Genomic DNA, 57,671 nt, shown 5'->3' with positions numbered 1-57,671 from the left:
GGGGCCGGGGCCGGCACCGTGGCGGCGGCGGGCGCCTCCTGGACGGCGGAGCCGCCCCGGGTGCGACGGCGCTGACGCGGCGTACGCGGCGCGCGCTCCTCGCGGACGGCGGGCGCCGAGGCCGCGGCGGGCTTGCGGCCGCGGCCGCCCGTCTCGCCGAGGTCCTCGATCTCCTCGGCCCGCAGGCCCGCGCGGGTCCGCTCGGCGCGCGGCAGGACACCCTTGGTGCCGACCGGGATGTCGAGCTCCTCGAACAGGTGCGGGGAGGTGGAGTACGTCTCGACCGGGTCCGGGAACTTCAGGTCGAGGGCCTTGTTGATCAGCTGCCAGCGCGGGATGTCGTCCCAGTCGACCAGCGTGATCGCGATGCCCTTGGCGCCCGCGCGGCCGGTCCGGCCGATGCGGTGGAGGTACGTCTTCTCGTCCTCCGGCGACTGGTAGTTGATGACGTGGGTCACACCCTCGACATCGATACCGCGGGCCGCGACGTCGGTGCAGACGAGCACGTCCACCTTGCCGTTGCGGAAGGCGCGCAGCGCCTGTTCGCGGGCGCCCTGGCCGAGGTCGCCGTGGACCGCGCCGGAGGCGAAGCCGCGCTTCTCCAGCTGCTCGGCGATGTCGGCCGCCGTGCGCTTGGTGCGGCAGAAGATCATCGCCAGTCCGCGGCCGTTGGCCTGCAGGATGCGGGAGACCATCTCCGGCTTGTCCATCGAGTGGGCCCGGAAGACATGCTGCGAGATGTTCGCGACGGTCGCGCCCTCGTCGTCGGGCGAGGTGGCGCGGATGTGCGTCGGCTGCGACATGTAGCGGCGCGCGAGGCCGATGACGGCGCCCGGCATGGTCGCCGAGAACAGCATCGTCTGGCGCTTCGGCGGAAGCATCGTGATGATCTTCTCGACGTCGGGCAGGAAGCCCAGGTCGAGCATCTCGTCGGCCTCGTCGAGCACCAGCGCACGGACGTGCGAGAGGTCGAGCTTGCGCTGTCCGGCCAGGTCGAGCAGACGGCCCGGGGTGCCGACGATCACATCGACGCCCTTCTTCAGGGCCTCGACCTGCGGCTCGTACGCACGGCCGCCGTAGATCGCGAGCACGCGGACGTTGCGCACCTTGCCGGCGGTCAGCAGGTCGTTGGTGACCTGCTGGCAGAGCTCACGGGTGGGGACGACGACGAGCGCCTGCGGCGCCTCGGTCAGCTTCTCGGGCCCGGCCCGGCCGGCCTCGACGTCCGCGGGGACGGTGACGCGCTCCAGCAGCGGCAGACCGAAACCGAGGGTCTTGCCGGTGCCGGTCTTGGCCTGGCCGATGACATCGGAGCCGGAGAGCGCGACGGGGAGCGTCATCTCCTGGATGGGGAACGGGGACACGATGCCGACGGCCTCAAGGGCCTCGGCCGTCTCGGGAAGAATCCCGAGTTCACGAAACGTAGTCAGGGTGCTGCCTCTTCTGTGAGACGCGGCCCGAGGCGAACGCTGGGGGTCGTACCGTGCCGGGGTTGGTCATCCGGCCGTGGATGGGCCGGGTGGCGCGGGACCACTGCCGTCGCTCGAGCGCTCGTGCCGCTGAGGGGGCCCCTCATCTGCGGTCGTACGTGTCGTACGCCCCGCGTGGAGGGCTGTCGGGTCGGAGCCGATCGGGCCACCGACCGGGCATCCTCATTCGTTTTCACCTTTTTCACGCCACTGGTACATCCAAAATACTCAGTAGGCGCAATACCACTGTACCCCGGATTCGCGCATGTGTGTTGGGCGAATTCATCGGAACGGTGTGATGTCACTGGCTGACCGGGCCCCTCCGTCCCTCGCCGGGCGGGCTATTCTGCGCTTCATGGAGACGCCTGACAACGCCAATGAAGCCCCGGGACCCACCGGAATCGCCGCCCAGGACTGGGCCACCGCGTCCGTGGACCCGCAGTACCGGGCAGCGGTCGTGGACCTGCTGGGAGCACTCGCGTACGGGGAGCTGGCGGCCTTCGAGCGGCTCGCCGAGGACGCAAAACTCGCGCCGACGCTGGCCGACAAGGCGGAGCTGGCGAAGATGGCCTCCGCCGAATTCCATCACTTCGAGCGGCTCACCGACCGGCTGTCCGCGATCGAGGTGGAGCCCACCGGCGCGATGGAGCCGTTCGCCAGGGCGCTCGACGACTTCCACCGCCAGACCGCGCCGTCGGACTGGCTGGAGGGCCTGGTCAAGGCGTACGTCGGCGACTCGATCGCCAGTGACTTCTACCGGGAGGTCGCGGCCCGGCTCGACTCGGACACCCGCTCGCTCGTCCTCGCCGTGCTCGACGACACCGGGCACGGGAACTTCGCCGTCGAGAAGGTGCGCGCCGCGATCGAGGCGGACCCGCGCGTCGGCGGCCGGCTCGCGCTGTGGGCGCGCCGGCTGATGGGCGAGGCCCTCTCCCAGGCACAGCGCGTGGTCGCCGACCGCGACGCGCTGTCCACGATGCTCGTCGGCGGTGTGGCGGACGGCTTCGACCTGGCGGAGGTCGGCCGGATGTTCTCGCGGATCACCGAGGCGCACACCAAGCGGATGGCCGCGCTCGGACTGGCCGCTTAGCGGGCGCATCGGGGCCGGCCGCCGGGCCGGCCTCAGGCCGCCGCTGATCGGCTCAGCCGGTGGCTGCGGGGGCGGATCAGCAAGGAGAGCGTCACCGCGCCGATCAGCGCCGAGCCGACCAGCGTGGCCACGACATGGCCCGGACCCAGCACCGAGTGCATGAGATACGCGCCGAACAGGCCTCCCAGGGCGCCGGTGGTCAGGACGGCACGGCGGGACGGGAGCCGGTCCGGCAGGGAACGGAGCGCCATCCAGGCGAGGGCGAGTCCGAGCACGACGGAGCCGAGTGGTTCCAGGATCACAGGTGATCACCTCGCGAGTTGCGGGGCGGGTGGAGCGGTCGATAGCGGTACTACCCGAGGGATACGGAACGCAACCCTCCTTCGGGCAGGGTTTGCACCGGAATCGCATGGGTCGGGCGCCCGTGGCGGATGCGGCGGATCCACGGACCGGTGAAACGGGCAGCGGCCCGGTGGGAATCCCACCGGGCCGCTGCCGCGGTCACTGCTCGGAGCGTGCTGCCTACAGTGCGCCGAACCCCACGCGGCGCGTGCTGGGCTCGCCGATCTCCACGTAAGCGATCCGGTCGGCCGGCACCAGGACCTTGCGGCCCTTCTCGTCCGTGAGGCTGAGCAGCTGTGCCTTACCGCCGAGAGCCTCGGCGACCGTGCTCTCGACCTCTTCGGCGGAAAGCCCGCTCTCCAGAACGATCTCCCGGGGCGTGTGCTGCACCCCGATCTTGACCTCCACGGCTATGTCCCTCCGACGGTCAGTCCCTGCGCGGTGAGCCGCGCCGTACGCAGCACACACTAGCCCGCTGAGGGGGACCGTCCGTGGCCGGTGGGCAACGCCCGCAGCGAACACGGGCGGCGGCCGCACCGGGCAGCCCTCGTCAGTGCTGATCGATGCCGTGCAGCGGGAAGCCCGCGATGCCCCGCCAGGCCAGCGAGGTGAGCAGCTGGACCGCCGTGTCGCGCGGAATGGCGGACCGGCTGGAGAGCCAGTAGCGGGCGACCACCTGGGAGACACCGCCCAGACCGACCGCGAGCAGCATGGACTCGTCCTTGGACAGCCCCGTGTCACCGGCGATGACGTCGGAGATCGCCTCCGCGCACTGCAGGGACACCCGGTCGACGCGCTCGCGCACCGCGGGTTCGTTGGTCAGGTCGGACTCGAAGACCAGCCGGAAGGCGCCGCCCTCGTCCTCGACGTACGCGAAGTACGCGTCCATCGTCGCGGCGACCCGCAGTTTGTTGTCGGTGGTCGACGCCAGGGCCGTGCGGACCGCATGGAGCAGCGACTCGCAGTGCTGGTCGAGAAGGGCCAGATAGAGCTCCAGCTTGCCGGGGAAGTGCTGGTAGAGCACCGGCTTGCTGACCCCGGCCCGCTCGGCGATGTCGTCCATCGCGGCGGAGTGGTAGCCCTGGGCCACGAAGACTTCCTGCGCGGCGCCCAGGAGCTGATTGCGTCGGGCGCGGCGAGGCAGGCGAGTGCCCCGCGGGCGCGCCGCCTCGGTCTGCTCGATGGCTGTCACGCCGCCTCCCAAATTTGTGATCGAACACAGCCTTTCCGTGCACGCTGCGCCGTACAGCCATCGTACTTTTGGGTAACCCGGGAGTGCGCGGCGCGGACGCAGAATTTCATGGACCGGACGGCTGCGGTAGCCACAGATTCCGCGGCCACCAGGACAAAGCAGTTTGTATCAGCGGTAATCATCCTCATCCTGTGTCACGACGCGGGCCTGTTCCGCCGCATCGGCCTCGTCGGCGCTGTCCCGGTCGCGGTCCGTGAGCGGTTCGTCGTGCCGCTGCTGGAGATCGGTCCGCTGCTCGGCGGCGTCCGCCCGGGGCGTCTCCTGGTCCGGCTCGTCCGGCTGGATGTCCTCGAAGGTCTCCGGGTCACTGGGGTCGACCGTCATGGTGACTCCCTTCCTTGCTTCGAGCGTAGGAGCTGCGCCAGCGGGCCGCTACGCGGTCTGTGACGGCGAACACATGAACCGGGGTGTGATCGTCTCGTAACATTGCCGCATGTCTTCGACCGAACTGCCGGGAGTCCGTGCCGTCGCCGCCGCGGTGTCCCCGGCGGTGAGCGCCGTCGGGGCCGCGGAAGGGGAGGAGCTGCGCTCCGTCGCGCTGCCCGGACTGACGCTGACCGTCCGGTCCCGGCCGCCGGAGCGGACCGGGCTGCCGCCCGCGCTCTACGTGCACGGGCTCGGCGGCTCCTCGCAGAACTGGTCGGCGCTGATGCCGCTGCTCCAGGACGTGGTGGAGGGCGAGGCGGTCGATCTCCCCGGCTTCGGTGACTCGCCTCCGCCGGACGACGGAAACTATTCGGTCACCGGGCACGCCCGCGCGGTGATCCGGTTCCTCGATGCGGGGGAGCGGGGACCGGTACACCTGTTCGGCAATTCGCTCGGCGGTGCCGTGGCCACCCGGGTCGCCGCGGTCCGTCCCGACCTGGTGCGCACCCTCACCCTCGTCTCGCCCGCGCTCCCCGAGATCCGGGTGCAGCGCTCCGCCATGCCGACCGGGCTGCTCGCCGTGCCCGGTGTCGCGGGCCTGTTCGCCCGGATGACCAGGGACTGGTCCGCGGAGGACCGCACCCGTGGAGTGATGGCACTCTGCTACGGCGATCCGGCGCGCGTCTCCGCATCGGGCTTCCGCGCGGCGGTGGCCGAAATGGAACGCCGGATGGAGCTGCCGTACTTCTGGGATGCGATGGCGCGCTCGGCACGTGGCATTGTCGATGCGTACACGCTCGGCGGTCAGCACGGACTGTGGCGCCAGGCCGAGCGGGTGCTCGCTCCGACCCAGCTCGTGTACGGGGGACGGGACCAGCTCGTCTCGTACCGCATGGCGCGCAAGGCGTCCGCTGCCTTCCGCGACGCGCGGCTGCTGACCCTGCCCGACGCGGGGCACGTGGCGATGATGGAGTATCCGGAGGCGGTCGCCCAGGCCTTCCGGGAACTGCTCGACGAACGCGGCGGGAGCTGATCCGGGGCGTGGGACGACACAGCCGAAAGGGGCCCAAACCCTCGGGGCCCGACATCGAGACCCCCGCCGCCGCGGGCGGCGACCGCGAGGGCGCCCGTTCACCGGGCCCCGGCACCGGGCGGCGGCGCAGAGCGGCGGACGCGCCGGACGGACCCGAAGGGCACGCCCCGTTCCAGCAGAGCGGACACGTCCGCGGCGGCCACCCCGAGCAGCGCGAACCCGGCGGCGGCTGGGGGACCGGCCCCCAGCAGCGCCTCCGGGCCGACGACCGCAGGCCCGGGGCGCGGCAGACACCGCCCGGACCGCAGGAGCCGACCGGTACCCGGCCGCTGATACCGGGGCCGCGGCGCGAGTTCGTCGAAGCCTTCGATGCTCCGTCCGCTCCGTCCGCTCCGTCCGCTCCGTCCGCTCCGTCCGCTCCGGGTGGGCCCTCCGTCCCGCCGGCCCGCCCCGCCGAGCCGCACACCCCCGTTGCCGACCGGGACGAGCGGACGCCCGGTGATGCCGATGGCCCGACGGCCAAGGACGGCAAGGACGGCAAGGACGGCAAGGACGGCAAGGGTCTCAAGGGACGTACCTTCACCGGGATCGCGGCCGCCGCGGTGACCACCGTGCTCGCGGTGGTCGTGGCCGGGCAGGTCGCCCAGGACAACGGCGGCGCGAGCACCGCCGCGCAGCCCTCGGGCGTCGACGGGCGGGGCCCGGACGGTGCCTCCCGCTCGGACGACCGGCCGACCCCGGAGCCGGTGCGGGTCAAGCCGCTCTCGTACGCCCAGAAGATGGCCAAGGCCTATCCGCTCGCCCCGAAGCTGAAGGCGTCCGGAAAGTTCGAGCCGGTTCCGGGGACGGCGAAGGCCCCGGGCCGTGGGCACAAGTACCGCTACCGGATCGATGTCGAGAAGGGGCTCGGCCTCGATGCCGCGCTCTTCGCCAGGGCCGTCCAGGAAACGCTCAACGACGACCGCAGCTGGGCGCACGACGGGGCGATGACCTTCGAGCGGGTCTCCACCGACGACCCCGATTTCGTGATCACCCTGGCCAGTCCGGGGACCACCGGCGAATGGTGCGCGAAGTCGGGTCTGGACACCACGGTGGACAACGTCAGCTGTGACTCCGCGGCGACCGAGCGCGTGATGATCAACGCCTACCGCTGGGCCCAGGGGTCGTCGACCTTCGGACCGGACAAACTCTTCGCCTACCGCCAGATGCTGATCAACCATGAGGTCGGTCACCGGCTGGGTCACAACCATGTGAGTTGCCGCACCCCCGGGGTGCTCGCTCCGGTGATGCAGCAGCAGACCAAGTCCCTGAACATCGACGGGATCAAGTGCCGGCCCAACGCCTGGGTGTATCCGCCCAGTTGAGCCGGGACGGGGCGGGCCCGCGGAGGGGGCGGGCCGCCTCCCGGGCGCGCCGCGCCTCCTGGATGTACGCGTGACGGGCGTACGCATGCCCACGCACTGTCCGCATTGTGAGATCGCTGTCTCAATTCGCGTTGACATCACCTGGACGGTGATCCATATTTCTCGACATGTCACACGGCCCCGTCCTCCCCGATCGCGCAGTCATAGAGCTGGCGCTCATCGGTGTGACCGGGCACAGTGTTGCCGACATCCACTGTTGCTGACGCCTGCCCGAGCGCGCGTCCGCCCGCGGTCCGGCCCCTGAGGGGCCGGGTCCGCCACGCATGACCGCCGCGCCGGGCGCATTCCGCCCGCAGACGCGGCAGTTCGGTGTTTCCGTCGGCCTTCCCACCCGCCGACCGGCTGTGTGCACCGGCTCTCGTCGTCGCCTGCGCGGAATTCTTCCTTCCGTTTTCTCCAGGCAGTACATCCGAGAGGTCACCTTCCGATGCGTCAACCGTCCGTCATATCGCGCCGCGTGGCAGCGGCCACCGCAGTTCTCGTCGTGGCCGCGGGTGCCGCGGCCTGCGGGCCCAAGGACAACAAGGGCGGCGACAGCGGCTCCGGCGCGGCGGGCAAGCCCGCGAAGGGCGGCACCCTCACCGTCCTCAACAGCAAGCCGCAGGAGGACTTCGACCCCGCGCGGCTCTACACCTCCGGCGGCGGCAACGTGCCGTCCCTGGTCTTCCGCACGCTCACCACCCGCAACCGGGACGGCGCGGCCGGTGCGAAGGTCGTCCCCGACCTCGCGACCGACCTGGGCACGCCCAGCAAGAACGCCACCGTGTGGACGTACACCCTCAAGGACGGCCTGAAGTACGAGGACGGCACCGCGATCACCAGTGCCGACATCAAGTACGGCATCGAGCGTTCCTTCGCCGCCGAGCTCTCCGGCGGTGCGCCCTACCTGCGCGACTGGCTGATCGGCGGCGCCGACTACCAGGGCCCGTACAAGGACAAGAAGGGCCTCGACTCGATCGAGACGCCCGACGCGAAGACGATCGTCTTCCACCTCGACAAGCCGGAGGGCGAATTCCCCTTCCTGGCCACCCAGACCCAGACCACTCCGGTGCCCAAGGCCAAGGACACCGGCACCAAGTACGAGGAGCACCCGATCTCCTCGGGCCCGTACAAGGTCGTCAAGAACGAGGGCGACGGCGAGCGCCTGATCCTGGAGCGCAACCCGCACTGGTCGGAGGCGACCGACGAGGAGCGCAAGGCCTACCCCGACCGGATCGACGTGCGCTCCGGCCTCGACTCCGCCGTCATCAACCAGCGCCTGTCCGCGTCCCAGGGCGCCGACGCCGCCGCCGTCACCACCGACACCAACCTGGGCCCGGCCGAGCTCGCCAAGGTCAGCGGCGACAAGAAGCTCGCCGCCCGCGTCGGCACCGGCCACTTCGGCTACACCAACTACATCGCCTTCAACCCGAAGGTGAAGCCGTTCGACAACCCGAAGGTGCGCCAGGCGATCTCGTACGCCGTCGACCGCTCCTCCGTGGTCAACGCGGCCGGCGGCTCCTCGCTCGCCGAGCCCGCCACCACCTTCCTGCCCGACCAGGCGGCCTTCGGCCACACGCCGTACGACCACTTCCCGGCCGGGAAGAACGGCGACCCGGCCAAGGCCAAGGAGCTGCTGAAGGAGGCCGGCTACCCCAAGGGGCTGACCGTCACCCTCACGCACTCCAACGACAAGGACTTCGCCACCAGCCCGGAGATCGCCACCGCCCTCCAGGAAGCGCTGAAGAAGGCCGGAATCACCGTCAAGCTCCAGGGCCTGGAGTCCAACGACTACTCCGACACGGTCTACAACGTGAAGAGCGAACCCGGCTTCTTCCTCGGCGGCTGGGGCGCCGACTGGCCGTCCGGCGGCCCGTTCTTCGCGCCCATCTTCGACGGGCGCCAGATCGTCAGGTCCGGCTACAACTTCAACTCCGGCCAGCTGAACGACCCCGCGGTCAACAAGGAGATCGACGAGATCAACAAGCTGACCGACCTGGAGGCCGCCGCCAAGCGCTGGGGCGCGCTCGACAAGAAGGTCGGTGAGCAGGCGCTGACCGTGCCGCTGTTCCACCCGGTCTACAAGCGCCTGTACGGCGAGGCCGTCAAGAACGTCGTGATCAGCGACTGGACCGGTGTGCTCGACATCTCGCAGGTCGCGGTCAAGTAGCCATGGCACTCGCAACTCCGGCCGAGGAGGCGGGGGCCGTCGCGGCCCCCGCCCCCGGGGCCCATCCCTTCTGGCGGCGGCTGCGCGCCCGGCGCGCGGCCCTCGTGGCGGCGGCGATCGTCGCCCTGCTGGTCCTGGCCGCGCTCGCCGCACCGCTGCTCGCGGGCATCGAGGGCCAGGACCCCACCACGTACCACCCGGATCTCGTCGACTCCGCCACCGGCGGGGTGCCGGTCGGCTCCTTCGGCGGGATCAGCGCCGAGCACTGGCTCGGCGTCGAACCGCTCACCGGACGCGACCTGTTCGCCCGCATCGTGTACGGCGCCCGGGTCTCGCTCGGCGTCGCGCTCGCCGCCACCCTGCTCCAGGTGGTCATCGGCGTCTCCATCGGGCTCGCGGCCGGGCTCGGAAACCGCTTCGTCGACCAGGCGCTCAGCCGGGTCACCGACGTCGTGGTCGCGCTGCCCGTCATGGTGACCGCGCTCGGCGCGCTCGCCGTCGTTCCCACCGGCTTCCCCCGCCCGGTCCTGATCGCCGTGATCATCGGCCTGGTCGGCTGGTCCGGAACGTCCAAGATCGTGCGGGCCCAGACGCTCTCGCTGAAATCGCGCGACCACGTCGCCGCCGCCCGGCTCAGCGGCTGGGGCCCCTGGCAGATCGCCAGGCGCGAACTGCTGCCCGCCCTGGCCGCCCCCGTCATCACCTACGCGGTGCTGCTCTTCCCGGCGAACATCGTCGTCGAAGCGGCCCTGTCCTTCCTCGGCGTGGGCATCAAGCCGCCCACGCCCTCCTGGGGACAGATGCTCAGCGACGCCGACACCTGGTACCAGGCGGCGCCCACCTATCTGCTGATCCCCGCCCTGCTGCTCTTCGTCACCGTGCTGGCGCTGACCGTCCTCGGCGAGGGCGTACGCACCGCGCTCGACCCGCGCGCCGAATCCCGGCTGCGGATCGGCACCGGACGGAAGAAGGAGGCCGACGCGTGAAGTGGTTCCTGCTCAGGCGCCTCGGCGGAGCGGTCTTCGTGCTGCTCGCCCTCAGCGTCATCGTCTACGCGGCCTTCTACGTCGCCCCCGGCAACGTCGCGCAGATCGCCTGCGGTCCGCGCTGCTCGCCCGCACAGGTGGCGCAGGTCAGCGAACAGCTGCACCTGGGCGACCCGCTGTACGTGCAGTACGGGCACTTTCTCCAGGGGCTCTTCGTCGGCCGCGACTACTCGACCGGGACCGGGGTGCTGCACTGCCAGGCGCCCTGCCTGGGGCTCTCGTACCAGAGCGACCAGCAGGTCACCGAGCTGATCCTGGCCAAGCTCCCGGCCACCGCCTCGCTCGCGGTCGGCGCCTTCGTGCTCTGGATGCTGCTCGGGGTCGGCACCGGACTGCTCTCGGTCTGGCGGCGCGGCCGGCTCACCGAGCGGGTCCTCACCTGGATCACCCTGGCCGGCATGGCGACCCCGGTCTTCGTCATCGGACTGCTGCTGATCATCATCCTGGTCACGGCGCTCCAGATCCTGCCGTTCCCGGACTACGTACCGCTCACCGAGGACCCGGAGCAGTGGGCCTGGAACCTGCTGCTGCCCTGGATCTCACTGGCCCTGGTGTCCGCCGCACCGTACGCCCGGATGACCCGGGCCTCGATGCTGGAGACCCTGGCCGAGGACCATGTACGCACCTTCAGGGCGTACGGGGTCGGCGAACGGGCGCTCGTGGGACGGCACGCGCTGCGCGGTGCGCTGGCGCCGGTGATCGCGCTCGGCGCACTGGACATCGGCTCGATGTTCGGCGGCGCCGTCCTCACCGAATCGCTCTTCGGGATCCCGGGGGTCGGCCGTGAACTCGTCGACGCCGTGAAGCACGTGGACCTTCCGGTGGTGGTCGGCCTGGTGCTCGTCACCGGGTTCTTCGTGGTCCTCGCCAATGCCGTCGCGGACATACTCCAGGCGATGGCCGACCGACGGGTGGTACTGGCATGAGCCTGGTCGAAGTCTCCGATCTCTCGGTCTCGTTCGGCGAGGTGCGGGCGGTGGACGGGCTGTCGTTCTCGCTGGAGGCCGGCGGCGCGCTCGGCGTGGTCGGCGAGTCCGGCTCCGGCAAGAGCGCCTCGGCGTACGCCCTGCTCGGCCTGCACCGGGGGACCGGCGCGAAGGTCAGCGGCTCGGTCCGGGTCGCCGGGGTGGACGTGACCGCCGCGGACGACGCGGAACTGAGGGCCCTGCGCGGCGCGAAGGCCGCGATGGTCTTCCAGGACCCGCTCTCCTCGCTGGACCCGTACTACGCGGTGGGCGACCAGATCGCCGAGGTGTACCGGGTCCACCACCGGGCCTCCCGGCGGGCGGCGCGGGCGCGGGCGGTGGAGGTGCTGGACCGGGTCGGGATCCCCGACGCGGTACGGCGCTCCCGGTCCAGGCCGCACGAGTTCTCCGGCGGGATGCGGCAGCGGGCGCTGATCGCGATGGCCCTGGCCTGCGAACCCCAGCTGCTCATCGCCGACGAGCCGACGACCGCCCTGGACGTCACCGTCCAGGCCCAGATCCTGGACCTGCTGCACGATCTTCGCCGCGAGACGGGCATGGGGCTGCTGCTGGTCACGCACGACGTGGGCGTGGCGGCCGAGTCGGTCGACGAGGTGCTGGTCATGCAGTCGGGGCGGGCGGTGGAACGGGGGCCGGTGGGCGAGGTGCTCGTGGCACCGCGCGAGCCGTACACCCGGGCGCTGCTGGCGGCGGTGCCGCGGGTGACGGAGCCGCGGATCTCCTCGGGCGCGAAGCCGGCGGACGACGGAGACGACGGAGAGGTGCTCGTCGAGGCCGTCGACGTCCGGCAGGTGTTCGGCCGGGGGAGGACCGCCCTCGCCGCCGTCGACGGGGTCTCCCTCTCCGTGCGGCGCGGCGAGACCCTCGGCGTCGTCGGGGAGAGCGGCAGCGGCAAGACCACCCTCGGGCGGATGCTCGTCGGACTGCTGGAACCCACCTCGGGGCGGCTCACCCGCGATGCCCGGGTGCAGATGGTCTTCCAGGACCCCGTCTCCTCCCTCAACCCGCGCCGTTCGATCGGTGAGTCGGTCGCCGACCCGCTGCGGGCCTCCGGGGAACGCGACGAGACGGCGATCAGGGCACGGGTGCGGGATCTGCTGACCCGGGTCGGGCTCGCCCCGGAGAGCTACGACCGCTATCCGCACGAGTTCAGCGGGGGCCAGCGCCAGCGCGTCGGGATCGCCCGCGCACTGGCCGCCGAGCCGGAGCTGATCGTCTGCGACGAGGCGGTCTCGGCGCTCGATGTGACGACCCAGGCCCAGGTGACCGCCCTGCTGGCGGAGCTCCAGCAGGAGCTGGGGCTCGCCCTGGTCTTCATCGCGCACGACCTCGCCGTCGTACGGCAGGTCAGCGACCGGGTCGCCGTGATGCGCCGGGGCCGGATCGTCGAGGAGGGCTCGGTGGACCAGGTGTACGGGAACCCCCGCGACCCGTACACCAAGCAGCTCCTCGCGGCCGTGCCCGCGCTCGATCCGGCGCTCGCGGTGGTGCGCCGCGCGGCCCGCAAGGAGCTGGCCGCTGCCTGACCCTGTGTGACCGAACCTTCTCATAGCGCGACAGAACGCTGTCAGGCAGGGAAAGTTACGACGGTTCACCCCTTTCGGTGGTGCGACGGACAACCGTCCGTCGCGCCACCGGCGTATCCGCTTACGGTCGTCCCGCTGTGAGCCGCCATTCCAACGGCGGCCGTCGACAAGGGAGATCGGGGGTGTGCTCGTGCGGATCGGACTCATCACCGACGGTGGTTATCCGTATGCGACCGGTGATTCCGGGCTCTGGTGCGACCGCCTGGTGCGCGGATTCGCGCAGCACGAGTTCGATCTCTACGCGCTCAGCCGCTCCGCCGAGCAGGAGGCGCGGGGCCGGGTCCCGCTCCCCGCGCAGGTCGGCCGGGTGCGGACCGCACCGCTGTGGACCGCCGACGAGAACGTCCTCGGCACCCGGGCGCCCCGGGGCCTGCTCGCCCGGCTGGTGACCGGCGGGAGCACCCGCCCGTACGGACGGCGCGAACGGCAGCGCTTCACCACCCACTTCACGGACCTCGCGGCCTCGGTCTGCGCGGCGGACGCGGCGAACGGTGAGGACGAGGAGGCGGGCGCGGGCGCCGGTGGACCGGGCGGCGCCGGACGTACGGCCGCCGCGGACGCACGGTTCACCGACGCCCTGTACGGACTCGCCGAACTGGCCCGTGAGCACGGCGGACTCACCGCGGCCCTCCGCTCCGAAACAGTCGTGCGGGTGCTCGAAGCGGCTTGCCGCGCCCCGGGCGCCGGGCGCACCGTCCGGGCCGCCACCGTGCCCGACCTCCTCGCCTTCGCCCGGGAGCTGGACCGGGCACTCCGCCCGCTCTCCCTCGACTGGTACGACGAGGAGGGCCTCGGCGCGGTCGACCTCTGCCATGCGACGTCCGGCGGTGCCGCCGCACTCCCGGGGCTCCTGGCCAAACGCTTCTTCGGGGTGCCGCTGCTGGTCACCGAACACGGCGTGCAATTGCGGGCGCACTACCTCGCGACGTCCGGCACCCCGCTGAACGCGCCGGTGCGCGCCCTGCTCGCCGCCTTCCACGGGCGGCTCGCCACCGAGGTGTACCGGCAGGCCGCGATCGTCACCCCCGGCGACACCCGTGCCCGCCGCTGGCAGGAGCGCTGCGGCGCCGAACCCGCGAAGCTGCGCACCGTCCACCCCGGCATGGAGTCCGAGCGCTTCGCGGCGCTGGGGGAGAGCGGCGACAGCGGCCCCGACGACACCCTGGTCTGGGTCGGCCGGATCGAGCCCGGCAAGGACCTGGTCGCGCTGCTGCACGCCTTCGCGGAGGTGCGGAAGGCCGAACCGGGCACCCGGCTGAGGATCGTCGGCGCCCCGGCCCGGGGCCCGGAGGACACCGGCTACCTCGCGCACTGCCGGGCGCTGGCCGCCCAGCTGTTCCCCGACGAGGCCGTGGACGCCCACGCCGTCGGCGACAACCCGGTCTCCTTCGAGGATCTCGGCGGGGCCGAGGTGCCCGATCTGCCGGACGCCTACGCCGCGGGCGGGGTCGTCGTCCTCTCCAGCGTGGTCGAGGGATTTCCGGCCGGACTCGTCGAGGCGATGTTCTGCGGCCGGGCCACGGTGTCGACGGATGTCGGCGCGGTCGTCGAGGTCATCGGCGGCACCGGGCTCGTGGTGCCCCCGCGCAACCCCAGAGCGCTGGCCGACGCCTGTCTCGCGCTGCTGCGGGACCCCGAGCGCCGCGCACGGCTCGGAGCGGCGGCGCGCGCCCGCGCACTCGAACTCTTCACCGTCGAACAGAACCTCGCGGCCTTCCGGGGCATCTACCTGGAGCTGATCTCGCACGCCCCCGTGCGCGGGGCGGCCCCGGCGGTGGACGCCCATGGCGGACCCCGCCCGTTCGCCACCCCGCCCGAGGCACACGTCCTGGGCCCGTGGACGGCCCCGGGGCCCGCCCCGGCGGCCACGCTCTGCCGCAAGCCCAGTTGGGCCGCCGCGCCCCCGGCCGCCTGCGCGGGAGCGCGGGGAGCGGGTGGCGGCGATGCGTGAACAGGAGCAGGAGACGGCCGGGCCGGGCCACGGCGGACCGGGACGGTCCGACGCGGCCGGCGACGATCACGGAGGAATCACCATGGGCGGCCCGATCGAGGTGTCCGACGCACCCGCCACACCGACCACCGGCGGAAGCTGGGACCCCCGCTCCCGGGCCCTGGTCCCCGGGGCTTCCGGGGTGCCCGGGGCTTTCGGGGCACCCGGGGCTTTCGGGATGCTCGGGGCGCCGGAGTGCTCCGGGGCGCACGGGGCTTTCGGGACGCCCAGGACCTCCGGGATGCCCGAGGCAACCGGGACCCCCGAGTCCTCCGGGACGTCCGGGGCGCACGACTCCTCCGGGATGCCCGGGACGCCCAAGCCCTCCGGGACGCACGGGGCAACCGGAACTCCCGAGTCCCCCGGGGCGCACGGGGCAACCGGGACGCCCAAGCCCTCCGGGGCGCACGGGGCAACCGGGACTCCCGAGTCCCCCGGGGCGCATGGGGTGCAGGAGTGCTCCGGGGCGCACGAGACGCCCGAGGCTTCCGGGCCGCGCGACTGCCCCGGGGCGCCCGCGCCCGCCGCGTCCTGCGAGGCGCCGGAGCCCGTCGAACCCGCCCGCGCCCCCGAGATCGCGCGCCCCGCTCCGGCGCACCGGCTCGCCGCCGTGCGCCGCGGCCCCGCCGACCCCGTGAAATCGCTGATGCACCGCCACCGCGAGCTGTGCGAACGGGCCGTCGATCCGCTGGAGGTCGCCGCCGGGCTCGAAGCCCATGGCGTCACCGACCGCGCCGCCGCCCGCTACCGGCACCGCGACGTCTTCTCGCTCGCCGAGGAGCTGTTCGCCCGGGTACCCGGCGTGGCGGCGGCGCCCGCCAAGGAGCCCGACGCGCCGGAGCGCGATGTCGCGAACCGCGCCGCCTGGTCGCTCCGCGCGCTGGTACCGGGCGCCGCCTGCGTCGCGACCGTCGGCGCACTCGGGCTCACCGAGGGGGCGCTCGGCGGCCGGGCACGGCTCGCGATCGCCGTCGCCGGAGCGCTCGTCGCCCTCGCCGGACTCGCCCTCGGCCTGCGCAGCGGCCCCCTGCACGCCGAAGGACGCTCATCGGGCGCGGCCAAGGTGTACGGCTGCTGGCTCCTCGGCTACGTCCTGTACGGCGAACCGCTGCTCGACCAGGTGCTCAGCGGCGGCCCCGAGGGCCCCTGGGCGCTCACCCCCGCACCGCTGCTGGGCCTGGCCCTCTCGCTCGCCCCGGCCACCTGGTGCGCCCACCTCTTCTCCGTGCACGCGCACCGCAGACTCATCGGCAGCCGCGCGCTGGAGGAGTTCGCCGCAGGGGTGCGCCCCCTGCTGTTCGGAGTCGTCGCGCTCCACCTGTGCGCCCTCTCCGGCCTGCTGTACCTCGCGCACGCGGGGTACGGGGGCGGCGGAGCGTACGTCGGGGCGGCCGCGCTCGGGGTGCTGCTCCTGCTGGCCCGGCTGCTGACCGTGCACGGGTTTCCCGGGCTCGCCGTCGGCGGCATGGCCGTCGCCTGTGCGGTCGAGGCGCTGGCCCCCGCGCTGGTCCTGGCCGGGCGGCTGCCCGGTCTGCATGTCCTCGCCCGCCCCGTCGACGTGCTCGTCATGGCGTCCGGCACCGGATCGGTGCCCGCCGTCGCGTGCGGCGCCGCCGCGCTCGGACTGCTGGCCGCCGCCACCGTCGTCCTCTCCAGGGCGTCCGCCCATACCACCGCCCGGCCGGTCGATGAAGGCCCGGCCGTCGCGTAACCACCACAGCCGTACCACTGCCATCGCACGCCCCGCGGAGCCGACGCCGCGGGTCATTGCCCCGCAATCGCTTCTCACTTCCTCAAGGAGACACCGGACATGACCCCCCAATCCCCTTCACCGGCAGCTCGCCGTCGGCGCCGAGGGGGCGCGCGATGAGGGTGCTGCTGCTCGGAGCCAACGGATTCCTCGGCCGGTTCGTCGCCGACCGCCTGCTCGCCGACCCCGCCGTGCACCTCACGGCGCTGGGCCGCGGCGACGACGCCGACGTACGGTTCGATCTCGCCAGCGGCAGCCCCGGCGCGCTGACCCGGTTCCTGGACGCCGTCCACCCCGGAGTCGTCGTCAACTGCGCGGGCGCCACCCGCGGCGGGGCCCGCGATCTGACCCGCCACAACACGGTCGCCGTCGCCACGGTCTGCGAGGCGATGCGGCGCAGCGGCTGCACGGCCCGGCTCGTCCAGGTCGGCTGCTCGTCGGAGTACGGACCCTCGCAGCCCGGCTCGTCCACCGCCGAGGACGCGATCCCGCGCCCCGGTGGCCCGTACGGGGTCAGCAAGCTCGCCGCCACCGAACTCGTCCTCGGCTCGGGCCTCGACGCGGTCGTGCTGCGGGTCTTCTCCCCGGTCGGGCCGGGCACCCCGGCCGGCTCCCCGCTCGGCAGGCTCGCCGAGGCGATGCGCCGGGCCATGCAGTCCGGCGACGGCGAGCTGAAGCTCAGCGGCCTCGGGGTGCAGCGCGATTTCGTCGACGTACGCGATGTCGCGCGCGCCGTGCACGCCGCCTCGCTCTCCGCAGCCCAGGGCGTCGTCAACATCGGTACCGGCCGCGCCGTGCGCCTCCGGGACGCGGCCGCCGTCCTCGCCAGGGTCGCCGGATACGCGGGCGCGCTCCACGAGCTGGACGCGCCCCCGCCCCGGTTGCCGATCGGCGCCCCGCGCACCTCGACCGAGTCGGTCATCGAGCACCTCTCGGCGACCCCGTCCCCCTACCCCGACGGGTGCGGCGCCTGGCAGCAGGCCGATGTCCGCACCGCCCGGGACCGGCTCGGCTGGCGCCCCCGGATCAATCTGGAGGAGTCCCTCGCCGACATCTGGATGGAGGCGGCATGCCGTATCTGACCAGCACCGGCACCACCCGCCGCACCAGCGGCGCCGAACCGCTCGGCTTCGGCGTCCCCGGTTACGCGCACCCGCTGCTCGCGCCCACCGAATGGGCCGAACTGGCCCGCCCCGGCACCCCGCTGCACTGGGCCGTCCTCAACATCGACAACGGCCCCGGCGCCCGCCCCGATCCGCACTGCCTGGAAGCCGCGGGCCGGCTCCGCAACGCGCGCGACCGGGCGGTGCACGGCGACGATCCGCTCGACCTGACCCGGGCGGCGGGCGGCCGGCTGCTCGGCCATCTCGATCTGGCCTTCGGCAGCCGCTCCTTCGCGGAGCTGATCGCCGACGCGCAGTGCTTCCTCGACTGGTACCGCGTCGACGGCTTCTATCTCGGCCGCTGCCCGGCCGAGCGCGTCCACCTCCCGGCGGTGCGCCGTCTGACCAGCACACTCGCGACCATCCTGGAGCACGGCGACCGCCCGTACGGGGAGGGGACCGGGCCGCTGGTACTGGGAGTGGGCACCCATCCGTATCCCGGCTACGCCGAGGCCGCCGACCAGTTGGTCACCTTCCGCGGACCGTGGACCGACTACCGCTGGTCGCAGGTGGCGGAGTGGACGGCCACCTATCCGCCGGAGCGGTTCGCGCACTTCGTCCACGGCGTCCCGCGCACCCACCTCGACGAGGCCATGCGCATCGCCCGCTGGCAGGGCGCGGGCACGATCTTCTTCACGGACCGAGACGGGCAGCACGGACAAACCGATCCATTCGCGGCGCTGCCCAGGTACTGGGACGAAATCGTCTCGCGGATCGGACCTGGTATCTCGGAATGAGAGGGGGCGTGGCAGTGTTACGGCAAGTACAACCGTACGTAGATGAAGTACGTAGAAACCGACCACCTGCATTGTTGAGGTTCCTGTGTCGCTGCCACCCCTGGTCGAGCCAGCTGCTGAGCTCACCGTCGACGAGGTCCGCAGGTACTCCCGCCACCTGATCATCCCGGATGTCGGGATGGACGGACAGAAGCGGCTGAAGAACGCGAAGGTGCTCTGTGTGGGCGCCGGCGGTCTCGGGTCGCCGGCCCTGATGTACCTGGCCGCGGCCGGTGTCGGCACGCTCGGCATCGTGGAGTTCGACGAGGTCGACGAGTCGAACCTGCAGCGCCAGATCATCCACAGCCAGGCCGACATCGGGCGCTCCAAGGCCGAGTCCGCCAAGGACTCGGTGCTGGGCATCAACCCGTATGTGAACGTGGTCCTTCACGAGGAGCGGCTCGAAGCCGACAACGTGATGGACATCTTCGCCCAGTACGACCTGATCGTGGACGGCACGGACAACTTCGCCACCCGCTATCTGGTCAACGACGCGGCCGTACTGCTGAACAAGCCGTACATCTGGGGCTCGATCTACCGGTTCGACGGCCAGGCGTCCGTCTTCTGGTCCGAGCACGGTCCCTGCTACCGCTGCCTCTACCCGGAGCCGCCGCCGCCGGGCATGGTCCCCTCCTGCGCCGAGGGCGGCGTGCTCGGGGTGCTCTGCGCGTCGATCGGTTCCATCCAGGTCAACGAGGCCATCAAGCTGCTCGCCGGTATCGGCGACCCGCTCGTCGGCCGGCTGATGATCTACGATGCCCTGGAGATGCAGTACCGCCAGGTCAAGATCCGCAAGGACCCCGACTGCGCGGTCTGCGGCGAGAACCCCACCGTCACCGAGCTCATCGACTACGAGGCCTTCTGCGGCGTCGTGTCCGAGGAGGCCCAGGAGGCGGCGCTCGGCTCCACGATCACTCCCAAGCAGCTCAAGGAGTGGATCGACGCGGACGAGAAGATCGAGATCATCGACGTCCGTGAGCCGAACGAGTTCGAGATCGTCTCGATCCCGGGCGCCAAGCTGATCCCGAAGAACGAGTTCCTGATGGGCAACGCCCTCCAGGACCTCCCGCAGGACAAGCGCATCGTCCTGCACTGCAAGACGGGCGTCCGCAGCGCCGAGGTCCTCGCGGTCCTCAAGTCCGCGGGCTTCGCCGACGCGGTGCACGTGGGCGGCGGCGTGATCGGCTGGGTCAACCAGATCGAGCCCGAGAAGCCGGTGTACTAGTACGAACGCTGCGAAGGGGCCGGTCCGCGTGGCGCGGACCGGCCCCTTCGTCGTGGCCGCGGGCCGACGCTAGGAGCAGGTCTTCCCGTCCTCCGGGACCATCCCGTCGAGGAAGTACGCGTCCACGGTCGATGTCACGCAGGTGTTCCCGCCGTACGCGCCGTGCCCCTCGCCCTTGTTGGTGAGCAGGACGCCCACGCCCTTGCCCAGCCCGTCCGCCATCCTGCGCGCACCCTCGTACGGCGTCGCCGGGTCCCCCGTCGTGCCGACGACCAGGACCGGACCGGCGCCCGGGGCGCTCGCCTCCGGGTGGTCGTGCTCCCCCTCCACCGGCCACCGCGCGCACCAGCCGGCCGTGTCCCACGCGAGGAACGGGCCGAACACCGGGGACAGCTTCCGGAACTCCGGCAGCAGTGCCCTGGCCTCGTCCGCCGTCGGCCGGAGCTTGCTGTCCGCGCAGGAGATGGCGCGCTGCGCGTGGTTCTGGGTGTCGTAGTGCCCCTTCGCGTCACGGCCGTTGTACGAGTCGGCCAGCTGGAGCAGCATGTTCCCGGTGCCGCTCTTCTCGGCCTCGTCCAGCGCCTGGGTCAGGAACGGCCAACTGCTCTTGGAGTAGAGCGGCATGACGATGCCGGTGACGGCCAGCGAGTCGTTGAGCTCGCGGCCCGAGCGGGTCGGCAGCGGCTTCCTGTCGATCCGCTCCAGCAGCTTCGCGATCCGCCGGGTACCCGCCTTCGGGTCCTGGCCGCGGTCCTTGAGGTAGTTGTCCAGCGCCCGCTGGAAGCCGGTCGCCTGGTTGCGGGCGTGCCCGATGGTGTCCGCGGTCGGGTCGACGACGGCGTCCAGGACGGTGCGTCCGACGTGGGCGGGGAAGAGGTGCGCGTAGGTGCCGCCGAGCTCGGTGCCGTACGAGATGCCGAAGTAGGTGAGCTTCTTGTCGCCGAGCACCGCACGGATCAGGTCCATGTCCCGGGCGGCGTTGGAGGTGCCGACGTACGGCAGGACCTTGCCGGAGCGGCGCTCGCAGCCGGCGCCGAAGTCCGCGCCGTCCTTCAGGAACGCCGCCTCCTCCGCCGCCGTGTCCGGGGTCATGTCGACCTTCCGGTAGGCGGTCTCCTGCTCCTTGTCGGTGCGGCAGCTCACCCCCTCGCTGCCCGCGACCCCGCGCGGGTCGAAGCCCACCAGGTCGTAGCGGGAGTTGAGGTTGTCGTACGAGCCGGCGGAGCGCGGGAGTATCGAGACTCCCGAGGCGCCGGGCCCGCCGAAGTCGAACAGCATCGAGCCGAGGCGGCGGCCGGTGTTCCCGGCCTTCTTGCGGATCAGCGCGATCCCGATCGTCTCGCCGTCGGGCTTCGTGTAGTCCAGCGGCACCCGGACCGTCGAGCAGCGCCACTCGGATCCGGGGGCGCTCTCGCCCGCGCGGGCCTCGCAGCCCTTCCAGTCCAGCCGCTGGGAGGTGAGGGACGCGGGCAGCCGGGGTGTGCCCGGCTGCCCCTCCGGCGCGGTGGACGGGCCGCCGGCCGGGGACGCGGCATCACGGTCCGTCCGGCCGGCGGGCTTGTCGTCCGTACCTCCGCCGCAGCCCGCGAGCAGCCCTGTCAGCAGAAGTGCGGCGCCGGCCAGAGCCCCGGCGCGTGCGTGTGCGACCACGTGTGGCGTCCTCCCCGATGTGCCCGTACCCGCGGCGTGCAGGTGTGCCTGCACTCGTGGTGTACGGAGAGTCCGCCCATGCTAGGTGTCACGCCCGGGACGCGCTGCTACTTGCAGACGGTTCCGGCCGCGGGGACCTTGCCGTCCAGCAGGTAGCCGCCCACGGCCTTCTGCACGCAGGCGTTGCCGCTGTTGTACGCGCCGTGTCCCTGGCCCTCGTACGTCATCTCCACGCCGACGCCCTTGCCCAGCGCGTCGGTCATCGCCTTCGCGCCCGCGTACGGCGTCGCCGGGTCGCCGGTGTTGCCGATGACGAGGATGGGGGCCGCGCCCGGGGCGCTGACGTCCGGGGTGTCCCACGCGCCCGCCACCGGCCAGCCGGTGCAGGACATCAGGGACCAGCCCAGATAGTCGCCGAAGATCTTCGAGGCGGACCGGAACTCGGGGAGCTTGGCCTTGGTCTGGTCCACGGTGAACCGCTGCTTGGAGTCGGCGCAGTTGACCGCGGCGTTGGCGGCCATCGAGTTGTCGTACCGGCCACTGTCGGAACGGCCGTTCAGCGAGTCGGCGAGGGCGAGGAGCAGCCCGCCGTTGCCGCCGTCGGCCTCGTCCAGCCCCTGCTCCAGCAGCGGCCAGGTCTGCTTGGAGTAGAGGGCGGCGGCGACGCCGGTGATCGCCAGGGTCTGCGTCAGCTTGCGATCGCCGAGCCCCTGGATCGGCTTCTTCTCCAGCCGGTCGAGCTGCTCGGAGATTCCCTGCTCGACCTCCTTCGAGGTGGCACCGGAAAGCTTGCAGGCGTCGCCGCGCTCGGCGCAGTCCTTGGTGAAGTTGTCGAGCGCGAGCTGGAAGCCCTTGGTCTGGCCGAGTGAGGACTGCTCGTTGTCCTGCGTCGGGTCGACCACCGCGTCCAGCACCGACCTGCCGACGTTCTTCGGGAACAAGTGGGCGTAGACGCCGCCCAGTTCGGTGCCGTACGAGATGCCGAAGTAGTACAGCTTCTTGTCGCCGAGCACCTGGCGCATCAGATCCATGTCACGGGCGGCGTCGGTGGTGCCGACGTGGGGGAGCTGCTTGCCGGAGTTCTTCTCGCAGGCCTGCGCGTACGTCTTGGTGTCCTTGACGAAGGTGTCCACCTCCGCACTGGTGTCCGGGGTGCCGTCGGCCTCGTAGCGGGCGTCGAGCTGCTTGTCGGTCTCGCACTCCACCCCGTCGCTGCGGCCCACGCCGCGCGGGTCGAAGCTGACCAGGTCGTAGCGGGCGCGGAGCTTGTCGTAGGCGGTGCCGAAGGCGGGCAGGGTGGCGACCCCGGAGGCGCCGGGGCCGCCGAAGTTGAAGACGAGGGAGCCGATCCGCTGGTCCTGGTTCTTGGCCCTGGCCCGGATCAGTGCCAGCTGGATCGTTTCGCCCTTGGGCTTCGCGTAGTCGAGCGGCGCCCTCATGGACGTGCACTCCCAGTGGGTGCCGCCGGGCAGCGGGGACGGTGCCTTTCCGCCGCCCTGTGCGGCGGACGGGGCCGGGCAGGGCGTCCACGTCAGCTTCTGGGAGGCGAGGTCGCCGGAGCTGCTCGCCTCGGCGGCGTTGGCCGCGAGGGGCGAGCCCTGCGGCCCGTCCGGGCCTTCCTTGTTGCCGCTCTGCGAGCAGGCGGTGAGGGGCAGGAGCACGGTGACGGCGGCGGCCAGGGCGGCGGCACGCAGGGCAGGGGAGGTCCTCATGGGCCCATGGTGCGGCGGGAAGCCGGTCGGTGCACGGGGCACCGGTCCAAGCGGGTGGCGGGCGGCCCCGCCGTCGCCCGCTTGGACTCGCGGGCGGCCCCGCCCGGGGGCTGAGGGAACGTCAGAGCTCGCCCTTGCGGGTCAGGTGGTTGAAGCAGAGCCAGCCGGGAAGCACCGGCAGCCAGAGCGTCAGCAGGCGGTACAGCAGCACGGCGGGTGCCGCGACCTCCTTCGGCAGGCCGACCGCGATCAGACCCAGCGTCAGCGCGCCCTCCACCGCGCCCATTCCGCCCGGTGTGGGCGCCGCCGAACCCAGAGCGTTGCCGGCCAGGAAGACCACCGCGATGCTGGCGTAGCTGAGATGCGGCACGTCCGGACCGCTGAACGCGCGGACCGAGGCGTCCAGGCACATCACGAACAGGCCGGTCAGCAGCAGCATTCCGCCGATGCCGGTCAGCAGCTTCTGCGGGCGCTGCACCACGTCGAGCATGCGCGGCACGACCCCGGCGAACAGCGACCGCACCCGTGTCACCACGAACTTCCGCAGGAACGGGACCGCCGTCACCACCAGCACCAGCACGGCCACCGTCAGCAGTCCGGCGATGACCGTCCTGGACGGGGTGAGCGAGGACGGGGTCTTCTCGGTACCGGTCAGATAGCCGAAGGCCGCCAGCAGCAGGATGTGGCAGCCGAGGCCGAACAGCTGCGAGGCGCCGACGCTCGCCACGGCGAGCCCCGGACGCACCCCGGCCCGTTGCAGGAAGCGGGTGTTCAGCGCCACACCGCCGACCGCGGCCGGGGCGACGATCTTCACGAAGGACCCGGCGACCTGCGCCAGGACCGTCTTGCCGAACGAGACCCGCTCCGGCACGAAGCCCAGCAGGCTCATCGCCGCCGCCACGTAGCTCAGGGCGGAGAAGGCGACCGCGGCCGCCACCCAGCCCCACTCCGCCTGCTCGACGACCGCACCGAAGTCGGCCTGGGTGACCTGCGAGATGAGGAAGTACGCGGCGATCGCACCGGCGATGCAGCTGAGCAGGGTGCGGGCCTTGATGCGTTCGAGGCGCACCGGTTCGACCGGTGCCTGCGGCCGGATCAGCAGCACCTGCTGCCGCATCTGGGAGAGCAGGTCCTCCTCGCGGGCCCCTTCGAGGGCATCGTCCAGGGCGCGCTTCTCGGCCTGCTTCTCGTTGCGGAGCGCCTTGCGGTCGGCCTTGCGGTCGGCCTTGTGGTCGCCCTTGGGTTCGGTGGCCGTACCGGCGGTGGCCTCCCCGGCGGCGGCCGTACCGTCCGACGGCTCGGCGTGCGCCGCGTGCTCGTGCGCCCTGGCCCGCTTGGCCGCGTCCGACGCCTCCAGCACCGCCTCCCGCTCCCGTTGCGAGCGCTCCCGGGCGAGCCGGCGCAGCGCCGCCCGCGTGGAGCGGCTCAGCGCGATCGGCTGGAGCAGCGGCAGGCAGTCCGCGACGGCGTCCGGCCCGAGCACCTCCAGCGCCCCGGCGACGGCCCGCTCGGCGCCCACCCGCAGACCGGTCGTGGTCAGCAGCTGGGCGACGTCCATCCGCAGGACCAGATCACCGGCCGCGATCTCGCCGCCGCGCAGATCGGTGACGAAAACCTTGCCGGAACGATCCACCAGGATGGCGTCTCCGGTGAGCCTGCGGTGCGCGATCCGCCGCGACTGGAGCGCCTTCACCTGGCGCCAGGAGCCGTGCAGCAGCTCGTCGGTGATCTCCGAGTCCTCCAGCGCGTCCAGGGAACGGCCGCCGATGTGCTCGTACACCAGCATCACGGCGTCGGGACCGAGCTCGGACGTGGCGATCAGCTTGGGCGCGTTGGCCCCGGCGGCGATCGCCGCGTAGGCGAGCAGCGCCTCCTGCTCCAGGGCCTGGCGCAGCGACTGGATGGAGCGGCGCTGGGTGATGCCGCGCAGGGTGAGCCTGCGCCACACCCGGTAGAAGAAGCCGTGGGCCTGCTGCTCGCGGTCGACGACCGTGACATCGAGCGGTGGCCCGTCCTCCAGGGAGACCAGATAGCGGCGTCCCCGGTCGCTCTGGTCGCCCGAGTCGGAGGCGTCGTCGGCGCGCATCGCGCTGACCGGGTGGAAGCCGACATGGCGCAGACCGGCCATCAGATGCTGACCGGTCGGCCGTACGTTCGGCGAGCCGACGGCGTACAGCGTGCCGTACGCGACGGTCCAGCCGATCAGCACGGTGAGGATGATCGAGAACGGGGTCGTGTAGCCGCCGACCAGCATGGCGAACGCGTCGAGCAGCAGCACCACCCACAGCACGACCCGCCAGCGCGGCCGTCTCGCCATGCCGACCGCCGTCATATAGGCGATCACCGGTGCGAGATAGCCGTGCACGGGATCGGTGAGCGCGTCACCGGGCTGTGGCTGGGTCAGGGCGTCCTGGATGGTGCCCGGGGCGGACTTGGCGACCCAGAGGTCGGCGGCGAGCGTGACGCCGTGGGCCAGCACGGCGGCGAGCACCCCGTCGGCGATCCGGAGCCCGTCGCGTTTGATCAGCCGCTCGATGGCGAAGGCGACCGGGACGAGCAGCACGGCGATGCTGGAGACCAGCCCCGCCAGCTTGATCAGGATGTCCGGCGCCTGACCTGTGCCCTTGTTGATGTCCTGTTCGAGGCCGGTGGTCGTGCCATGGGCGAACGCGGCGATCGAGAACAGGACGACGATCGCCAGGACCCCGATGAGGAGCCGCATGAGGTCGGAGGGGCGGTGCACCCGGGCGGGCAGCAGCGGTTCGTCCCCCGAGACGCGCTCGGCCTGCTCCTCCGCGGCGGTCGAGAGCGTCGAGCCGGCCGGATACCCGGGGGTCTTGCCGGCCTCGTCCCGGTCGGCACCGGGCTTCCCGGAGGGTGCGGGAGTCTCGTCCGGATGCGGATCGGCGTCAGGGGCGTCCGCCGCCTTCGATGGCTGCACGCCCTGCTCCTTCGTCGCCTCTGATTGGTCTTCGTGTTCTCGTATCACCGGTCACCGCCCGCACGATGGTGGCACGGCCCGGCGACGGAGAGGGGCACCAGGGGGCACCGCACGGACACGCGAAGCGCAAGATACGCGCCTTTGCCCGCGCCCGCACACCCTGTGACCGGGCGCGCACGGACCGGGCCGGGATGTCGGTGGCGTACGGCAGGATGGGCGGGATGAGCCAACAGCGGACGAGCGGCGACGGGGCGGACGGGGACCGGACGGGCGGCGACCGCACGAGCCACGCACTGCCGGAGTACGCGGAGCGGGTCCTCGATGTCGCCGAGCTGATCCCGCCCGGCCGCGTCATGACGTACGGCGATGTCGCCGAGTGGCTGGGCGAGGGCGGCCCGCGCCAGGTCGGTCGGGTCATGTCGCTGTACGGGGCGGCGGTGCCGTGGTGGCGCGTGGTGCGCGCCGACGGGGCGCTGCTCCCGGGCCACGAGCTGCGGGCGCTGGACCACTATCGCGCGGAGAGCACCCCGCTGCGCGAGGCCTCGCGCGGGGCGGAGGGCCATCTGCCGCGCCTCGACATGAAGCGGGCGCGGTGGGACGGCGTCACCGCGGGCGGGGGCGCGGACCGGGACAAGGGCGGAGGTGCTCACACCTGACAGCTTCGGCCATCCGGCGGCACAGCGGGCGGCGCCGGGGCCGTACGACGTGCCCGAGGTACGGGAAGTGATCCGTGCCACGGTCCGTGACCTACGACATGTCGGTACCGACGGGACCTGTGACACGCGGTGTGACGAATCCCGCGACACGCGGTGCGAGGGCCTCCGCGACACGCGGCGCGACGGTGTCCGCGCTCCGGAACGTGACGAGGTACGCAGCGCACTCGTCCCCCGGGGCGTCCCCGCTGGCGTAGCTTCGTAGGTTCGCGGCGCGCACCGCACCCTCATCATCAGTACACCCACCAGGACCGGCGATCCACGTGAGCTCCTCCTCCACCACCCGGCACAGTCCGCACCGTCGGACACGGCAGCGGGCCTCGGGCGCGTACCGGCTGGTGCGCACTCCGCCGGGCTCCGTGGACCCTCCCCTCCTGGACGCAGCGCAACGCGCGGTGGTTGATCATTCCGGCGGCCCGCTCCTGGTGCTCGCCGGACCCGGCACCGGCAAGACGACCACGCTCGTCGAGGCGGTCGCCGCACGCATCGCGCGGGGCGGCGACCCGGCGCGCGTCCTGGTGCTCACCTTCAGCCGCAAGGCCGCCGTCGAGCTGCGCGACCGGATGGCCGCCCGTCTCGGCGCCGCCCGCGGTCCGCAGGCGACCACGTTCCACTCCTTCTGCTACGCCCTGGTCCGCGCGCACCAGGACGCCGACCTCTTCGCCGAACCGATGCGGCTGCTCTCCGGACCGGAGCAGGACGTCACCGTCCGCGAGCTGCTCGCCGGCCAGCTCGAACTGGAGCGGGACGGCTTCGCGCACATCCGCTGGCCCGACGAGCTGCGGGCCTGTCTGACCACGCGCGGCTTCGCCGACGAGGTACGAGCCGTGCTGGCCCGCAGCCGTGAGCTGGGCCTGGGCCCGGACGCGCTGGCCGCCTTCGCCCGCCGCACCGGCCGGCCGGACTGGGGCGCCGCCGCCGAGTTCCTCGCCGAGTACCTCGACGTGCTGGACGGTCAGGGGGTGCTGGACTACGCGGAGCTGGTGCACCGGGCGGTGCTGCTCGCGGAGCGCCCCGAGGTGTCGGCGCTGCTCGCGGGGCAGTACGACGCGGTGTTCGTGGACGAGTACCAGGACACGGACCCGGCGCAGGTGCGGCTGCTGCACGCGCTGGCCGGCAACCGGGGGAGCGCCCCGGGCGCCGGGGGCGGCCGGGACCTGATCGCCTTCGGCGACCCGGACCAGTCGATCTACGCGTTCCGGGGCGCCGATGTGAACGGCATCCTGGACTTCCCGGAAACGTTCCGGCGGGCGGACGGCGCCCCGGCCCCGGTCGGCGTGCTCACCACCTCGCGGCGTTCCGCCGGGCGGCTGCTGGCCGCCACCCGCCTGCTCACCCGCCGGATGCCGCTGACCCGGCTGCCCTCGGCGAAGGTCCGCGCCCACCGGGAGCTCGCCGCGGTCCGCGAGGGCGGCGGCGTGGAGGCGTACACCTATCCGACCGCGTCCACCGAGCTGGACCACATCGCCGATCTGCTGCGCCGGGCCCATCTGGAGGACGGCGTCCCGTGGAACGAGATGGCGGTGCTCGTACGGGCCGGAGGCCGCACGATCCCCTCGCTGCGCCGGGCCCTGACGGCGGCGGGCGTCCCCCTTGAGGTCGACGGGGACGACCTTCCCCTGCGCCACGAACCGGCGGTGGCCCCGCTCCTGACAGCCCTGCGCGCGGTCGCCACGGCGGCCCTGCGCCGGGGTGCGCCGGGCGCGGACGAGGAGGAAGAGGAGACCTCGTCGGGGGGTGGTGGAGGCGCGGAGGCGGCTCCGATGGCGGTCGGTGAAGGTGCGGAGGCTGCTCAGGCGGCGGAGAGCGACGGTGCGGAGGCTGCTCAGGCGGCGGAGAGCGATGGCGCGGAGGCGGAAGCCCCGGCGGCGGAAGCCCCGCCGGAGAACGAAGACCCGGAGCATGCCCCGGCAACGGCGACGGCGACGGCAACGGCTACAGCGACCGCAGCGGCGGCGGACGAACGCGCCGAGGTCTCCTCCTGGCTGGACACCGAGACCGCCCTGACCCTGCTCGCCTCCCCCCTCGGCTCCATGGACGCCGCCGACCTCCGCCGTCTCGGCCGGGCCCTGCGCGACGAGGAGCGGGCCGCCGGGAACCGCGTACCGGCGCCCTCCGGCGATCTGCTGGCCCGCGCGCTCGCGGAGCCGGAACGGCTCGTCACGCACGATCCGGCGTACGCCCGCGGTGCCCAGCGCCTCGGCGCGCTCCTGCGCAAGGCCCGCGAGCTCCTCGAAGGCGGCGGCACCGCGGAGGAGGCACTGTGGGAACTGTGGGCCGGCACCCCGTGGCCCGGCCGGCTGGAGCGTGCCGCCCTGCGCGGCGGCGCGGGCGGCCGCAACGCCGACCGCGACCTCGACGCCGTCTGCGCGCTCTTCGACACCGCCGCCCGTGCCGAGGAGCGCACCGGCGGGCGCGGCGCGCTCAACTTCCTGGAGGAGGTCGACGCCCAGGACATCGCCGCCGACACCCTCTCCCGGCGCGCGGTGCGCCCCGACGCCGTACGGCTGATGACCGCGCACCGCTCCAAGGGCCTGGAGTGGCGGCTCGTCGTCGTCGCGGGCGTGCAGGAGGGACTCTGGCCGGACCTGCGCCGCCGCGGTTCGCTGCTGGAGGCGGACCGGATCGGTCGCGACGGCCTGGCCGAACCCCTCACCCCCGGTGCCCTCCTCGCCGAGGAGCGCCGGCTCTTCTACGTCGCGGCGACCCGTGCCCGCGAACGCCTCGTCGTCACCGCGGTGAAGGCGCCAGCCGACGACGGCGACCAGCCGTCCCGCTTCCTCACCGAGCTCGGTGAGGAACCGCGCGACATCACCGGCCGCCCGCGCCGCCCGCTCGCCGTCGCCGCGCTCGTCGCCGAACTGCGCGCCACCACCGTCGACCCCGAGGCCTCCGAGGCCCTGCGCGAGGAGGCCGCCCGCCGCCTCGCCCGCCTGGCCGCGCTCACCGACGACGAGGGCCGGCCACTCGTACCCGCGGCCCATCCCCACCGCTGGTGGGGCCTGTACGAACCAACCCGTTCCGCCGTCCCGCTCCGCGACCGGGACCAGCCCGTGGCCCTCTCCGGCAGCGCGCTCGACCAGCTCGCCAACACCTGCGCGCTCCAGTGGTTCCTCGGCCGCGAGGTCAAGGCGGACGCCCCGGCGACGGCCGCGCAGGGCTTCGGCAACGTCGTCCACGTACTCGCCGACGAGGTGGCCTCCGGGCGTACCCCCGCCGATCTCGACGTCCTGATGGAGCGGCTGGACTCGGTCTGGGACGGTCTCGTCTTCGACGCCCCCTGGAAGTCCCGGCAGGAGAAGGAACAGGCACGGGCCGCCCTCGAACGCTTCCTGCGCTGGCACGTCATGGACCGCGCCGGCCGCACCCCCGCGGCGAGCGAGCACGACTTCGACGTGACACTGGCGGCGGGGGAGTACGAGGTGCGTATCCGGGGTTCCATGGACCGCGTCGAACAGGACGCCGAGGGCCGCGCCTACGTCGTCGACTTCAAGACCGGCAAGCAGTCCCCGACCAGGGACGAGGTCGCCCGCCACCCCCAGCTCGCCGTGTACCAGCTGGCCGTCCGGGAAGGCGCGGTCGACGAGGTCTTCGACGGCCGCCGCCCCGAGCCCGGTGGCGCCGAACTCGTACAGCTGCGCCAGCCCGCCGCCAAGAAGGAGGGCGGCGAAGCCCTCCCCAAAGTGCAGGCGCAGGAGCCCCTCAGCGGCGAATGGGTCCCCGAGCTGCTGGCCACCGCCGCGGGCCGGGTCCTGGACGAACGCTTCACCCCCACGACCGGCCAGCACTGCACGCACTGCGCCTTCCGGGCCTCGTGCAGCGCACAGCCGGAGGGCCGCCACATCCTGGAGTGAGCGAGGCCCGGGGGGCCGGCGGCCCTGGGCGATGCCGGTGGGGCCGGTGGGGCCAGGCGTTGCCGGTGGGTCCGGGGGCCGCACGTTGTCGGTGCGCCCGGTTAGCCTCGACGGGTGTCCTCACGTATCAACGATCCCGAGCAGCTCAAGGAGCTCCTCGGCATCCCGTTCACCCCGGAGCAGACGGCCTGCATCACCGCGCCGCCCGCCCCGCAGGTGATCGTGGCCGGAGCCGGGTCCGGGAAGACCACGGTGATGGCGGCGCGCGTGGTGTGGCTGGTGGGCACCGGCCAGGTCGCCCCCGAGCAGGTCCTCGGGCTCACGTTCACCAACAAGGCGGCCGGTGAGCTCGCCGAGCGCGTCCGCAGGGCCCTGATCGCGGCCGGGGTCACCGATCCGGACGCCATCGACCCGGACAACCCCCCGGGCGAGCCCAGCATCTCCACGTACCACGCCTTCGCCGGCCGGCTGCTCACCGAACACGGGCTCCGCATCGGGCTCGAACCCACCACCCGCCTCCTCGCCGACGCCACCCGCTACCAGCTCGCCGCCCGCGTACTGCGCGAGGCCCCCGGCCCCTACCCGGCCCTGACCAGGTCGTTCCCCACCCTCGTCAGCGATCTGCTGGCGCTCGACGCCGAGCTCGCCGAACACCTCGTACGCCCCGAAGAACTCGCCGAGTACGACACCGGCCTTCTGGCCACACTCGAATCGGCCCGGCTCAGCAACGCCGAGCTGCGCAAGATCCCCGAGACCGCCGAGGCCCGCCGCGAGCTGCTCCGGCTGACCCGGCGCTACCGCGAGGCCAAGAAGAGCCGCGACCTCCTCGACTTCGGCGACCAGATCGCGCTCTCCGCCGAGCTGGCCCTCACCCGCCCCGAGGTCGGCACGATCCTGCGCGACGAATTCCGCGTCGTCCTGCTCGACGAGTACCAGGACACCTCCGTCGCCCAGCGCCTCCTGCTCTCCGCCCTCTTCGGCAGCGGCCCCGAGGGCCCGACCGGGCACGCCGTCACCGCGGTCGGCGACCCCTGCCAGGCGATCTACGGCTGGCGCGGCGCGTCCGTCGCCAACCTCGACGACTTCCCGCGCCACTTCCCGTACGCCGACGGCACCCCCGCCACCCGTCACTCCCTCAGCGAGAACCGCCGCAGCGGCGGCCGGCTCCTGCACCTCGCCAACGGCCTCGCCGCACCGCTGCGCGCCATGCACGAGGGCGTCGAGGCACTGCGCCCCGCCCCCGGCGCCGAGCGCGACGGCACCGTCCGCTGCGCGCTGCTGCGCACCCACGCCGAGGAGATCGACTGGCTCGCCGACTCCATCGCCCATCAGGTGCGGACCGGCAAGGCGCCCGGTGAGATCGCCGTCCTGTGCCGCACCGCGGGCGACTTCCCGGAGATCCAGGCCGCGCTGGTGGCCCGCGACATCCCGGTCGAGGTCGTCGGCCTGTCCGGGCTGCTGCACCTGCCCGAGGTCGCCGATCTCGTCGCGGTCTGCGAGGTCCTCCAGGACCCGGGCGCCAACGCCGCCCTGGTCCGGCTGCTCACCGGCCCCCGCTGGCGGATCGGCCCCCGTGACCTGGCCCTGCTCGGCCGCCGGGCCCGGCTCCTCGTCCACCGTGCGAGCCACGGCGACGAGGACGTCGACCCCGACCGCCGTCTCGCCGAGGCCGTCGAGGGCATCGACCCGGCCGAGGTGATCTCGCTCGCCGACGCGCTGGACACCTTCCTCGAATCGGGCGGCGACGCGGACGACGGCCTTCCGTTCTCCGCCGGGGCCCGCGTCCGCTTCGCCCGCCTCGCCGCCGAACTGCGCGACCTGCGCCGCTCGCTGGCCGACCCGCTGATGGACGTGCTGCACCGGGTCCTGGCCACCACCGGCCTGGAGGTCGAGCTCTCCGCGTCGCCGCAGGCCCTGGCCGCCCGCCGCCGGGAGACCCTCGCCAATTTCCTCGATGTCGCGGCCCGCTTCTCCGCCGTCGAGGGCGAGGCCACGCTCCTCGCCTTCCTCGGCTTCCTGCGCACCGCCGTCCAGTACGAGAAGGGCCTGGACAACGCCCTGCCCGGCGGCGAGAACACCGTCAAGGTCCTCACCGCCCACAAGTCCAAGGGCCTGGAGTGGGACATCGTCGCCGTGCCCGGCCTGGTCACCGGCCAGTTCCCCAGCGGCCAGTCCCGCGATGCCTGGACCGCCCAGTCCAAGGTCCTCCCGCACGCCCTGCGCGGCGACCGGGCGACCCTCCCCGATGTGCACTCCTGGGACGCCAAGGGACTCAAGGCGTTCAAGGAGGAGATGAAGGAGCACCAGCACACCGAGGAGCTCCGCCTGGGCTACGTCACCTTCACCCGGCCCCGCACCCTGCTGCTCGGCTCCGGCCACTGGTGGGGCCCGTCCCAGAAGAAGCCGCGCGGCCCGTCCGGCTTCCTGCACGCGCTGTACGAGCACTGTGCGGCCGGGCACGGCGAGATCGAGGTCTGGACCGACGAACCGGCCGAGGACGAGGAGAACCCGGCGCTCGACGGGAAGACCGCCGACCTGGCGTGGCCGCTGCCCCTGGACGACATCGCGCTGACCCGCCGCCGGGCCGCCGCGGACACGGTGATGGCACACCTGGAGGCCCTGGCCACGACGGACGGGGCACCGGACGCGTCCGGGGAGACGCCCGCCGCCGCTCACGGCGATCGGCATGACGACGCCGCGTTCCCCGGTGAGGCGTTCCCCGACGACTGGGCGGACGACGAGGCTCCGTTCCCGGACGACGGGGCGTACGACAACGGGACGTACGACGACGAGGCCCCGCTCCCGGACGGGGCCCGGTACGCCGATGCAGGGTTTCTCGACGAGGCGGGGTTCCCCGACGATGCCGAGTCTCCCGACGACTGGGACGCACTGCCCACAGAACCCCCGCCCGCCGACGCTTCCGCGCCCCCCGCCCCGGTCCGTACTCCCGCGCCCCCCGCCCCCGCACCGCACGTCCCCGCGGCCCGCACCCCCGAGCCCGCCGGGGCGCACCGCCTCACCCCCGAGGAGGCCCGCACCCTCGCCTCCTGGGACCGCGACCTCGACGCCCTCGCCGGCGAACTGCGCCGCGCCCGCGCCACCGTGCGCGACGTCCTGGTCCCCGCGTCGCTCTCCGCCACCCAACTGCTGCGCCTCGCCGACGACCCCGACGGTTTCGCCCGGGAGCTGGCCCGCCCGATGCCGCGGCCGCCGCAGCCGGCGGCCCGCCGGGGCACCCGCTTCCACGCCTGGGTGGAGTCCCGCTTCGAGGAGCTGCCGCTCCCCATGCTCGGGCCCGACGAGCTGCCCGGCGGTGACGAGAACGACGCCGAGATCGCCGACGAGCGCGACCTCGCCGCGCTCAAGGAGGCCTTCGAGCGCACCCCGTACGCCCGCCGCACCCCGTACCGCGTCGAGACGCCGTTCCAGATCACCCTGGCGGGCCGGGTGATCCGCGGCCGCATCGACGCGGTGTACCGCACCGGGGACACCTACGAGATCGTCGACTGGAAGACCACCCGCGCCCACACCGCCGACCCCCTCCAGCTCGCGGTCTACCGCCTGGCCTGGGCGGAACTGCACGGCCTGCCGCTCACCGACGTCACCGCCACGTTCCTGTACGTGCGCAGCGGGGAGACCGTCCGCCCCGACCGCCTGCCGGGCCGGGCGGAGCTGGAACGGATCCTGCTCGACGAGCCGCCGCCCAGGCCGTAGGGCCCTGTCCGGCGGATCTCGGCCGCCCGGCGGGGCCACCGCGGGCGGGCGGACCCCGCCGGGCGAGGCACTAGGCTCAAGGACATGAGCGACACCCCGGACAGCGCCGTCCGTACGTACACCGAGCAGCACCGCACAGCCTTCCTGGACGACCTCGCCGACTGGCTGCGCATCCCGTCCGTGTCCGCCCAGCCGGAGCACGACGGGGACGTACGGCACAGCGCCGAGTGGCTGTCCGCCAAGCTCGAGGAGACCGGTTTCCCGGTCACCGAGATCTGGGAGACGCCCGGCGCCCCCGCGGTCTTCGCCCACTGGCCGTCCGACGACCCGGACGCCCCGACCGTCCTCGTCTACGGGCACCACGACGTGCAGCCCGCCGCCCGCGAGGACGGCTGGGACACCGACCCGTTCGAGCCGGTGATCCGCGACGGCCGGATGTACGGGCGCGGCGCCGCCGACGACAAGGGACAGGTGTTCTTCCACACCCTCGGCGTCCGGGCCCACCTCGCCACCACCGGCCGCACCGCCCCCGCCGTCAACCTCAAACTCCTGATCGAGGGTGAGGAGGAGTCCGGTTCGCCGAACTTCCGCGCCCTGGTCGAGGAGCGGGCCGGCCGGCTCTCCGCCGACGCCGTGATCGTCTCCGACACCGGCATGTGGGACGAGTCGACCCCCACGGTCTGCACCGGCATGCGCGGCCTCGCCGAATGCGAGATCGAGCTGTACGGCCCCGATCAGGACATCCACTCCGGTTCGTTCGGCGGCGCGGTCCCCAACCCGGCCACCGCCGTCGCCCGGCTCGTCGCCGCGCTGCACGACGCGGACGGCCGGGTCGCGATCCCCGGTTTCTACGACGGCGTGGCCGAACTCACCGACGCCGAGCGCGTCCTCTTCGCCGAGCTGCCCTTCGACGAGGCCACCTGGCTGCGCACCGCCAGGTCGCGCGCCGCATCGGGCGAGGCGGGCTACTCCACGCTGGAACGCATCTGGGCCCGCCCCACCGCCGAGGTCAACGGCATCGGCGGCGGCTACCAGGGCGCCGGCAGCAAGACGATCATCCCGTCCTCCGCCCTGGTGAAGATCAGCTTCCGGCTGGTCGCGGGCCAGGATCCCGACCGGATCCAGGACGTGGTCCGGGCCTGGGCCGAGGCACAGCTCCCGGCCGGTGTCGGGCACCGGATCACCTTCGCCCCGGCCACCCGCCCCTGTCTGACCCCGCTGGACCACCCCGCCCTGCAGGCCGTGGCCCGCGCCATGGGACGGGCCTTCGACCGGAAGATCCTCTTCACCCGCGAAGGGGGCTCGGGGCCCGCCGCCGACCTCCAGGACGTGCTCGGCGCACCCGTCCTCTTCCTGGGCATCTCCGTACCGTCCGACGGCTGGCACGCCCCCAACGAGAAGGTCGAGCTCGACCTCCTGCTCAAAGGCGTGGAGACGACCGCGCACCTGTGGGGCGAACTGGCCGCCGCACTCCGCTGAATCCTCTGAACACCCGATCCATCCCGGGGGAGTAGGAAGCACCTGTGAGCACCTTCGACAACGCCACCGCAGACCGGCCCATCGGCCTCACCGCGCCCAGCGGCATCGACCGCGCCGCGCACCACCGCCTCGACGAGGCCTGGCTGTCCGCCGCGTGGAGCCACCCGACCACCCGTGTGTTCGTCGTCTCCGGCGGCCAGGTGCTGATCGACGACACCGCCGACGGCGGTACGGAGATCGTCATGACCCCGGCTTTCGAGGCCCCGGTCACCGAGACCCACCGCTACTTCCTCGGCACCGACGAGGAGGGCGTCAGCTACTTCGCGCTCCAGAAGGACTCCCTGCCCGGCCGCATGGACCAGCCGGCCCGTCCGGCCGGGCTGCGCGAGGCGGGTCTGCTGCTCGGCCCGCGCGACGCGGGCCTGATGGTGCACGCGGTGGCGCTGGAGAACTGGCAGCGCCTGCACCGCTTCTGCTCCCGCTGCGGCGAACGCACGGTCATCGCGGCGGCCGGCCACATCCGCCGCTGCCCGGCCTGCGGCGCCGAGCACTACCCGCGTACCGACCCCGCGGTGATCATGCTGGTCACGGACGACCAGGACCGCGCCCTGCTGGGCCGCCAGGTGCACTGGCCCGAGGGCCGCTTCTCCACGCTCGCGGGCTTCGTCGAGCCGGGAGAGTCGATCGAGCAGTCCGTGGCGCGCGAGGTCTTCGAGGAGGCGGGCATCACGGTCGGCGAGGTCGAGTACATCGCCAGCCAGCCCTGGCCGTTCCCGTCGAGCCTGATGCTCGGCTTCATGGCACGGGCCACCTCGTTCGAGATCAATGTGGACGGCGAGGAGATCGAGGAGGCCCGCTGGTTCTCCCGCGAGGACCTGAAGGCCGCCTTCGAGTCGGGCGAGATCCTGCCCCCGTTCGGCATCTCGATCGCGGCCCGGCTGATCGAACTCTGGTACGGCAAGCCGCTCCCGAAGCCGGGCAGCGTCGGCTGACTCCGGCCCTGTACGTGAACGCCCCCTCCGGTGCTCGACCGGAGGGGGCGTTCACGTACGGCGGAAGGCGCGATCAGGCGGCGAGCGCCTGCTTCACCTGAGCCAGGGACGGGTTCGTCATGACGGCCTCGGCACCGGTGGAGCCGACCACCAGCACGGTGGGAACGGTCTGGTTGCCCCCGTTGGCCTTCTCGACGAAGGCAGCGGACTGCGGGTCGTGCTCGATGTTGATCTCGTTGTACGTAATGCCCTCGCGGTCCATCTGGCTCTTGAGCCGACGGCAGTAACCGCACCACGTGGTGCTGTACATCGTCACAGTGCCCGACATGTCTTCGCGCTCCTTGGTCTCGTCAGTCTTCCCGGACTCGCCTGCGGCCTTGCCGGACCAGTCCGTCCCGTCCGTCTCATCCGTCACGCGGAGAATCTGGACCGTGCGTCACCGCACGGAAGGGGAACGTACGCGAGGCGACCACCATTCCCACATTCCCGTTGCCGCCCCCGCGCAGGCACCAACCGTGGCTCCGCACCGGGCCACCCCACGTGAGGCATCGGGCCGCTCCGCATTAGTACGACGGATGCGGTCCCCCTGTGGACAACTTCCGCGTCCGTCTCTCCCGACCTGGCAGCATGGCAGAGTGACAGCAGCAACGCATTCCTCCCTCTTCCCACAGGTCCCCGAGTCGGCGGACGCCGTGCTCGACGGCCTGGACCCCGAGCAGCGCGAGGTCGCCACGGCCCTGCACGGCCCGGTGTGTGTGCTGGCCGGAGCCGGTACGGGCAAGACGCGCGCGATCACCCATCGCATCGCGTACGGAGTGCGCGCCGGGATACTCCAGCCCGGGAGTGTGCTGGCTGTCACGTTCACCAACCGGGCCGCCGGTGAGATGCGCGGACGGCTGCGCCAGCTCGGCGCGGGCGGTGTCCAGGCACGCACGTTCCACTCCGCCGCCCTGCGCCAGCTCCAGTACTTCTGGCCGAAAGCGGTCGGTGGCGATCTGCCCCGGCTGCTGGAGCGCAAGGTCCAGCTGGTCGCCGAGGCCGCGGCCCGCTGCCGCATCCGGCTCGACCGCAACGAGCTGCGGGACGTCAGCAGCGAGATCGAGTGGTCCAAGGTCACCCAGACCGTGCCCGCCGACTACCCGGCCGTGGTCGCGAAGACCCAGCGCGACGCCCCCCGCGATCCGGCCGAGATCTCCCAGATCTACGCCACGTACGAGGAGCTGAAGCGCGACCGTTCGGTGATCGACTTCGAGGATGTGCTGCTCCTCACGGTCGCCATCCTCCAGGACCGCCACGACATCGCCGACCACGTCCGCCGCCAGTACCAGCACTTCGTCGTCGACGAGTACCAGGACGTCAGCCCGCTCCAGCAGCGGCTGCTGGACCTCTGGCTCGGCGACCGGGACACCCTGTGCGTCGTCGGCGACGCCAGCCAGACGATCTACTCCTTCACCGGAGCCACCCCCGACCACCTGCTGAACTTCCGCACCCGCCACCCCCAGGCGACGGTGGTCAAGCTGGTCCGGGACTACCGCTCCACCCCCCAGGTCGTCCATCTGGCCAACGGCCTGCTCGGTCAGGCCCGCGGCCGCGCCGCGGAGCACCGGCTCGAACTGGTCTCCCAGCGCGAGCCCGGCCCCGATCCCGCCTACACGGAGTACGCCGACGAGCCCTCGGAGGCCGAGGGCACCGCCCGCCGGATCCGCGATCTGATCGCCGCGGGAGTCCCGGCCGGCGAGATCGCCGTGCTCTACCGGGTCAACTCCCAGTCCGAGGTCTACGAGCAGGCCCTGGCGGACGCGGGCGTGCCGTACCAGCTGCGGGGTGCGGAACGGTTCTTCGAACGGGCGGAGGTACGGGAGGCGGGGGTCGCCCTGCGCGGCGCCGCCCGTGCCGGGGGCAACGACTCCCTGCTCGACGACGCGGAGGGGCTGCCCGCGGAAGTGCGCGCGGTGCTCTCCACCAAGGGGTGGGCCTCGGAACCCCCCGCGGGCTCGGGGGCGGTGCGCGACCGCTGGGAATCCCTGGCCGCCCTGGTCCGGCTCGCCGAGGACTTCGAGCGGGCCAGGCCGGGCGCGACCCTCTCCGACCTGGTGGCGGAGCTCGACGAGCGGGCCGCCGCCCAGCACGCCCCCACGGTCCAGGGAGTCACCCTCGCCTCGCTCCACTCGGCGAAGGGCCTGGAGTGGGACGCCGTGTTCCTGGTCGGCCTGACCGAGGGCATGATGCCGATCACCTACGCCAAGACCGACGAGCAGATCGAGGAGGAACGCCGACTGCTGTACGTCGGCGTCACCCGGGCCCGCCTCCATCTCTCGCTGTCGTGGTCGCTCGCCCGCTCGCCCGGGGGCCGCGCCGGACGGCGCCCGAGCCGCTTCCTCAACGGCCTGCGCCCCGGCTCGGTGCCCATCGGCACGCGCGGCGCGGCCGGTGGCGGCGGGATCGAACGGGGTCCTGGACCGGTCCCCAAGCGCGTCCGCCGTGGCCCTGCCCGGTGCCGGGTCTGCGGCAGGACCCTCACCGACGCCGGCGAGATGAAGCTGATGCGCTGTGAGGACTGTCCCTCCGACATGGACGAGGCGCTGTACGAGCGGCTGCGCGACTGGCGGGCGGTCAGGGCGAAGGAGATCGGTCAGCCCGCGTACTGCGTGTTCACGGACAAGACACTGATGGCGATCGCCGAGGCCGTACCGGGCAGCGAGGGCGAACTGGCAGTGATCTCCGGGGTCGGCGCGCGGAAGCTGGGCCGGTTCGGGACCGCTGTCCTGGCCATTTGCGCAGGTGAGACGGTGGAGGAAGCGCTGGGGGAGACCGCTGACGAGATGTGAGAAAAACTCGTCGAAAAAATAGTTTGCGCCCGCCCCAGTCGTCACCATAGGTTCTTAACCACGGGAACAGCGACTTCTCTGAAGCCCTGGTCCTGTGCTGTACTTATCCGAATACGTAGGACCGGCCCGCCGGTCCGCCCGAGACGCCGAGAGGAGGCGATTGAAGTGATCAGCATCATCGAGACCAACAAAATGACCGATCTCTCGGTCGTCTCCGCCTGCTCGCTCGGCCTCGCCTGCTCTTCCGAGTCCTCGCTCCGTGGCACCGGTCTGTCCGGCATTTCCGCCGCCCGTCCGCTGTCTCCGGCGAGTCTCCCCGTGCAGGAGCGCAATGAGCGACCGGCTCAGGCACCGGCAGCAGCAGTAGCGAAGGGACAGGCCGCTCAGGCCTATGCCTTTGCGGCCGTCGGTGCGGGAGCGGAATCCGGCGCCAAGAAGCAGACGATGCAGCACCACACGATGTGGGCCTTCCGTGGGCCTGAACCCTGGAGTGATCCAGCCTGATCCACCATCAGGCCGGCGCCTTCAGGGCCGCGGAACCCCACTCGGGATCCGCGGCCCTTTTGTTTTGTCCAAACGGACGAGACAGCGCGAAGGAGCCTCGGGACAAGCAACACCCGGTACCAGCCGCCACCCGGCCAACAGGCCGGAACGACCAGACGAGGACACCACCCACCGTGCAACTCGAAGCGCACGCCCCGTCCGTACCGCCTTCCGACACGATCCCGCCGCCCGGCCTCACGGAGGACTCCACCTTGATCCCCCTCACCGCGCTCACCGCGCTCGACGACGCCATCGAGAACCTCGGCGTGCCCGTCCCGTGCCGCTCCTACGACCCCGAGGTCTTCTTCGCGGAGTCGCCCGCCGACGTCGAGTACGCCAAGTCCCTCTGCCGCACCTGCCCGCTCGTCGAGGCCTGCCTCGCGGGTGCCAAGGAGCGTCGCGAACCGTGGGGCGTCTGGGGCGGTGAGCTCTTCATCCAGGGCGTCGTCGTCGCTCGCAAGCGGCCGCGTGGCCGTCCGCGCAAGAACCCGGTCGCGGCGTGACCGCCGGACTGGGGGTCACGGCCCCCAAGCACATGAAGCGCATCGGAACCATCGACCGTCCCCACACCCACGATCCCCGAAATCAGGCAGAAATGTCCGTCCCCACCCATGAGCCCGTCGGCTCCGCAACACCGAACGTCACGATCATCGGCGCGAACGACTCGCGTCAGAACAGGACCCGCGAAATGCAACTCATCCCAGAAGCCCTGGCTCGTGCTCATATGCACGACCGCCTGAGGGAGGCCGACGTGCAGCGGCAGGCCGTGCGCCTGGTCAATGCGCGCCGGATGCAGCGCCGGGCCGAGCGCGCCTCGATGCGCGCCCGCCGGGCGCTGGCCATGGCAGTCATGCACTAGTCAGGCCGAACTCCAGCAGCACCCGCTGCCGGGCAGCCGCTCTCTGCCCGGCAGCGATCACTACCCATAGTCAGTACCCCTTCCGCGGGGCCGGTCCGCTCGGACCGGCCCCGCGGTCGTGCCGCGTGTCGTGCTGCGTGGTCGTGCTCCGTGACCGTGTCCCGCGGCGGTGCAGAGTGATGCCGCGCGCCATGGCGGCGACGGCGTTATCGTCACGAGGTGGACGAGGAGACACAGCACCGGACTCAGCAGCCCGCGCAGAGCGACGCCGCAGTCGTTGCCTGTGCCCTGTGCGGTACTGCCGCCGACAGCGAGGCCGCACCGCCTACCTGGATCTGCTCCGTGGAGAACGGCAGGCACCAGTACCTGTGCGAGGAGTGCGCCCGCACCCACATCAGGGCGATCGAGAGCCGCCTCGACTCCGCCTGGTGGTGACCCGCCCCGGCAGCGCCCCGCCCGGCAGCAACCTGCTCGATGGCGACCGGCCCGGCAGCGCCCGCGCGATGGCGACCGGCGGCACGGTGACTGGCCCGGCTGCGACCGGGCGTGCCGCCCCGGCGGGAACGCGACCGGGCCGGCAAGCCCCGGCCTACGCCCCGGAGGGCGCGTCGCCCGCCAACTCCTGCTCGGCCGACTTCTGCAGGGCCAACTCCTGTACCGCGGGCCCTTGCTTGTCCAGCCCCCGTTCGTCCTGCTCCTGCTCGTCTTGCGGCAGAAAACCCGGCAACCAGGACGCGAGTTCGTCGCGCAGCCGCACCGTCGCACCCAGTTGGCACAGCACCCCGATCGTGCTCAGCGTCACCCGGTGTATCAGCAGATAGGCGGGCGGCAGATTCAGCTGCCTGCCGAGCTGATGAGCGGGGGAGCGGGGATCCGCGATCCGCGCCGCCTGGTGGCGCATCCAGCTCCGGGTGAAGGTGAACTCCGCCACCTGTGCCGGCTCGATGATCGGGAGGAGGTAGTCGAGCACCGCATCCGGGTCGAGGTCGATCGAGTCCTTGACGAACCCCTCCTCGCGCAACAGCTCGTACACCGCATCCGCCTCGCCCGCCAGCGTCAGCCGCAGGGAGTCCCCGATGGTCTGCGGCAGGCCGCCCGGCAGCCGGTCCACCGTCCCGAAGTCCAGCACTCCGAGCCGCCACTCCCCGTCGCCGTCGCTCTCCTCGTCCGGAGGCAGCAGCCGGAAGTTGCCCGGGTGCGGGTCAGCATGCAGCAGCCCGGTGCGCGCGGGCCCCGAGAAGAGGAAACGAGCCAGCAGCTGACCGGCCCGGTCCCGCTGCGCAGGCGTGCCCTCCGCGATCACGTCGGCGAGCGGGACACCGTCCATCCACTCCGTCACCAGCACCTGGTCGGACTGGTGCACCACACCGGGGATCACCACATCCGGGTCGTCCGCGAACTCCTCGGCGTGATCCCGCTGCGACCGTGCCTCCTGCTCGTAGTCCAGCTCCTCCGAGACCCGGTCGCGCAACTCCGTGATGAGCGGTTTGATGTCCATCCCGGGGATCAACGGGCCGAGCAGCCGGGCGAACCTGCTGAGCTGGGTCAGGTCCGAGAGCAGCGCCTCTCCGGCGCCCGGATACTGCACCTTCACCGCGACGCTCCGTCCGTCGTGCCACACCGCCCGGTGCACCTGACCGATCGAGGCGGCGGCCGACGGCTTGTCCTCGAATTCGAGGAACAGCTCCCGCCAGTCCTCGCCGAGCCGTTCCGCCAGCACCGCGTGGACGGTGTCGCTGGGCAGGGGAGGCGCGGCTTCCTGCAGTTTGGTGAGCGCCGCCCGGTACGGTCCGGCGACCTCCTCGGGCAGGGCCGACTCGAAGACGGACAGGGCCTGCCCGAGCTTCATCGCCCCGCCCTTCAGCTCGCCGAGGACCTTGAACAACTGGTCCGCGGTGCGCTGCTGCACCTCCCGGGCGACCAGCTCCGCCGATTTTCCGCCGATCCGCTTGCCCAGACCCCAGGTGGCCCGGCCGGCGAAGCCCAGAGGCAGGGCGGCCAGCTTGGCGGTACGGGTGACCGCTTTCCGGGGTAGATCAGACATGAGCCCCTCCAAATCCCAGACTGCCGTACCGCGTGCGGCGGTTACCCGGCCATTGTGTCCTGCCTCGCCCCGGTCCCGGAGGAGCGCTCCCTCCTCGTGTGCCCGGCCGCTCCACAGGAGCAGTCGCGATGCGGTCCCATCCGCTCGGCCCGCCAGTCCAACAGCGGCAGTGCGGCCTCCCAACGGGTCCCCGTACTCGCGGGCAACTCCCCGTCCAGGAAGGACAGCGCATGGGCGGCTGCCAGCCCCGCCACCGCCGTCGCCAGGCCCAGATCGCAGGCCTGCACGGCGGTTCGCCGCCCGGACCGCCACTGCGACAGCATCCTGGTCCAGTCCTCGTCCCGGGCGGCGCGCTCCAGCGCCAGGCACCCGGCGCAGGCCGTACCCCCGGGCAGGACCAGGGGGCCGACGACTCCCGTCGCCTCCATCACTCCGGCGTAGAGATGAGGAGTCCCCGACGCGATCCACGGTTCGGCCGACCGGGGGTCGGGGGCGTATGCCGCGAGGCCGTCGCGGGGAGCCACCACGACCAGCGACAGTCCCGGCTCGCCGCCGGCTGGGGAACCCGCCGTCTCCGTCGCCCGGGGAGCCGCCCCCGCGGCGGATCTGCGCACCAACTGCCGGGCGGCGGTATCCCTTCGTTCCCCGACGGCCGTCGGCGGAAGCCCTCCGGGCGAGACGTCCCACGGCTCGGTGTGTCCGCCGTCCAGAACCTCCACCCGACCCACCCCGGACCCGGACAGCACCGCCGCGATCGCGGCCCCGACCCGTCCGGCGCCCCGCACCTGGACCCGCATCGCCCGGCGGGCCGCCAGCCGCCGCATCCCGCCGCCCGGTTCGGGATGGACGAGGGAGAGCGAGGCCAGATCGGGGCGGTGCCGGTCCAGCGCACCGGGACGGTTCCGTAACGCGTCGGTCTCCGGGCCGGCGGCCCGTACATCATCGATCAGCCCCGCGCTAGCCAATCGGCCGACCAAGGTGTCGACCTGATGGTCCGACAGGTCCAGCGTGCGGGCTTCCTCGCGCAGCAGCGGCAGGCCGCGTGTTCCGTCGAGCAGTTCCAGAAAACTGCCCGTGGCGATATCCAGCGGGCCGAACTTCACCGCGTGGGCGTGAGTCACCCCGAATTGCACGGTTCCTCGGCTGCGCCATGCGCGGCGCAGTGCGGGCTTCAACATCGGATGCACGGCTACCCCCGGTCTGTGTTCCTTGATCCGTTGTGTGTGGGCCGCGGCCCGGATCTTCGCGAGATCCGTTGCCAGAATGCAGGCAGGCGTCGAAGCGTGCGGAAAGTTATCCACAGGCATGGGGTATTAGTCGTTCAAATGGCGCATGCCGTGGAGTGGATCAAGGCGAACCGTCCCGGAGGCGGGACTTCCCGCACGGACAGCGGGTAACGTCGTGGCGTGCCCGCCGACCCGTCACCCGGATTCGCCGGGGAGACCTCCACGCGCAGTGCCGGAACCCAGCAGCGCGGCGCGGCGGACCGTCCGCCCCGCGCCCCCGCAACGAGCGCGGTCGAGGTCCGCAGGAGCAATCGCCGCAGCAGAACGGTCTCCGCGTACCGGGAGGGCGACCGCACCATCGTGCTCATCCCGGCCCGGATGTCGGAGGCCGAGGAGCGGCGCTGGGTGGGCGTCATGCTCGACAAGCTCGCGGCGCAGGAGAGCAAGCGCGTCTTCGGCGACGGCGAACTCGCCGAGCGGGCCGAGCGGTTGTCCGCCCAGTACTTCGAGGGCCGGGCCAGGCCGGCTTCGGTGCGGTGGGTGACCAACCAGAACACCCGATGGGGGTCCTGCACCCCGGCCGAGGGCAGCATCCGCCTCTCGCACCGGCTGCAGGGCATGCCCGAGTACGTCGTCGACTACGTACTGGTCCACGAGCTGGCCCACCTGCTCGTCCCCGGTCACGGTCCGCGCTTCTGGCGGCTGCTGGAGGCGTATCCGCGCACCGAGCGGGCACGCGGTTATCTGGAGGGCGTGGTCGCCGCCGACCGGCTGCCCCATCTGCCCGCCGCGCGTGGTGAGTGACGTTCACCGATTCTGTACCGGGTGTGTACCGGCTTGGCTCGATGTCGGCGTTTGCGGTTAGCCTGACGCGACGCATTCACCTTCGGGATGGGGGACGGTCGTTACGCATGGCCAGGGAATTCCAGCGCGGCCACAAGGCCAAGATCAGCGATCTCACACCGGGGACGGATCTGTACGTAGGTGTGCAGATCGCCGGCCAGGGACTGACCTTCGACATCAGTTGTTTCGGTCTCGATGTCAATGAGCAGCTCTCCGACGACCGGTATTTCATCTTCTTCAATCAGCCTAAATCGCCCGAGGAGTCCATTCAGCTTCTCGGCGCCCAGGCCGGCGACACCGAGTCGTTCCGCGTCACCCTGGACCGCATTCCGGCGAACATCCACAAGCTGTCGTTCACCGCGACGGTCGACGGGGCCGGGCAGATGTCCCAGGTCGGCCCGGGATACATCCGGATCGTCGCGGGTGGCGAGGAAGTCGTCAGGTACGCCTTCAACGGTTCGGAGTTCACCACCGAGCGTGCGGTGATGCTGGGCGACTTCTATCTGAAGGATGTCTGGCGGTTCGCCGCGGTCGGCCAGGGCTTCGACGGCGGCCTCGAGGCGCTGCTGAAGAACTTCGGCGGCGAGGTCGCCGAGGAGGAGCCCGCCGCACCGCAGCCGCAGGCAGCGGTTCCGTCGTTCGCCCCGCCCGCCCAGGCGGCCGCCCCGGCCCCCGCCCCGTCCTTCGGCGCCCCGGCCGCACCGCAGCCGCCGCAGGCTCCGCAGCCGGCTCCGGCCTTCGGCGCTCCGCCCGCCCCCGCCCCCGCCCGGCCCCCACGCCGCAGCAGCAGATGCATGCCGCGCCGACGATGGCGGCGCCGCTGGCACCGCACGGTGGCATGGTGCCGCCGCCCGCCCCCGCCCCCGCTCCGTTCGGGCAGCCCGGCCAGCCGCCCCAGCAGCCGCAGTTCGGGCAGGTCCCCGGCCAGGCGCCCCCTGCCGCCCCCTACGGCCAGCAGCCTCCCGGTCCCTACGGCCAGCAGGCCCCGGCCCCGTACGGTCAGCAGCCCCCCGGAATGCAGCCTCCGGGAACGCAGCCGCCCGGTATGTCCCAGGGCGTGCCGCAGGGGCTGCCGCAGGCCGGTGCCGGTCTCCAGGCGGCGCTCCAGCTGTACAAGGAGACGCCCACCGGACAGCGTTGGACCCCGCAGAACCAGAAGCTCATGCGGGTCGACCTCACCATGGGTGACACGCCCGTGCTCGCCCGCCAGGGCAGCATGGTGATGTACCAGGGCAAGGTCGACTTCGGCTACAAGGGCGCCGGCTTCGCGGGCCGTATCGTCGGCAACGCCACCGGCCAGGAAATGCAGCTGATGCGCTGTACCGGCCGCGGACAGATCTTCTTCGCCGAGGACGCCTCCCATCTGCACGCCATCGAGCTGCAGGGCGACGGCATCTGCGTCTCCGCGGAGAACGTCCTCGCCTTCGACGAGACACTCCAGTACGAGGTCCGCAGGATCGAGGGCCACGGCATCCCCGGCGGCGCCCTGTTCACCATGCAGTTCCAGGGCACCGGCACGGTCGTCGTCAAGACCCACGGTGTCCCCGTCGTCCTGCCCGTCACACCGACGACCTTCGCCGACTGCAACGCCGTCGTCGCCTGGTCGTCCGCCTCGCAGGTGATCATCTCCAGCCAGGTCCGGCTGCGCCGCAACGCCTACCCGGGGCACAGCGGAGAGACCGTGAACCTCCAGTTCCGGGGTGCCCCCGGCAACTTCATCGTCGTCCAGCCCTACGAGGTCTGAGGGAGCCCGTCATGAACCAGCAACTCACGGGCTACGCCCCGACCCCCGTCACGGCCCGCATGGAGAACCACGGCAGCACGATGCTCAGGGTCGCCATGGCCACCGGCCAGGACCTCTACGCACGTACCGGTTCGATGGTCGCCTACGAGGGCTTCATCCAGTACGAACCCAACCCGCCGGCCGTCCGCCAGATCGCCTCCCAGTGGATCACCGGCGAGGGCGCACCGATCATGAAGTGCTCCGGGGACGGGCTGCTCTACCTCGCCGACTACGGCGCCGATGTGGTCGTCATCAACCTCAACAACGACTCCCTCTCGGTCAACGGCACCAACGTCCTCGCCTTCGACGGCCACCTCACCTGGGGCGTGGAGCGGGTCAAGGGCCTCGCCAAGTTCGCCGGTCAGGGCCTGTGGAACGTCTGCATCTCGGGCACCGGCTGGGTCGCCATCACTTCGCGCGGCACGCCGATCGTCGTCGACTGCGGACGCGGCGAGGACGAGACCTACGTCGACCCGGACGCCCTGGTGGCGTGGTCCCCGAACCTCAAGGTGAAGGGCAAGCGCAGCTTCAAGGCCTCCTCGCTCATCGGGCGGGGCAGCGGCGAGGCGTACCAGATGGCGTTCTCCGGCCAGGGCATCGTCGTCGTACAGCCGAGCGAGGACAGTACCGACCGCCTGCGGGTCCGGAACTGACGGGGAGGAGAACACACCATGCAGAGTCCACTCTTCAGCTACACGGAACAGCAGTCCCAGGACCGGTACACCATCCAGAACCCGCAGCTCCTGCGGGTCTCACTGACCGGCCACGACGACGTCCTCGCACGCAAGGGCGCCATGGTCGCGTACCAGGGTCTGATGGAGTTCGACGGCGAGTACCAGTCGCACGGGCAGCGCCGCGCCCGCGCGAGCACCGGTGAGGGCCTCGACCTGATGCGCTGCTCCGGGCAGGGCACCGTCTTCCTCGCCAACCTCGCGCAGCACATCCACGTGGTGGACGTCGACCACGACGGCATCACGGTGGACAGCGCCTACGTCCTGGCGCTGGACTCCTCGCTGCACACCGAGGTCATCGCGGTGGACAGTCAGTACGGGATCTCGGGCACGGGGAAGTACCAGCTCAACATCTCCGGCACCGGCAAGGTCGCTCTGATGACCTCGGGCCAGCCGCTGATGATGCAGGTCACGCCGGACAAGTACGTCAACGCCGACGCCGATGCGATCGTCGCCTGGTCCAGCTCGCTGCGGGTGCAGATGCAGGCCCAGACGCACTCCTCGGGTGTCTGGCGGCGGCGCGGGAACACCGGCGAGGGCTGGGAGCTCAGCTTCCTCGGCCAGGGCTTCGCCCTGGTCCAGCCGAGCGAGGTGCTGCCTCCGCAGGGCCACGAGATCGGCCAGGGCATCCGGGCCCAGTACGGGATGGGGCAGCAGGGCGCCCACGGCCAGAACCAGAACAACTCCTGGAACTGAGCCACCGCGCACCGGCAGGTACGGAACGGGTGAGGGGCGGTCTCCGCGGAGACCGCCCCTCACCCGTTCCGTAATTCGTCCCTACCGGCGGTCCAGCGCGGCGCGGGCGCGTTCCATCAGCCGTACGACCGAGGTGTCGGCCACCGAAGCGACCTCCTCGTACGCGAACCAGCGCAGGTCCAGCGACTCGTCGCTGATCTGCTCCGTCGAGCCGGAGGGCGCCAGCGCGGCGTACTGCACATCCAGATGCCAATGGCAGGGCGCGGGGATCGCATGGCGGTCCAGCCGCACCGGGCCGCCCGCGAGCAGGGTCAGGCCGGTGATGCCGGACTCCTCGGTCGCCTCCCGCAGCGCCGCGTCGGCGAGCGAGGCGTCCTGCGGCTCGCAGTGACCGCCCATCTGCAGCCACATCCGGAGCTTGCGGTGGAGGGTGAGCAGCACCCGGCCGCGCTCCGGGTCGATGACCAGCGCGCTGGCCGTCAGATGACCTGCTCCGCAGGCCTTCCACATGCCGTCGGGATGCTGTGCCAGGTGGTCGAGATAGACCTGGCGCAGCTCACCCTGGGCCGGGTCCGCCGGGTCGTCGTACCCCTTCAGCACGAGGGCGGCGTCGTCGTGCAGGCTCACCGGTCGCTGTCGCCCTTGCCGTCGTCCTCGCGGCCCTCGGCCTCCCCGGTCCCGGGCGAGTCCTTGCCGTCCGCCTCCGCGGCGGGCTTCTGCGGGCCCTTGGCGGCCTCGCCGAGCATCTTGTCCAGCTCGGAGAAGTCCAGCTGCTCGTGGTGGACGAAGCCGTCCGGATCGTCCAGGTCCTGGGCCGTCGGCAGCATGTCGGGGTGCTCCCACAGGGCGTCGCGTCCGTCGAGACCGCGCGCGTCGGTGAGGGACGCCCACAGGCGCGAGGCGTCACGCAGCCGCCGCGGGCGCAGCTGGAGGCCGATGAGCGTGGCGAAGGTCTGCTCGGCGGGACCACCGGAGGCACGGCGCCTGCGCATCGTCTCGCGCAGCGCGTCCGCCGAGGTCAGGCGGGACTTCGCGGCCTCGTGGACCACGGCGTCCACCCAGCCCTCGACCAGGGCGAGCGCCGTCTCCAGCCGGGCCAGGGCGGCCTTCTGCTCCGGGGTGTCCTCCGGCTGGAACATGCCCTGCTGAAGAGCGTCCTGGAGCTGCTCGGGCTGCGACGGGTCGAACTGGCCGACCACGTCCTCCAGCTTGCTGGTGTCGACCTTGATGCCGCGCGCGTAGCCCTCGACGGCGCCGAACAGATGCGAGCGGAGCCACGGGACGTGGGCGAAGAGGCGCTGGTGCGCGGCCTCGCGCAGCGCGAGATAGAGCCGCACCTCGTCCTGCGGCACGCTGAGGTCCTTGCCGAACCTCTCCACGTTCAGCGGGAGCAGCGCGGCCTTGCCCGCCGGGCCCAGCGGCAGGCCGATGTCGGTCGAACCGACCACCTCGCCCGCCAGCACGCCGACGGCCTGCCCGATCTGCTGGCCGAACATCGCGCCGCCCATCGACCGCATCATGCCGATCAGCGGGCCGGCCATGGCCTGCATCTCCTCGGGCAGCACATCGCCCATGGCGAGGCCGACCCGCTCCGCCACCGGGTCGACCAGCTTCTGCCAGGCCGGAAGGGACGCCTCGACCCACTCCGCACGGCTCCACGCCACGGTCGAGACGGAACCGGAGGGCAGCGACGTCACGCCGTCCAGCCACAGGTCGGCGAGGCGCAGCGCCTCATCGACCGCGGACTGCTCGGACGGGCCGACACTGGCGTCCTTCGTGCCGTCCGGCGTGCCCTGCGAGACCGTCTGGCGGGCGATCTGCTTGGCCATGTCCCAGTTCACCGGGCCGCCCTCGTAGCTCAGCATCTGGCCGAGCTGCTGGAAGGCGGCACCCAGGTCATTGGGGTTCATCGAGCCGAACATCGCCGCGAACGGGTTGTCCCCGCCCGCGCCCGGCCCGAAGCCGAACGGGTTGGCCGGCCCGCCCGAGCCCTGCCCACCTCCGGTGGGGTCCTTCTTCTTGCCCTCGTCGCCGTTTTCCGGCTCCTCCGGCGGAAGGCCGAATCCGAATGGGGTGTCACTCACGGGTTTCCTCGGCTCGTAGGGCCGCCGGCTCGAACCGACGGCGACTGCCCGACATCACCATCCAGCGTAGACACCAAAAGTCCGCTCAGGGCCTCAGTGCTCCGCCGGCTCCCGGCCTGCGGCAGGATGGACGCCACCTGGTACGCACGCGTCATTCGGGTACGTACTGAAGACAACCGCTGGAGACGCCCGGTGAGTTCCCCAGATCCTCAGGTTCGCGCAGCGCGAAACCTGTCCGCCCCCTCGACCGAGAACAAACCAGAGAAGAGCCGTTCCAGGAACCGTGGCCCCGTCGTCGCGGTCACCGGAGCCGCGGGGGGCGTGGGCGCGCTGCTCACCGCACGCCTCGCGGCCTCCGAGGAGATCAAGCAGGTCATCGCCATCGACGAGCGCCGGGGCGAGGTCTCCGGGGCGACCTGGCACATCCTCGATGTCCGCGACCCCGCCATCGCGGAGAAGCTGCGCGGCGCAGATGTCGTGGTGCATCTCGCACTCGACCTCGACCTGGAGACCGACCCCGCCGCCCGCACCGCGTACAACGTGCGTGGCACCCAGACCGTGCTGACGGCCGCCGCCGCCGTCGGCGTGCACCGGGTCGTGCTGTGCACCTCGGCGATGGTCTACGGGGCGCTGCCCGACAACGACATCCCGCTCGCCGAGGACGCCGAACTGCGCGCCACGGCCGAGGCCACCGGCGTCGGCGACCTCCTGGAGATCGAACGGCTCGGCCGCCGCGCGCCCCGCGCCCACCCCGGACTCAATGTGACCGTGGTCCGGCCCACCGTCCTGGTCGGCGGTACGGACACCGCGCTGACCCGCTACTTCGAGTCGCCGCGCCTCCTGGTCGTCGCCGGATCGCGTCCGGCCTGGCAGTTCTGCCATGTCGACGACCTGGTCACGGCCCTGGAGTACGCCGCGCTGGAGAAGATCGACGGCGAGTTCGCGGTCGGCTGCGACGGCTGGCTGGAGCAGGAGGAGGTCGAGGAGCTCAGCGGCGTCCGCCGGATGGAGCTGCCCTCCGCCGTGGCCCTGGGCGCAGCCGCCCGGCTGCACCGGATCGGCCTCACCCCGTCCCCGGCGGGCGACCTGGCGTACACGATGCACCCCTGGGTGGTCAGCGTGAGCCGGCTGCACGATGTGGGCTGGCGCCCGAGCTGGACCAACGAGGAAGTGCTCGCCGCGCTCCTCGAAGAGGTGGAGGGCCGGCACACCGTCGCCGGACGCCGCCTCGGCCGTAAGGACGCCACCGCGGCCGGTGCCGCCGGTGCGACCGTGGCGCTGCTCGGCACCGCCGCCCTGGTCCGCCGCGCCCGCAAGGCCCGCCGCCGTATCTGAGGGCTGTCGTGGCCGCGCGCCCGCGGGGCTTCTGTAGAAGGCTCCAAGGTCAGGGGCGGCCCGCCGGTGGAAAGCGCTATTCCGCCTTGTCGGTGCCGTACGGCACCATGGGCCCCATGGCACCCACCTACGACCACCCCGGCGAGCAGGCGGCGGGCGACCCCGTCCGGCTGCTGGAGATCCGCGACACCCCGCTCTCGGTCGACGAGATCTTCCGGGCCGTCGGGGACGACGCCGCGGGCGGCACGGCGCTCTTCGTCGGCACGGTGCGCAACCACGACGGCGGTCAGGACGTCGGCGGGCTCGGGTACTCCTGCCACCCCTCGGCGCAGGACGAGATGCGCCGGGTGGCCGAGAAGGTCGTCGCGGACTTCCCGGTCCGGGCGCTGGCCGCGGTCCACCGGGTGGGTGACCTCCGAGTGGGCGATATCGCCGTGGTCGTCGCCGTCTCCTGCCCGCACCGCGCGGAGGCCTTCGCGGCCTGTCGCAAGCTCATCGACGACCTCAAGCACGAGGTCCCGATCTGGAAGCACCAGCGTTTCTCGGACGGCACCGAGGAATGGGTCGGAGCCTGCTGAGCGCAAGCCGGGCGGGAGGTCGTCCGGCCCGATTTGCGTAACCCCACCCCTGCCGTGAGCGTTGGTGCTCCAGACGGTTAATCTGCTGATCGGTCAGTTGCGGTCGCTCATGTGGTAGGGAGGTCGTAATGGCAGCACTTGCATGGTTGACGATTCCGCTTTTCGCTGCGCTCGGCGCTGCGATATGGGGAAGCTGGGCCACCCGTAATCGAACGACCGGCGATGTCTCCGAACTCGCCGGCTATGCCCGGTTCCGCGAGGCGATGGAGAAGTCTCCTTCCGGTTCCGATGTCGCCTGACGTTTCATCGCGCGTACGCAGTCGCCGATCCGCCGCACGGCTCCGGCCGCCGACGCCCTCCGGGCGCGGCCCGCGCCCGGTTCCGCGCCCCGTACGGACCGGCCCCGGCGGTGCACTGACAGACCCTTCCCGTACTGTCGTTCCATGCCACGCCGCACCGCGACGATGCTCGCCTCCACCCTGATCCTCATCGCGCTGCTCTGCGCAGGCGTGCTGATCAAAGTGCCGTATTCGGAGATGTCTCCCGGGCCGACCGTGAACACCCTCGGCAAGGTCGGCGGCGAACCCGTCCTGCAGATTTCCGGACACAAGACGTACCCGACGTCCGGCAACCTCAACATGACGACGGTCCGGGTCACCGGTGCCGACTACGACATGAATCTCGTCGAGTCCGTCTACGGCTGGCTGGCCCACGACAGCGTGGTCGTACCGCACGACACCCTGTACCCCGACGGCAAGACCGAGCAGCAGTCGACGCAGGAGAACGCCGAGGAGTTCAGCCAGTCCCAGGAGAGTGCCAAGGTCGCCGCGCTGACCGAGCTGGGCATCCCGGTGGCGTCGCGCGTCGTGGTCTCCACGGTCGTCAAGGACAGCCCCGCCCAGGGCAAGCTGCACGCGGGCGATGTGATCAAGCAGGTCGACGGCGTCCCCGTCAAGCAGCCCGAGGACGTCGCGAAGCTCGTCACCCGCCACGACCCCGGCGAGAAGGTCACGTTCACGGTCATCCCGGCCCGCACGGCCCAGGCGGCCGAGAAGGCCGGCAAGGAGCCCGAGGGCAGCCGCGAGGTCGTCATCACCACCGTGAAGGCCCCCAAGGAGAACCGCGCGATCGTCGGCATCCAGGCCGGGACGGACCACACGTTCCCGTTCCGGATCGACATCAAGCTCGCCGACGTCGGCGGCCCGAGCGCCGGTCTGATGTTCTCGCTGGGCATCATCGACAAGCTGACGCCCGGCAAACTCACCGGCGGCAAGTTCGTCGCGGGCACTGGCACGATCGACGACAAGGGCAAGGTCGGCCCGATCGGCGGCATCAACATGAAGCTGGTCGGCGCGCGCGACGCCGGCGCCAGGTATTTCCTGACGCCTGACGAGAACTGCAAGGCCGCCGCCTCAGACACCCCGAGCGGACTCACGCTGGTGAAGGTCAAGACGATCAGCGACGCGAAGAAGTCGCTGGAGAAGATCCGGGTGGGGGACACGGCCGGGCTGCCGAGCTGCTCGGCAGGCTGACCGCGCCCCCTGCGGGGGACGCGCCGGGATCAGGCCTCGAAGGTCGCGGCCAGCGCGTCGGCCAGTCCGGGCACCAGACCGGCGCCGGTCCGCACCTCGCTCGGGGTGTCCTTGGCGCGGAGCCGTACGGCCGACTCACGCGTGCCGTCCCGGAGGACCGCCACGGTCATGCGCACCTCCTGGCGCTCCGGGTGCTTGGCGACCCACTTGGTCAGCTGCGCGTCGCTGAGCCCCTCGGGCACGGAGGCCTCGGCGGACGGCGGCAGCATCAGCCGTTCCACCGTCATCGCGCATCCGATCACGGCGTCGGGCCAGGCGATCGTGGCGAGGAACTCGTCCAGGGCGGTGCCCGGCGGCAGCTCGTCCTGTTCGATGGGGGTCAGTGAGGCGGTCGGGGATTCGGCGCCGTCCAGACCGAGCTGGGCGGCGAGGCCGGGCTCCTGGACCCGGAGCTTGGCGGTGTCGACCAGGGCGAAGAGCCGGGCCGGCTGGTCCCAGCCGAGGCCGGAGATGTACTCGTCGATTTCGAGCACGGCGACGGTGAGCGGGCTCGCGGCCATCGGAGGGCCTGAGGGGGAAACGTTGGGCATGGTCAATATCCTGCCTCCTTCCGCCCCGGGAACGGGAACTAGGTAAAGCCTCAGTAAGTTGCATAGGTGGGCTCTACGATCGCTGGGCCCGCTTCACACGACCCGCGAACTTCGAGGTGCGCACGTTGGCTTTCCAGATGCCGGACCGCGGCGGAGGCCCGACCGGGCCACGGATCAGAGTCGGCCGCCCGTCCCGGCGTGCCCGTACCCTGCTCATGACACTGGGCGTCCTGGCGATTCTCGCCATGGCGTTCGTCATGTTCGCCGGGTTCTGGACGGACTGGCTCTGGTACCGGTCGGTCGCGTATTCATCCGTCTTCACCACCACCCTGTGGACCAAGATCGGGCTGTTCCTCGTCTTCGGACTGCTGATGGCGATCGCCGTCGGCCTGAACATCTGGCTCGCGCACCGGCTCCGGCCGCCGCTGAGCGCGATGTCGCTGGAGCAGCAGAGCCTGGACCGCTACCGGATGAGCCTCGCCCCGTACAAGAAGTGGGTGCTGCTCGCGATCACCGCGCTCGTCGGACTGATCGCCGGGGCATCCGCCTCCGGCCAGTGGCGTACCTGGCTGATGTACGTGAACGGCGTGGCGTTCGGGCAGAAGGACCCCCAGTTCCATCTGGACGTGTCCTTCTACGCCTTCGATCTGCCCTGGTACCGCTTCCTGCTGGGCTTCGGCTTCGCGGCCACGGTGCTCTCGCTGATCGCCGCCGCGATGACCCACTACCTGTACGGCGGGCTGCGTGTCACCAGCCCCGGCGCGCGGGCGACCGGCGCGGCCACCGGCCATCTGTCGGTGCTGCTCGGTGTCTTCGTCTCGCTGAAGGCCGTGGCGTACTGGCTCGACCGGTACGGCCTGGCCGTGAAGTCCAGCGACTTCAAGGCCACGGACAACTGGACGGGTCTGCGGTACGTCGACGCCAACGCCTATCTGCCGGCGAAGACCATCCTGTTCTGCATCGCCGCGATCTGCGCCGTGCTGTTCTTCGCGACGCTCTGGCGCCGCACCTGGCAGCTGCCGGTGATCGGCTTCGGCCTGATGGTGCTCTCGGCGATCCTGATCGGCGGGCTGTACCCGGCGATCGTGCAGAAGTTCCAGGTCCAGCCGAACGAGCAGGCCAAGGAAGCGCCGTTCATCCGCAAGAACATCGAAGCGACGCGTGACGCGTACGACATCGACAACGCGCAGGTGGACGACTACTCGGGCAAGAGCACGACGGACGACGACACCAAGCTGCGCGCGAGCGCGAACGACGCCGCCAGCTACCGGGTGATGGACCCCAACGTCGTCTCCCCGGCCTTCCAGCAGCTCCAGCAGAAGAGGAACTACTACCAGTTCCCCAAGACGCTGGACGTCGACCGCTACAAGGACGCCGACGGCAAGGACCAGGACACGGTCATCGGTCTGCGCGAGCTCAACCTCGACGGCATCCCCAAGCGCAACTGGATCAACGACCACTTCACCTACACCCACGGCTACGGAGCCATCGCGGCCCGGGGCACGACGACCGGCAAGAACCCGAAGGGTTCCCCGGACTTCACCGAGTCCGGTCTGCCGACCAGCGGTGACCTCGGCACGTACGAGCAGCAGATCTACTACGGCGAGAAGACCGAGCAGTACTCCATCGTCGGCGGGCCCCAGAAGGAGCTCGACTACGAGGAGGACGGCGAGAAGACCACCAGCTACAAGGGCAACAGCGGGGTCAGCCTCTCCAACGCCTTCAACCGCGCCGCGTACGCGGTGGCGTTCAGCGAGCCGCAGATCCTCTACTCGGGAGCCATCGGCGACGGTTCGCGGATTCTCTACAACCGCACGCCCAAGGAGCGCGTCGAGGCGGTCGCCCCCTGGCTGACCATCGACGGCGACGCCTACCCGGCCGTGGTGAACGGCCGCATCCAGTGGGTCGTCGACGCGTACACCACCACCAACGGCTACCCGTACGCCTCCCGTACGACGCTCGGTGACACCACGGCCGACTCGCTGACCACCAACCAGCGTGCGGTCGTCGCCCAGCAGAACCAGGTCAACTACATCCGCAACTCGGTGAAGGCCACCGTCGACGCGTACGACGGCAAGGTCAAGCTCTACGAGTGGGACACCGAGGACCCGGTCCTCAAGACCTGGCGCAAGGCGTTCCCGGGGACCGTGGAGCCCCGGGCGGACATCCCGCAGGAGCTCATGGACCACCTGCGGTACCCGCAGGACCTGTTCAAGGTGCAGCGCGAGCTGCTCACCCGCTACCACGTCACCAACCCCGCGCAGTTCTACAGCGGCAGTGACGCGTGGCAGGTCCCGGACGACCCGACCAACAAGGAGTCCGGCGCCGTCCCGCCGTACTACCTGAGCATAAAGATGCCGGACCAGACGTCCCAGAAGTTCTCGCTGACGACGACGTTCACCCCGAAGGGGCGGCCCGACCTCGGGGCGTTCATGGCGGTGGACGCGGATGCGGCCAGCAAGGACTACGGCACGATAAGGCTGCTGAGAGTCACCACCACGGTGAAGGGCCCGGGGCAGGTACAGAGCGAGCTCAACGGCAACGACGACGTCGCCGAGTTCGTGAGAAACCTGAAGGGAACCGACTCCGACATCGAGTACGGCAACCTGCTGACGGTGCCTCTCGAAGGGGGATTCCTCTACATCGAGCCGGTGTACACGCGCGGTGGCACGCAGAACTACCCGCTGCTGCGCAAGGTCGCCGCTTCGTACGGGTCGAAGACCGTCTTCGAGAACAGTCTCGGGGAGGCGCTCAACGCGGTCTTCGGGGTGACGGACACCGGCACCACCCAGCCGCCGGACACCACCCGGCCTCCGGGCGAGACCACGCAGCCGCCGGCCACCGGCGACGCGGCGCTGAAGAAGGCGATCGCGGACGCGCAGAAGGCCTATGCGGAGGGCGAGGCGGCCCTGAAGAAGCAGGACTGGTCCGCCTACGGCAAGGCCCAGGCGGATCTGCAGGACGCACTGCAGCGCGCGGCGGCCGCCCAGCCGAAGCCGGGCAGCGCGAACAGCTCCGGTGGTGCGAACAGCGCGAACGGTTCGGACGGCGCGAAGGGTACGGACAACGCGAGCAGTTCGGACGGTTCGGACAAAAAGGATAAACCGGCCAGCGCTGACAGTGGTGGCTGAGTGACCCGGTAAAGCCTCACCCCCGCGTCGTGGTACGGTTGCAACACAACGGCGCGGGGTGGAGCAGCTCGGTAGCTCGCTGGGCTCATAACCCAGAGGTCGCAGGTTCAAATCCTGTCCCCGCTACTGAAAGACCAAGGCCCGGATCCTTTCGAGGATCCGGGCC

45 protein-coding genes, 1 tRNA gene and 1 pseudogene (1 of these 47 running past the window's edge) are annotated in these 57,671 nt (G+C 71.8%); 33 read left to right on the top strand and 14 right to left on the bottom strand.

What is annotated here, in order from left to right:
- Window positions 1-1,340, bottom strand: partial view of a DEAD/DEAH box helicase gene (locus GA0115234_RS35610; protein ID WP_093549986.1) — the 5' portion only. It extends 508 nt beyond the left edge of the window; the window shows 1,340 of its 1,848 coding nt (coding positions 1-1,340); it begins with the start codon at window positions 1,338-1,340; its stop codon lies beyond the left edge, outside the window.
- A 484-nt stretch (window positions 1,341-1,824) separates the two neighbouring features.
- On the opposite strand from GA0115234_RS35610, the gene GA0115234_RS35605 reads away from it, so the two are divergent.
- The gene (locus GA0115234_RS35605; RefSeq protein ID WP_093550438.1) at window positions 1,825-2,559 is read left to right on the top strand and encodes a ferritin-like fold-containing protein; all 735 of its coding nucleotides are present in this window, start codon (window positions 1,825-1,827) and stop codon (window positions 2,557-2,559) included.
- A 32-nt stretch (window positions 2,560-2,591) separates the two neighbouring features.
- Here GA0115234_RS35605 and GA0115234_RS35600 read toward each other — a convergent pair whose 3' ends face one another.
- The 4 genes from GA0115234_RS35600 to GA0115234_RS35585 all read right to left on the bottom strand — a co-directional run bounded on the left by GA0115234_RS35600 (window position 2,592) and on the right by GA0115234_RS35585 (window position 4,477).
- A complete protein-coding gene (locus GA0115234_RS35600) occupies window positions 2,592-2,861 on the bottom strand; it encodes a hypothetical protein (RefSeq protein ID WP_093549984.1) in 270 nt (89 codons plus the stop codon).
- A 220-nt stretch (window positions 2,862-3,081) separates the two neighbouring features.
- The gene (locus GA0115234_RS35595) at window positions 3,082-3,309 is read right to left on the bottom strand and encodes a DUF3107 domain-containing protein (protein ID WP_161275723.1); all 228 of its coding nucleotides are present in this window, start codon (window positions 3,307-3,309) and stop codon (window positions 3,082-3,084) included.
- A gap of 142 nt (window positions 3,310-3,451) precedes the next feature.
- Window positions 3,452-4,093, bottom strand: coding sequence for a TetR/AcrR family transcriptional regulator (locus GA0115234_RS35590; RefSeq protein ID WP_093549980.1), 642 nt, complete (start codon window positions 4,091-4,093; stop codon window positions 3,452-3,454).
- A 168-nt stretch (window positions 4,094-4,261) separates the two neighbouring features.
- Complete coding sequence (locus GA0115234_RS35585) at window positions 4,262-4,477, bottom strand: hypothetical protein (protein ID WP_093549978.1); 216 nt, start codon at window positions 4,475-4,477, stop codon at window positions 4,262-4,264.
- A 109-nt stretch (window positions 4,478-4,586) separates the two neighbouring features.
- On the opposite strand from GA0115234_RS35585, the gene GA0115234_RS35580 reads away from it, so the two are divergent.
- The 12 genes from GA0115234_RS35580 to moeZ all read left to right on the top strand — a co-directional run bounded on the left by GA0115234_RS35580 (window position 4,587) and on the right by moeZ (window position 19,647).
- A complete protein-coding gene (locus GA0115234_RS35580) occupies window positions 4,587-5,552 on the top strand; it encodes an alpha/beta fold hydrolase (RefSeq protein ID WP_093549976.1) in 966 nt (321 codons plus the stop codon).
- A gap of 8 nt (window positions 5,553-5,560) precedes the next feature.
- Window positions 5,561-6,916, top strand: a complete 1,356-nt coding sequence (locus GA0115234_RS35575) for a DUF3152 domain-containing protein (RefSeq protein WP_093549974.1) — start codon at window positions 5,561-5,563, stop codon at window positions 6,914-6,916.
- Between the two features lie 167 nt (window positions 6,917-7,083).
- A complete protein-coding gene (locus GA0115234_RS44525; RefSeq protein WP_323180069.1) occupies window positions 7,084-7,179 on the top strand; it encodes an Ms4533A family Cys-rich leader peptide in 96 nt (31 codons plus the stop codon).
- A gap of 224 nt (window positions 7,180-7,403) precedes the next feature.
- Window positions 7,404-9,125 (top strand): ABC transporter substrate-binding protein, encoded by a 1,722-nt coding sequence (locus GA0115234_RS35570; RefSeq protein ID WP_093549972.1) that lies wholly within the window; start codon window positions 7,404-7,406, stop codon window positions 9,123-9,125.
- Window positions 9,126-9,127: 2 nt separating this feature from the next.
- Window positions 9,128-10,111 (top strand): ABC transporter permease, encoded by a 984-nt coding sequence (locus GA0115234_RS35565; RefSeq protein ID WP_093549970.1) that lies wholly within the window; start codon window positions 9,128-9,130, stop codon window positions 10,109-10,111.
- Window positions 10,108-11,097, top strand: a complete 990-nt coding sequence (locus GA0115234_RS35560) for an ABC transporter permease (protein ID WP_093549968.1) — start codon at window positions 10,108-10,110, stop codon at window positions 11,095-11,097. The genes GA0115234_RS35565 and GA0115234_RS35560 overlap by 4 nt, the downstream gene beginning before the upstream one ends.
- Complete coding sequence (locus tag GA0115234_RS35555) at window positions 11,094-12,683, top strand: dipeptide ABC transporter ATP-binding protein (RefSeq protein WP_093549966.1); 1,590 nt, start codon at window positions 11,094-11,096, stop codon at window positions 12,681-12,683. Before GA0115234_RS35560 ends, GA0115234_RS35555 begins: the two co-directional genes overlap by 4 nt.
- 190 nt (window positions 12,684-12,873) lie before the next feature.
- Window positions 12,874-14,694 (top strand): DUF3492 domain-containing protein, encoded by a 1,821-nt coding sequence (locus tag GA0115234_RS35550; RefSeq protein ID WP_093550437.1) that lies wholly within the window; start codon window positions 12,874-12,876, stop codon window positions 14,692-14,694.
- Window positions 14,695-14,974: 280 nt separating this feature from the next.
- Entirely contained in the window at window positions 14,975-16,444 is a 1,470-nt protein-coding gene (locus GA0115234_RS35540; protein ID WP_237541998.1) for a hypothetical protein, read from the top strand.
- 155 nt (window positions 16,445-16,599) lie between these two features.
- Window positions 16,600-17,565: an NAD-dependent epimerase/dehydratase family protein gene (locus GA0115234_RS35535; protein ID WP_072483872.1), complete on the top strand. Its 966-nt coding sequence runs from the start codon at window positions 16,600-16,602 to the stop codon at window positions 17,563-17,565.
- On the top strand, window positions 17,553-18,383 hold the full coding sequence (locus GA0115234_RS35530) for a spherulation-specific family 4 protein (protein ID WP_093549962.1): 831 nt from the start codon (window positions 17,553-17,555) through the stop codon (window positions 18,381-18,383). The genes GA0115234_RS35535 and GA0115234_RS35530 overlap by 13 nt, the downstream gene beginning before the upstream one ends.
- An 85-nt stretch (window positions 18,384-18,468) precedes the next feature.
- Window positions 18,469-19,647, top strand: a complete 1,179-nt coding sequence (gene moeZ / locus GA0115234_RS35525) for an adenylyltransferase/sulfurtransferase MoeZ (protein ID WP_093549960.1) — start codon at window positions 18,469-18,471, stop codon at window positions 19,645-19,647.
- A 69-nt stretch (window positions 19,648-19,716) separates the two neighbouring features.
- On the opposite strand, the gene GA0115234_RS35520 is transcribed toward moeZ, so the two are convergent.
- The 3 genes from GA0115234_RS35520 to GA0115234_RS35510 form a co-directional block, all read right to left on the bottom strand.
- Window positions 19,717-21,297 carry an alpha/beta hydrolase gene (locus GA0115234_RS35520; RefSeq protein ID WP_093549958.1) on the bottom strand — a complete coding sequence of 527 codons (1,581 nt, stop codon included), beginning with the start codon at window positions 21,295-21,297 and terminating at the stop codon, window positions 19,717-19,719.
- Between the two features lie 107 nt (window positions 21,298-21,404).
- A complete protein-coding gene (locus tag GA0115234_RS35515; RefSeq protein ID WP_093549957.1) occupies window positions 21,405-23,009 on the bottom strand; it encodes an alpha/beta hydrolase in 1,605 nt (534 codons plus the stop codon).
- Window positions 23,010-23,130: 121 nt separating this feature from the next.
- A complete protein-coding gene (locus GA0115234_RS35510) occupies window positions 23,131-25,950 on the bottom strand; it encodes a lysylphosphatidylglycerol synthase transmembrane domain-containing protein (RefSeq protein WP_093549955.1) in 2,820 nt (939 codons plus the stop codon).
- Between the two features lie 221 nt (window positions 25,951-26,171).
- Here GA0115234_RS35510 and GA0115234_RS35505 point away from each other — a divergent pair, with 221 nt between their 5' ends.
- The 5 genes from GA0115234_RS35505 (at window position 26,172) to nudC (ending at window position 36,702) form a co-directional block, all read left to right on the top strand.
- Window positions 26,172-26,606, top strand: a complete 435-nt coding sequence (locus GA0115234_RS35505) for an MGMT family protein (RefSeq protein ID WP_305123122.1) — start codon at window positions 26,172-26,174, stop codon at window positions 26,604-26,606.
- 320 nt (window positions 26,607-26,926) lie between these two features.
- The gene (locus tag GA0115234_RS35495; RefSeq protein WP_093549949.1) at window positions 26,927-30,517 is read left to right on the top strand and encodes an ATP-dependent helicase; all 3,591 of its coding nucleotides are present in this window, start codon (window positions 26,927-26,929) and stop codon (window positions 30,515-30,517) included.
- Between the two features lie 114 nt (window positions 30,518-30,631).
- Window positions 30,632-34,231, top strand: coding sequence for a UvrD-helicase domain-containing protein (locus tag GA0115234_RS35490; RefSeq protein ID WP_093549947.1), 3,600 nt, complete (start codon window positions 30,632-30,634; stop codon window positions 34,229-34,231).
- 84 nt (window positions 34,232-34,315) lie between these two features.
- Entirely contained in the window at window positions 34,316-35,710 is a 1,395-nt protein-coding gene (locus GA0115234_RS35485) for a dipeptidase (RefSeq protein WP_093549945.1), read from the top strand.
- Between the two features lie 44 nt (window positions 35,711-35,754).
- The gene (nudC, locus tag GA0115234_RS35480) at window positions 35,755-36,702 is read left to right on the top strand and encodes an NAD(+) diphosphatase (RefSeq protein WP_093549944.1); all 948 of its coding nucleotides are present in this window, start codon (window positions 35,755-35,757) and stop codon (window positions 36,700-36,702) included.
- A gap of 73 nt (window positions 36,703-36,775) precedes the next feature.
- On the opposite strand, the gene GA0115234_RS35475 is transcribed toward nudC, so the two are convergent.
- Window positions 36,776-37,030 carry a mycoredoxin gene (locus GA0115234_RS35475; protein ID WP_093550433.1) on the bottom strand — a complete coding sequence of 85 codons (255 nt, stop codon included), beginning with the start codon at window positions 37,028-37,030 and terminating at the stop codon, window positions 36,776-36,778.
- A gap of 307 nt (window positions 37,031-37,337) precedes the next feature.
- Here GA0115234_RS35475 and GA0115234_RS35470 point away from each other — a divergent pair, with 307 nt between their 5' ends.
- The 5 genes from GA0115234_RS35470 (at window position 37,338) to GA0115234_RS35450 (ending at window position 41,367) form a co-directional block, all read left to right on the top strand.
- Window positions 37,338-39,530, top strand: a complete 2,193-nt coding sequence (locus tag GA0115234_RS35470) for an ATP-dependent DNA helicase UvrD2 (protein WP_093549942.1) — start codon at window positions 37,338-37,340, stop codon at window positions 39,528-39,530.
- 165 nt (window positions 39,531-39,695) lie between these two features.
- Window positions 39,696-40,034 carry a hypothetical protein gene (locus GA0115234_RS35465; RefSeq protein WP_093549940.1) on the top strand — a complete coding sequence of 113 codons (339 nt, stop codon included), beginning with the start codon at window positions 39,696-39,698 and terminating at the stop codon, window positions 40,032-40,034.
- A 173-nt stretch (window positions 40,035-40,207) separates the two neighbouring features.
- Window positions 40,208-40,576, top strand: a complete 369-nt coding sequence (locus tag GA0115234_RS35460) for a WhiB family transcriptional regulator (protein WP_093549938.1) — start codon at window positions 40,208-40,210, stop codon at window positions 40,574-40,576.
- Between the two features lie 32 nt (window positions 40,577-40,608).
- Window positions 40,609-40,932 (top strand): hypothetical protein, encoded by a 324-nt coding sequence (locus GA0115234_RS35455; RefSeq protein WP_093550431.1) that lies wholly within the window; start codon window positions 40,609-40,611, stop codon window positions 40,930-40,932.
- A gap of 219 nt (window positions 40,933-41,151) precedes the next feature.
- Entirely contained in the window at window positions 41,152-41,367 is a 216-nt protein-coding gene (locus GA0115234_RS35450) for a hypothetical protein (RefSeq protein WP_093549936.1), read from the top strand.
- 154 nt (window positions 41,368-41,521) lie between these two features.
- Here GA0115234_RS35450 and GA0115234_RS35445 read toward each other — a convergent pair whose 3' ends face one another.
- Both GA0115234_RS35445 and GA0115234_RS35440 read right to left on the bottom strand, forming a co-directional pair.
- Entirely contained in the window at window positions 41,522-42,976 is a 1,455-nt protein-coding gene (locus GA0115234_RS35445; protein WP_093549934.1) for an ABC1 kinase family protein, read from the bottom strand.
- Between the two features lie 41 nt (window positions 42,977-43,017).
- Entirely contained in the window at window positions 43,018-44,163 is a 1,146-nt protein-coding gene (locus GA0115234_RS35440; RefSeq protein WP_093549932.1) for a ThiF family adenylyltransferase, read from the bottom strand.
- Window positions 44,164-44,382: 219 nt separating this feature from the next.
- Between GA0115234_RS35440 and GA0115234_RS35435 the strand changes: the two genes are divergently transcribed.
- From GA0115234_RS35435 to GA0115234_RS35420, 4 genes and pseudogenes are all read left to right on the top strand, one after another.
- Complete coding sequence (locus tag GA0115234_RS35435) at window positions 44,383-45,006, top strand: M48 metallopeptidase family protein (protein WP_093549930.1); 624 nt, start codon at window positions 44,383-44,385, stop codon at window positions 45,004-45,006.
- 107 nt (window positions 45,007-45,113) lie between these two features.
- Window positions 45,114-46,789 (top strand): annotated as a pseudogene (locus tag GA0115234_RS35430) (TerD family protein).
- A gap of 11 nt (window positions 46,790-46,800) precedes the next feature.
- Window positions 46,801-47,481, top strand: a complete 681-nt coding sequence (locus GA0115234_RS35425) for an AIM24 family protein (protein ID WP_093549928.1) — start codon at window positions 46,801-46,803, stop codon at window positions 47,479-47,481.
- An 18-nt stretch (window positions 47,482-47,499) separates the two neighbouring features.
- Window positions 47,500-48,255, top strand: coding sequence for an AIM24 family protein (locus GA0115234_RS35420; protein WP_093549926.1), 756 nt, complete (start codon window positions 47,500-47,502; stop codon window positions 48,253-48,255).
- Window positions 48,256-48,336: 81 nt separating this feature from the next.
- Here GA0115234_RS35420 and GA0115234_RS35415 read toward each other — a convergent pair whose 3' ends face one another.
- Window positions 48,337-48,882: an NUDIX hydrolase gene (locus GA0115234_RS35415; RefSeq protein ID WP_093549923.1), complete on the bottom strand. Its 546-nt coding sequence runs from the start codon at window positions 48,880-48,882 to the stop codon at window positions 48,337-48,339.
- Complete coding sequence (locus GA0115234_RS35410; RefSeq protein ID WP_093549921.1) at window positions 48,879-50,339, bottom strand: zinc-dependent metalloprotease; 1,461 nt, start codon at window positions 50,337-50,339, stop codon at window positions 48,879-48,881. The genes GA0115234_RS35415 and GA0115234_RS35410 overlap by 4 nt, the downstream gene beginning before the upstream one ends.
- Before the next feature lie 192 nt (window positions 50,340-50,531).
- On the opposite strand from GA0115234_RS35410, the gene GA0115234_RS35405 reads away from it, so the two are divergent.
- The 4 genes from GA0115234_RS35405 to GA0115234_RS35395 all read left to right on the top strand — a co-directional run bounded on the left by GA0115234_RS35405 (window position 50,532) and on the right by GA0115234_RS35395 (window position 53,784).
- Window positions 50,532-51,674: an SDR family oxidoreductase gene (locus GA0115234_RS35405; protein WP_093549919.1), complete on the top strand. Its 1,143-nt coding sequence runs from the start codon at window positions 50,532-50,534 to the stop codon at window positions 51,672-51,674.
- 116 nt (window positions 51,675-51,790) lie between these two features.
- Window positions 51,791-52,252 carry a molybdenum cofactor biosynthesis protein MoaE gene (locus GA0115234_RS35400; protein WP_093550429.1) on the top strand — a complete coding sequence of 154 codons (462 nt, stop codon included), beginning with the start codon at window positions 51,791-51,793 and terminating at the stop codon, window positions 52,250-52,252.
- A 128-nt stretch (window positions 52,253-52,380) separates the two neighbouring features.
- Window positions 52,381-52,551 (top strand): hypothetical protein, encoded by a 171-nt coding sequence (locus tag GA0115234_RS42650; RefSeq protein WP_176729366.1) that lies wholly within the window; start codon window positions 52,381-52,383, stop codon window positions 52,549-52,551.
- A 144-nt stretch (window positions 52,552-52,695) separates the two neighbouring features.
- Window positions 52,696-53,784, top strand: a complete 1,089-nt coding sequence (locus GA0115234_RS35395) for a YlbL family protein (RefSeq protein ID WP_093549917.1) — start codon at window positions 52,696-52,698, stop codon at window positions 53,782-53,784.
- Between the two features lie 29 nt (window positions 53,785-53,813).
- On the opposite strand, the gene GA0115234_RS35390 is transcribed toward GA0115234_RS35395, so the two are convergent.
- Entirely contained in the window at window positions 53,814-54,374 is a 561-nt protein-coding gene (locus GA0115234_RS35390) for a PPA1309 family protein (protein ID WP_237541996.1), read from the bottom strand.
- A gap of 137 nt (window positions 54,375-54,511) precedes the next feature.
- Between GA0115234_RS35390 and GA0115234_RS35385 the strand changes: the two genes are divergently transcribed.
- Window positions 54,512-57,505: a UPF0182 family membrane protein gene (locus GA0115234_RS35385; protein ID WP_237542022.1), complete on the top strand. Its 2,994-nt coding sequence runs from the start codon at window positions 54,512-54,514 to the stop codon at window positions 57,503-57,505.
- 52 nt (window positions 57,506-57,557) lie between these two features.
- Window positions 57,558-57,631 (top strand) — tRNA-Met (locus GA0115234_RS35380).
- Window positions 57,632-57,671 lie beyond the last annotated feature (40 nt).

It is taken from the genome of Streptomyces sp. DvalAA-43 (assembly GCF_900091725.1).
Classification (GTDB): domain Bacteria; phylum Actinomycetota; class Actinomycetes; order Streptomycetales; family Streptomycetaceae; genus Streptomyces; species Streptomyces pulveraceus.
Note: the sequence above shows the minus strand (reverse complement) of the source record. Positions and strands in the feature narration are given on the sequence as shown.

What these genes read in the sequence shown, in the direction of transcription:
- GA0115234_RS35425 (WP_093549928.1), top strand. Translation starts at nt 46,801, where the DNA reads ATGAACCAGCAACTCACGGGCTACGCCCCGACCCCCGTCACGGCCCGC.
- GA0115234_RS35390 (WP_237541996.1), bottom strand. Translation starts at nt 54,374, where the DNA reads ATGCCCAACGTTTCCCCCTCAGGCCCTCCGATGGCCGCGAGCCCGCTC.
- GA0115234_RS35535 (WP_072483872.1), top strand. Translation starts at nt 16,600, where the DNA reads ATGAGGGTGCTGCTGCTCGGAGCCAACGGATTCCTCGGCCGGTTCGTC.
- GA0115234_RS35455 (WP_093550431.1), top strand. Translation starts at nt 40,609, where the DNA reads ATGAAGCGCATCGGAACCATCGACCGTCCCCACACCCACGATCCCCGA.
- GA0115234_RS42650 (WP_176729366.1), top strand. Translation starts at nt 52,381, where the DNA reads ATGGCAGCACTTGCATGGTTGACGATTCCGCTTTTCGCTGCGCTCGGC.
- GA0115234_RS35605 (WP_093550438.1), top strand. Translation starts at nt 1,825, where the DNA reads ATGGAGACGCCTGACAACGCCAATGAAGCCCCGGGACCCACCGGAATC.
- GA0115234_RS35395 (WP_093549917.1), top strand. Translation starts at nt 52,696, where the DNA reads ATGCCACGCCGCACCGCGACGATGCTCGCCTCCACCCTGATCCTCATC.
- GA0115234_RS35585 (WP_093549978.1), bottom strand. Translation starts at nt 4,477, where the DNA reads ATGACGGTCGACCCCAGTGACCCGGAGACCTTCGAGGACATCCAGCCG.
- GA0115234_RS35505 (WP_305123122.1), top strand. Translation starts at nt 26,172, where the DNA reads ATGAGCCAACAGCGGACGAGCGGCGACGGGGCGGACGGGGACCGGACG.
- GA0115234_RS35445 (WP_093549934.1), bottom strand. Translation starts at nt 42,976, where the DNA reads ATGTCTGATCTACCCCGGAAAGCGGTCACCCGTACCGCCAAGCTGGCC.
- GA0115234_RS35475 (WP_093550433.1), bottom strand. Translation starts at nt 37,030, where the DNA reads ATGTCGGGCACTGTGACGATGTACAGCACCACGTGGTGCGGTTACTGC.
- GA0115234_RS35570 (WP_093549972.1), top strand. Translation starts at nt 7,404, where the DNA reads ATGCGTCAACCGTCCGTCATATCGCGCCGCGTGGCAGCGGCCACCGCA.
- GA0115234_RS35385 (WP_237542022.1), top strand. Translation starts at nt 54,512, where the DNA reads ATGCCGGACCGCGGCGGAGGCCCGACCGGGCCACGGATCAGAGTCGGC.
- GA0115234_RS35565 (WP_093549970.1), top strand. Translation starts at nt 9,128, where the DNA reads ATGGCACTCGCAACTCCGGCCGAGGAGGCGGGGGCCGTCGCGGCCCCC.
- GA0115234_RS35555 (WP_093549966.1), top strand. Translation starts at nt 11,094, where the DNA reads ATGAGCCTGGTCGAAGTCTCCGATCTCTCGGTCTCGTTCGGCGAGGTG.
- GA0115234_RS35530 (WP_093549962.1), top strand. Translation starts at nt 17,553, where the DNA reads ATGCCGTATCTGACCAGCACCGGCACCACCCGCCGCACCAGCGGCGCC.
- GA0115234_RS35515 (WP_093549957.1), bottom strand. Translation starts at nt 23,009, where the DNA reads ATGAGGACCTCCCCTGCCCTGCGTGCCGCCGCCCTGGCCGCCGCCGTC.
- GA0115234_RS35580 (WP_093549976.1), top strand. Translation starts at nt 4,587, where the DNA reads ATGTCTTCGACCGAACTGCCGGGAGTCCGTGCCGTCGCCGCCGCGGTG.
- GA0115234_RS44525 (WP_323180069.1), top strand. Translation starts at nt 7,084, where the DNA reads ATGTCACACGGCCCCGTCCTCCCCGATCGCGCAGTCATAGAGCTGGCG.
- GA0115234_RS35420 (WP_093549926.1), top strand. Translation starts at nt 47,500, where the DNA reads ATGCAGAGTCCACTCTTCAGCTACACGGAACAGCAGTCCCAGGACCGG.
- GA0115234_RS35540 (WP_237541998.1), top strand. Translation starts at nt 14,975, where the DNA reads ATGCCCGAGGCAACCGGGACCCCCGAGTCCTCCGGGACGTCCGGGGCG.
- GA0115234_RS35400 (WP_093550429.1), top strand. Translation starts at nt 51,791, where the DNA reads ATGGCACCCACCTACGACCACCCCGGCGAGCAGGCGGCGGGCGACCCC.
- GA0115234_RS35485 (WP_093549945.1), top strand. Translation starts at nt 34,316, where the DNA reads ATGAGCGACACCCCGGACAGCGCCGTCCGTACGTACACCGAGCAGCAC.